The 49,854-nt window shown below is 33.4% G+C and carries 59 protein-coding genes (1 of these 59 running past the window's edge); 13 read left to right on the top strand and 46 right to left on the bottom strand.

The genetic code is table 11. From position 1 onward, the window contains the following. Nucleotides 1-255: 255 nt before the first annotated feature. Nucleotides 256-714 (bottom strand): Lrp/AsnC family transcriptional regulator, encoded by a 459-nt coding sequence (locus IW20_RS19595; protein ID WP_035626374.1) that lies wholly within the window; start codon nt 712-714, stop codon nt 256-258. A gap of 475 nt (nt 715-1,189) precedes the next feature. Here IW20_RS19595 and IW20_RS19590 point away from each other — a divergent pair, with 475 nt between their 5' ends. Next, complete coding sequence (locus IW20_RS19590) at nt 1,190-2,413, top strand: aminotransferase class I/II-fold pyridoxal phosphate-dependent enzyme (protein ID WP_035626372.1); 1,224 nt, start codon at nt 1,190-1,192, stop codon at nt 2,411-2,413. Nucleotides 2,414-2,728: 315 nt separating this feature from the next. Here the strand turns inward: IW20_RS19590 and IW20_RS19585 are convergent, their stop codons facing one another. The 23 genes from IW20_RS19585 to IW20_RS19475 all read right to left on the bottom strand — a co-directional run bounded on the left by IW20_RS19585 (nt 2,729) and on the right by IW20_RS19475 (nt 23,715). Next, on the bottom strand, nt 2,729-4,651 hold the full coding sequence (locus IW20_RS19585; RefSeq protein ID WP_035626369.1) for an amino acid permease: 1,923 nt from the start codon (nt 4,649-4,651) through the stop codon (nt 2,729-2,731). Nucleotides 4,652-4,859: 208 nt separating this feature from the next. Next, nucleotides 4,860-5,813 carry a YARHG domain-containing protein gene (locus tag IW20_RS19580; protein WP_035626366.1) on the bottom strand — a complete coding sequence of 318 codons (954 nt, stop codon included), beginning with the start codon at nt 5,811-5,813 and terminating at the stop codon, nt 4,860-4,862. Nucleotides 5,814-6,177: 364 nt separating this feature from the next. Then, nucleotides 6,178-6,519 carry a hypothetical protein gene (locus tag IW20_RS19575; protein ID WP_035626364.1) on the bottom strand — a complete coding sequence of 114 codons (342 nt, stop codon included), beginning with the start codon at nt 6,517-6,519 and terminating at the stop codon, nt 6,178-6,180. A 16-nt stretch (nt 6,520-6,535) separates the two neighbouring features. Beyond that, the gene (locus IW20_RS19570) at nt 6,536-8,098 is read right to left on the bottom strand and encodes a hypothetical protein (protein ID WP_035626361.1); all 1,563 of its coding nucleotides are present in this window, start codon (nt 8,096-8,098) and stop codon (nt 6,536-6,538) included. Nucleotides 8,099-8,172: 74 nt separating this feature from the next. Further along, entirely contained in the window at nt 8,173-9,711 is a 1,539-nt protein-coding gene (locus IW20_RS19565) for a hypothetical protein (protein WP_035626358.1), read from the bottom strand. A gap of 215 nt (nt 9,712-9,926) precedes the next feature. Then, complete coding sequence (locus IW20_RS19560; RefSeq protein WP_035626357.1) at nt 9,927-11,813, bottom strand: hypothetical protein; 1,887 nt, start codon at nt 11,811-11,813, stop codon at nt 9,927-9,929. A 77-nt stretch (nt 11,814-11,890) separates the two neighbouring features. After that, nucleotides 11,891-13,081 (bottom strand): hypothetical protein, encoded by a 1,191-nt coding sequence (locus IW20_RS19555; RefSeq protein ID WP_035626355.1) that lies wholly within the window; start codon nt 13,079-13,081, stop codon nt 11,891-11,893. Nucleotides 13,082-13,089: 8 nt separating this feature from the next. Beyond that, nucleotides 13,090-13,569 carry a hypothetical protein gene (locus IW20_RS19550; RefSeq protein WP_035626352.1) on the bottom strand — a complete coding sequence of 160 codons (480 nt, stop codon included), beginning with the start codon at nt 13,567-13,569 and terminating at the stop codon, nt 13,090-13,092. 202 nt (nt 13,570-13,771) lie between these two features. Beyond that, entirely contained in the window at nt 13,772-14,581 is an 810-nt protein-coding gene (locus IW20_RS19545; RefSeq protein ID WP_035626348.1) for a hypothetical protein, read from the bottom strand. Then, nucleotides 14,581-15,063, bottom strand: coding sequence for a hypothetical protein (locus tag IW20_RS19540; RefSeq protein ID WP_051886012.1), 483 nt, complete (start codon nt 15,061-15,063; stop codon nt 14,581-14,583). The genes IW20_RS19545 and IW20_RS19540 overlap by 1 nt, the downstream gene beginning before the upstream one ends. Beyond that, on the bottom strand, nt 15,053-15,922 hold the full coding sequence (locus IW20_RS19535) for a hypothetical protein (protein WP_035626344.1): 870 nt from the start codon (nt 15,920-15,922) through the stop codon (nt 15,053-15,055). Before IW20_RS19535 ends, IW20_RS19540 begins: the two co-directional genes overlap by 11 nt. 4 nt (nt 15,923-15,926) lie before the next feature. Then, entirely contained in the window at nt 15,927-16,217 is a 291-nt protein-coding gene (locus IW20_RS19530) for a hypothetical protein (RefSeq protein WP_051886010.1), read from the bottom strand. Further along, nucleotides 16,195-16,581 (bottom strand): hypothetical protein, encoded by a 387-nt coding sequence (locus IW20_RS19525; RefSeq protein ID WP_035626341.1) that lies wholly within the window; start codon nt 16,579-16,581, stop codon nt 16,195-16,197. Before IW20_RS19525 ends, IW20_RS19530 begins: the two co-directional genes overlap by 23 nt. A gap of 3 nt (nt 16,582-16,584) precedes the next feature. After that, nucleotides 16,585-16,800, bottom strand: coding sequence for a hypothetical protein (locus IW20_RS19520; protein ID WP_035626339.1), 216 nt, complete (start codon nt 16,798-16,800; stop codon nt 16,585-16,587). Next, entirely contained in the window at nt 16,800-17,291 is a 492-nt protein-coding gene (locus IW20_RS19515) for a hypothetical protein (protein WP_051886009.1), read from the bottom strand. Before IW20_RS19515 ends, IW20_RS19520 begins: the two co-directional genes overlap by 1 nt. Continuing rightward, entirely contained in the window at nt 17,291-18,286 is a 996-nt protein-coding gene (locus IW20_RS19510; protein ID WP_035626335.1) for a hypothetical protein, read from the bottom strand. Before IW20_RS19510 ends, IW20_RS19515 begins: the two co-directional genes overlap by 1 nt. Next, a complete protein-coding gene (locus tag IW20_RS19505; RefSeq protein ID WP_035626332.1) occupies nt 18,267-18,920 on the bottom strand; it encodes a DUF6046 domain-containing protein in 654 nt (217 codons plus the stop codon). The genes IW20_RS19510 and IW20_RS19505 overlap by 20 nt, the downstream gene beginning before the upstream one ends. Beyond that, nucleotides 18,920-20,419, bottom strand: a complete 1,500-nt coding sequence (locus IW20_RS25580) for a phage tail tape measure protein (protein ID WP_051886007.1) — start codon at nt 20,417-20,419, stop codon at nt 18,920-18,922. Before IW20_RS25580 ends, IW20_RS19505 begins: the two co-directional genes overlap by 1 nt. 199 nt (nt 20,420-20,618) lie before the next feature. Then, nucleotides 20,619-21,170, bottom strand: a complete 552-nt coding sequence (locus IW20_RS25575; RefSeq protein WP_051886005.1) for a hypothetical protein — start codon at nt 21,168-21,170, stop codon at nt 20,619-20,621. A gap of 59 nt (nt 21,171-21,229) precedes the next feature. Continuing rightward, a complete protein-coding gene (locus IW20_RS19490) occupies nt 21,230-21,646 on the bottom strand; it encodes a hypothetical protein (protein ID WP_035626330.1) in 417 nt (138 codons plus the stop codon). A 2-nt stretch (nt 21,647-21,648) separates the two neighbouring features. Then, nucleotides 21,649-22,824: a DUF2586 family protein gene (locus IW20_RS19485; RefSeq protein ID WP_035626328.1), complete on the bottom strand. Its 1,176-nt coding sequence runs from the start codon at nt 22,822-22,824 to the stop codon at nt 21,649-21,651. Continuing rightward, complete coding sequence (locus IW20_RS19480; RefSeq protein WP_035626326.1) at nt 22,821-23,312, bottom strand: hypothetical protein; 492 nt, start codon at nt 23,310-23,312, stop codon at nt 22,821-22,823. Before IW20_RS19480 ends, IW20_RS19485 begins: the two co-directional genes overlap by 4 nt. Continuing rightward, nucleotides 23,305-23,715, bottom strand: a complete 411-nt coding sequence (locus tag IW20_RS19475) for an N-acetylmuramoyl-L-alanine amidase (protein WP_035626323.1) — start codon at nt 23,713-23,715, stop codon at nt 23,305-23,307. Before IW20_RS19475 ends, IW20_RS19480 begins: the two co-directional genes overlap by 8 nt. A 232-nt stretch (nt 23,716-23,947) precedes the next feature. Here IW20_RS19475 and IW20_RS19470 point away from each other — a divergent pair, with 232 nt between their 5' ends. Together IW20_RS19470 and IW20_RS19465 are read left to right on the top strand one after the other, a co-directional pair. Then, complete coding sequence (locus tag IW20_RS19470) at nt 23,948-24,235, top strand: hypothetical protein (RefSeq protein ID WP_035626322.1); 288 nt, start codon at nt 23,948-23,950, stop codon at nt 24,233-24,235. 122 nt (nt 24,236-24,357) lie between these two features. Beyond that, nucleotides 24,358-24,834 (top strand): hypothetical protein, encoded by a 477-nt coding sequence (locus tag IW20_RS19465; RefSeq protein WP_035626320.1) that lies wholly within the window; start codon nt 24,358-24,360, stop codon nt 24,832-24,834. 83 nt (nt 24,835-24,917) lie between these two features. Here IW20_RS19465 and IW20_RS19460 read toward each other — a convergent pair whose 3' ends face one another. The 9 genes from IW20_RS19460 to IW20_RS19420 all read right to left on the bottom strand — a co-directional run bounded on the left by IW20_RS19460 (nt 24,918) and on the right by IW20_RS19420 (nt 31,455). Then, nucleotides 24,918-25,163: a hypothetical protein gene (locus IW20_RS19460; RefSeq protein ID WP_051886004.1), complete on the bottom strand. Its 246-nt coding sequence runs from the start codon at nt 25,161-25,163 to the stop codon at nt 24,918-24,920. A 120-nt stretch (nt 25,164-25,283) separates the two neighbouring features. Next, complete coding sequence (locus IW20_RS19455) at nt 25,284-25,487, bottom strand: hypothetical protein (RefSeq protein WP_035626317.1); 204 nt, start codon at nt 25,485-25,487, stop codon at nt 25,284-25,286. A gap of 11 nt (nt 25,488-25,498) precedes the next feature. After that, entirely contained in the window at nt 25,499-25,699 is a 201-nt protein-coding gene (locus IW20_RS19450; protein WP_035626314.1) for a hypothetical protein, read from the bottom strand. 168 nt (nt 25,700-25,867) lie between these two features. Then, complete coding sequence (locus IW20_RS19445) at nt 25,868-26,146, bottom strand: hypothetical protein (RefSeq protein ID WP_035626310.1); 279 nt, start codon at nt 26,144-26,146, stop codon at nt 25,868-25,870. Nucleotides 26,147-26,190: 44 nt separating this feature from the next. Next, the gene (locus IW20_RS19440) at nt 26,191-26,817 is read right to left on the bottom strand and encodes an AAA family ATPase (protein ID WP_035626300.1); all 627 of its coding nucleotides are present in this window, start codon (nt 26,815-26,817) and stop codon (nt 26,191-26,193) included. Then, nucleotides 26,818-27,696: an ATP-binding protein gene (locus tag IW20_RS19435; RefSeq protein ID WP_035626298.1), complete on the bottom strand. Its 879-nt coding sequence runs from the start codon at nt 27,694-27,696 to the stop codon at nt 26,818-26,820. Nucleotides 27,697-27,713: 17 nt separating this feature from the next. Continuing rightward, nucleotides 27,714-29,747, bottom strand: coding sequence for a hypothetical protein (locus IW20_RS19430; protein ID WP_051886003.1), 2,034 nt, complete (start codon nt 29,745-29,747; stop codon nt 27,714-27,716). Between the two features lie 69 nt (nt 29,748-29,816). Further along, the gene (locus IW20_RS19425) at nt 29,817-30,026 is read right to left on the bottom strand and encodes a hypothetical protein (protein WP_035626295.1); all 210 of its coding nucleotides are present in this window, start codon (nt 30,024-30,026) and stop codon (nt 29,817-29,819) included. Between the two features lie 712 nt (nt 30,027-30,738). Beyond that, nucleotides 30,739-31,455 (bottom strand): LexA family transcriptional regulator, encoded by a 717-nt coding sequence (locus IW20_RS19420; RefSeq protein WP_035626291.1) that lies wholly within the window; start codon nt 31,453-31,455, stop codon nt 30,739-30,741. A gap of 133 nt (nt 31,456-31,588) precedes the next feature. Between IW20_RS19420 and IW20_RS19415 the strand changes: the two genes are divergently transcribed. The 9 genes from IW20_RS19415 (at nt 31,589) to IW20_RS19375 (ending at nt 36,294) form a co-directional block, all read left to right on the top strand. Next, on the top strand, nt 31,589-31,786 hold the full coding sequence (locus IW20_RS19415) for a hypothetical protein (protein WP_035626288.1): 198 nt from the start codon (nt 31,589-31,591) through the stop codon (nt 31,784-31,786). A 143-nt stretch (nt 31,787-31,929) separates the two neighbouring features. Beyond that, nucleotides 31,930-32,232 (top strand): hypothetical protein, encoded by a 303-nt coding sequence (locus IW20_RS19410; protein WP_035626285.1) that lies wholly within the window; start codon nt 31,930-31,932, stop codon nt 32,230-32,232. Continuing rightward, nucleotides 32,220-32,402, top strand: coding sequence for a hypothetical protein (locus IW20_RS19405; RefSeq protein WP_035626284.1), 183 nt, complete (start codon nt 32,220-32,222; stop codon nt 32,400-32,402). Before IW20_RS19410 ends, IW20_RS19405 begins: the two co-directional genes overlap by 13 nt. Nucleotides 32,403-32,404: 2 nt before the next feature. Next, the gene (locus IW20_RS19400) at nt 32,405-32,782 is read left to right on the top strand and encodes a hypothetical protein (RefSeq protein ID WP_035626281.1); all 378 of its coding nucleotides are present in this window, start codon (nt 32,405-32,407) and stop codon (nt 32,780-32,782) included. 132 nt (nt 32,783-32,914) lie between these two features. Next, the gene (locus tag IW20_RS19395; protein WP_035626278.1) at nt 32,915-33,130 is read left to right on the top strand and encodes a hypothetical protein; all 216 of its coding nucleotides are present in this window, start codon (nt 32,915-32,917) and stop codon (nt 33,128-33,130) included. A gap of 21 nt (nt 33,131-33,151) precedes the next feature. Further along, the gene (locus IW20_RS19390) at nt 33,152-34,342 is read left to right on the top strand and encodes a PD-(D/E)XK nuclease-like domain-containing protein (protein ID WP_035626276.1); all 1,191 of its coding nucleotides are present in this window, start codon (nt 33,152-33,154) and stop codon (nt 34,340-34,342) included. Nucleotides 34,343-34,344: 2 nt separating this feature from the next. Then, nucleotides 34,345-34,911 (top strand): 3'-5' exonuclease, encoded by a 567-nt coding sequence (locus tag IW20_RS19385; RefSeq protein WP_035626273.1) that lies wholly within the window; start codon nt 34,345-34,347, stop codon nt 34,909-34,911. Between the two features lie 11 nt (nt 34,912-34,922). After that, a complete protein-coding gene (locus IW20_RS25570) occupies nt 34,923-35,675 on the top strand; it encodes a hypothetical protein (protein ID WP_123869423.1) in 753 nt (250 codons plus the stop codon). Continuing rightward, nucleotides 35,596-36,294 carry a hypothetical protein gene (locus IW20_RS19375; RefSeq protein ID WP_123869421.1) on the top strand — a complete coding sequence of 233 codons (699 nt, stop codon included), beginning with the start codon at nt 35,596-35,598 and terminating at the stop codon, nt 36,292-36,294. The genes IW20_RS25570 and IW20_RS19375 overlap by 80 nt, the downstream gene beginning before the upstream one ends. A gap of 183 nt (nt 36,295-36,477) precedes the next feature. On the opposite strand, the gene IW20_RS19370 is transcribed toward IW20_RS19375, so the two are convergent. Both IW20_RS19370 and IW20_RS19365 read right to left on the bottom strand, forming a co-directional pair. Then, a complete protein-coding gene (locus IW20_RS19370) occupies nt 36,478-36,897 on the bottom strand; it encodes a DUF6896 domain-containing protein (RefSeq protein ID WP_035626269.1) in 420 nt (139 codons plus the stop codon). Between the two features lie 83 nt (nt 36,898-36,980). Then, nucleotides 36,981-37,247 (bottom strand): hypothetical protein, encoded by a 267-nt coding sequence (locus IW20_RS19365; RefSeq protein ID WP_205625919.1) that lies wholly within the window; start codon nt 37,245-37,247, stop codon nt 36,981-36,983. Nucleotides 37,248-37,643: 396 nt separating this feature from the next. Here IW20_RS19365 and IW20_RS19360 point away from each other — a divergent pair, with 396 nt between their 5' ends. Continuing rightward, nucleotides 37,644-39,140 carry a T9SS type A sorting domain-containing protein gene (locus IW20_RS19360; RefSeq protein ID WP_081912522.1) on the top strand — a complete coding sequence of 499 codons (1,497 nt, stop codon included), beginning with the start codon at nt 37,644-37,646 and terminating at the stop codon, nt 39,138-39,140. Nucleotides 39,141-39,174: 34 nt separating this feature from the next. On the opposite strand, the gene IW20_RS19355 is transcribed toward IW20_RS19360, so the two are convergent. From IW20_RS19355 to IW20_RS19305, 11 genes are all read right to left on the bottom strand, one after another. Next, a complete protein-coding gene (locus IW20_RS19355; RefSeq protein ID WP_051885997.1) occupies nt 39,175-39,864 on the bottom strand; it encodes an MBL fold metallo-hydrolase in 690 nt (229 codons plus the stop codon). After that, nucleotides 39,864-40,604, bottom strand: a complete 741-nt coding sequence (locus IW20_RS19350) for a 4'-phosphopantetheinyl transferase family protein (RefSeq protein ID WP_051885995.1) — start codon at nt 40,602-40,604, stop codon at nt 39,864-39,866. The genes IW20_RS19355 and IW20_RS19350 overlap by 1 nt, the downstream gene beginning before the upstream one ends. Beyond that, nucleotides 40,594-41,565, bottom strand: coding sequence for an acyltransferase domain-containing protein (locus IW20_RS19345; RefSeq protein WP_035626261.1), 972 nt, complete (start codon nt 41,563-41,565; stop codon nt 40,594-40,596). Before IW20_RS19345 ends, IW20_RS19350 begins: the two co-directional genes overlap by 11 nt. Nucleotides 41,566-41,663: 98 nt before the next feature. After that, nucleotides 41,664-42,410 carry a polyketide synthase gene (locus IW20_RS19340; protein ID WP_035626258.1) on the bottom strand — a complete coding sequence of 249 codons (747 nt, stop codon included), beginning with the start codon at nt 42,408-42,410 and terminating at the stop codon, nt 41,664-41,666. Further along, on the bottom strand, nt 42,398-43,186 hold the full coding sequence (locus IW20_RS19335) for an enoyl-CoA hydratase/isomerase (protein ID WP_035626257.1): 789 nt from the start codon (nt 43,184-43,186) through the stop codon (nt 42,398-42,400). The genes IW20_RS19340 and IW20_RS19335 overlap by 13 nt, the downstream gene beginning before the upstream one ends. Beyond that, complete coding sequence (locus IW20_RS19330; protein ID WP_035626255.1) at nt 43,177-44,424, bottom strand: hydroxymethylglutaryl-CoA synthase family protein; 1,248 nt, start codon at nt 44,422-44,424, stop codon at nt 43,177-43,179. Before IW20_RS19330 ends, IW20_RS19335 begins: the two co-directional genes overlap by 10 nt. A 15-nt stretch (nt 44,425-44,439) precedes the next feature. Next, entirely contained in the window at nt 44,440-45,708 is a 1,269-nt protein-coding gene (locus IW20_RS19325) for a beta-ketoacyl synthase N-terminal-like domain-containing protein (protein ID WP_035626253.1), read from the bottom strand. A 16-nt stretch (nt 45,709-45,724) separates the two neighbouring features. Beyond that, on the bottom strand, nt 45,725-45,958 hold the full coding sequence (locus IW20_RS19320) for a phosphopantetheine-binding protein (protein ID WP_035626249.1): 234 nt from the start codon (nt 45,956-45,958) through the stop codon (nt 45,725-45,727). Nucleotides 45,959-45,978: 20 nt separating this feature from the next. After that, entirely contained in the window at nt 45,979-47,298 is a 1,320-nt protein-coding gene (locus IW20_RS19315) for an NAD(P)/FAD-dependent oxidoreductase (protein ID WP_035626246.1), read from the bottom strand. 32 nt (nt 47,299-47,330) lie between these two features. Continuing rightward, on the bottom strand, nt 47,331-49,607 hold the full coding sequence (fabD, locus tag IW20_RS19310; RefSeq protein WP_035626244.1) for an ACP S-malonyltransferase: 2,277 nt from the start codon (nt 49,605-49,607) through the stop codon (nt 47,331-47,333). Nucleotides 49,608-49,640: 33 nt separating this feature from the next. Continuing rightward, nucleotides 49,641-49,854: the final stretch of an NAD(P)/FAD-dependent oxidoreductase gene (locus IW20_RS19305; protein WP_035626242.1), read on the bottom strand. Its footprint extends 1,097 nt past the window's final position; the window shows 214 of its 1,311 coding nt (coding positions 1,098-1,311); the start codon falls outside the window, past its right edge — the gene reads right to left on this strand; its stop codon occupies nt 49,641-49,643.

The raw sequence follows: 49,854 nt of genomic DNA, 5'->3' as shown, positions 1-49,854 counted from the left end.
TATTGCGGAGACGCACTGCGGTGCGCCTCTACAGTGCGTGTCGACAATGCATCTACCATGGGCGTGTCCTTTTTGACGGGGTTTCGACTCCGCTCAACCTGACAAGATTGTGATGTTTCTCGCAAAGACGCTGAGGCGCAAAGCAAAACCTTTGAATCTTAACGCCTTCAAGAAAACCTTAGAACCTTTGTTGCTCTGAACCTTTGAACCTCCAAGAAAAAACTTAGAACCTCAGCATCTCAGTACCTTAGCTCCTTAGAACGAAATCACTGTTGTATTCTTTACTTCACTAATCATAAAGGTACTTTGTGTACTACCTATATGTTGTAGGTTGGTGAGTTTGGTTACTAGGAATTCTCGGTATGCTTCCATGTCTTTTACGAGTACTTTTAGGATGTAATCGTAATCTCCGCTTACGTGGTGACATTCCAGGACTTCTTTTAGCTGGATTACTTCGTTTTCGAATTTGGTTAGGAATTCTTTGGTATGTTGTATGAGTTTGAGGTGACAGAAGACTACAAATCCTTTTTCTATTTTGGATTTATCGACTAATGCTACATATTTATGAATGATTCCTTCGCGTTCTAGTTTCTTGATTCGCTCATAAACTGCCGTTACGGATAGGTCTAGTTTTAAGGACAACTCTTTGGTTGTTTTCTTACTATCGGTTTGGAGTAATAATAGTAGTTTTTTATCTATGGTATCTAATATCATTCTTGGTTAGTTTTTAGTCTGAAAAATAATCTATTTTGATCTTATTTTAAAATCAAATTTAGACAATAAATCTAATTAATTACATATTCACAGTTTAATAATCTAAATACAGAACATACTATTGATTATTATTCTGACAAACTTTTATTTTGGATAAGATTTATGGTGTACTCGGGTTTAATAGCCCCGATAGTAGCGGCATCCTTTTTCTTGATATCCTGACGGAGGAAGGGTTTCAAGAAAAAGATATAGCGGATAGCGGGAATAGCTTCTTAAATACTGGTAAAAACTAAAGTTTTTTTTTAATTTATTGATTTTTAATTAATTACATAATTTTAACTAGATTAAATGTATCTTTATATATGTTTAAACCTACACAAAACATACTGATTATCAATCACAAAGAAAAACTGCTCACAAGTTTTTATTATTTCAATTCCCTAAATCTATTATTTAAAACTTAAAACAAAAACCTATGGAAAATTTCAGCCCAGCAAACTGCATTCAGGATTTACAATATTTTGGTGAATTTGGAGGTGTAAACCCATCTATTTCGGATTCTTCTACCTATACTTTTCTTTCGGCAAAAACGATGTCTGATACTTTTGAAGGAAATATGGAGGGTTGCTATTTGTATTCTCGACATTCGTCGCCTAGTAATTTATACTTAGACCAAGCTCTTGCAGCAATGGAGGGTACAGAAACAGCAAATGTTTCGGCTTCGGGAATGGGTGCAATTACACCTACGTTAATGCAATTGTGCAGCGCGGGCGATCATATTGTATCGAGTCGTACTATATATGGTGGAACGTATGCTTTCTTAAAAAATCTGATTCCGAGATTTGGTGTAAAAACTACTTTTGTTGATATAACAAAATTAGATGTTGTAGAGGCTGCAATTACTCCTGAAACTAAAGTTATTTACTGCGAAACGGTAAGTAATCCTTTACTGGAAGTTGCAGATATTAGAGGTTTGTCTCGCCTTGCAAAAAAACATAACTTAAAATTAGTTGTCGATAATACGTTTTCGCCTTTATCGGTTTCGCCTGCTAAACTAGGTGCTGATATTGTGATTCATAGTTTAACAAAATACATAAATGGTAGTAGTGATACTGTTGGTGGGGTAACTTGTGCCTCTAAAGAGTTTATTAACAGCTTAAAAAATGTGAATAGTGGTGCTAGTATGCTTTTAGGCCCTACGATGGATAGTTTACGTTCGGCTAGTGTGATGAAAAACCTGAGAACTTTGCACATTCGTATCAAACAACACAGTCATAATGCTCATGTTCTAGCCGATAAATTTGAACAAGACGGTCTTAAAACAGTTTACCCTGGTTTAAGAAGTCATCCTAGCCATGAGTTATACAAAACAATGATTAATCCTGAATATGGTTTTGGTGGTATGCTTACAATAGATGTTGGTTCTCTGGCCAAAGCCAATGAATTAATGGAATTGATGCAGCAACGAAATCTAGGATATTTGGCGGTAAGTTTAGGTTTTTACAAAACTTTATTTAGCGCTCCAGGAACCTCAACTTCTAGTGAAATTCCGCTAGAGGAGCAAGTCACAATGGGTTTAACAGATGGTTTAATTCGATTCTCGATTGGATTGGATAACGACATCGAAAGAACTTACCAAATGATGAAAGCCTGTATGGAGGAGCTTGGGGTTTTACAAACACAAAACATTTCTTTATAAATAAATTTGCTTAATTTTTAATTATTTGTTTGAATCCGCTTATTCTCTAAGCGGATTTTTTTTGCTAAACAATTAGACTTCTTAGATTTTTAGACTGCCTTAGATACTAGACTGCCTTAGATACTAGACTTCTTAGATTTTGAAATCTTGCTACTTTTTACTGAAACTGGGAAACTGGAACTGAGACTGGAACTGGAAGTAAAAACAAAAATCCGTTCTGAATAGATTTCAGAACGGATTTTTTATATTAATTAGATTTTAAATTCAGTTTGTTTTCATCTTTTAATAAGTCTAAAACTGTGTCTTATAACTTCTCTACAAATTAAGCTTGCTGTTTTTTCGGCTAAAGCCAAAATAAATACAAAGTCCTATAAGTAACCAAACTGTAAAATAAATCCAGTTCCAAACACTTAATTCGGCCATCATGTATAAGCAACAAATTAATCCTAATAATGGTATTAAAGATAGGTTTTGTCTGAAAGCCCAAACAGTTAATCCAACCAAAACAATTAAGAAAATCCACATTGGGATTTTATGTTTGAATAAAGCGAAACCACTCTCATATTTTATAGAATCTGCTACTGGTAAACCTGCAATTACACTTGCGTACTTGGCTTCGTCTTTTTGATACTGATTTAATATTCGCTCTAAATCTGGTTTTTCGGTTGTAGCATTTTTAGCATCAATTGTTACTAAATAATCATATACTTTTTTAGTATGGCTTTTATCTAATGAGGTAATAATATCTGCCGATTCATTAATCTGAGTTTCATTGTTAATAAAGCTCATTGTTGCTTTTTTGTTGTATCCAAAAGAAAATACTAATCCGATTATCAACAAAAGGGGCATTATATATTTGGAGTTTATATATGGTGTTTTAAACTTCCCTCTTGGAATATTTGGTTTGTTTTGTAATACCAAAACTCCTGCACAAACTAATACAAAGGCAAACAATGTCCCGATACTACATAAATCGGTAACCATTGTAAGATTTAAAAATAAAGCTGGAACTGCTACTACAAATCCTGTTACGATAGTGGCGTAAGATGGTGTTTTAAATTTAGGGTGTACTTTTGAGAAACGTTTTGGCAATAATCCGTCACGGCTCATACTCATCCAGATACGTGGTTGCCCCATCTGGAAAACTAATAAAACGCTAGCCATTGCTACGACTGCACTTACTGCAATAATTCCCGACATCCATTTTAAATCTAATTTCTCGAATACAAAAGCAAGTGGATCTCCTACATTAAGTTGGTTATAACTTACCATTCCGGTAAGTACTAATGCTATTGCGATATATAAAATGGTACAAATTATAATTGCCCACATCATACCTCGTGGTAAATCTCGTTGTGGATCTTTACATTCTTCGGCAGTTGTAGAGATTGCATCAAAACCTATATAGGCAAAGAATACTGCTGAAACTCCTTTAAGTACTCCTGTTACTCCGTTTGGTGCAAAAGGATCCCAATTTGCAGTATCTACGTAAAAAACACCTACTGCAATTACTAAAAGTACTACACATAATTTTACAACTACCATGATATTACTCGCATTACGAGATTCTTTCATTCCGCGGTAAATTAATGCTGTAATTAAGATAATAATTAATAAAGCTGGAAGATCGGCAACAAAATGGAATGAACCAAATACTGGCGAAGTTGTCCATGCTGTATATGCTGATTGTAAGGCTGGTTCTAAATTCTCGAAGGCTTTACCACTGTGCATTAATGCTGTGGCATCATTAAATCCGTTAGAAGCTGTTAAGTAATCCATCTGAACCCATTGGGGCAAATGTATTCCTCCGCTGGCGAGTAATCCTGTAAAGTAATCACTCCACGATATGGCAACGGTTATATTCCCGACCGAATATTCCATTATCAATGCCCAACCGATAACCCAGGCTATAATCTCGCCAAAGGCAACGTATGAATAGGTATAAGCACTTCCTGAAACAGGAACCATCGAAGCAAATTCGGCATAAGCAAAAGCAGCAAAACTACAAGCAATGGCTGTAAAAAGAAACAAGAAAATAACGGCTGGACCTCCATCGGCACTGGCTTTACCTATTGTACTAAAAATACCTGCTCCTACGATTGCAGCGATTCCAAAAGCGGTTAAGTCACGCGCTGTTAAATGTTTTCCCAATGTATTATGTCCATCGGCATTATTTTTTTCAACTTGACTTAAAATATCTTGTACTGTTTTTTTTCGAAATAGACTTGAAAACGACATAGGTGTATTTGCTATTAATAATTAATTTCTTTCTAACTTTTTGCTTTTATTTTACAAATAATGCAAAAATTATCGTGATTTCAAATATATAAAACGATTTTGTTTTGCAACACTTTTGATTGACTTTTATTATTAACTATATAGTTAAAAAAATACATTGTAGTAAAAGTCTACTTATTCGTTTTTTATAGTTTAAAATCTATTTTTCTTATTCTTGAATAAAAGTCATCTTTTTTGCCATCTTTTTTTGCCATCCGTAAGGCAATATCGAATGTCCGTTTTCGACCATTGCCTTCATTTGTTCTATGATTTTATCTTGTATTTTCTTGGGAATTGTATAAAATCCGGCATCTATACTAAAATTTCTTTCATCGTCTAAAATTCCGTTTTGAATTCGAATTGCAATCTTTTTCCCTTTATAATACAATAGAATTTTTATTCTGCCATCATCATATCCGTTATATCCGTTTGTGCCATAAATTAATATTGGCTCTATGATTCCGTCATTATCAAAATCTTCTACATAAATATACTTTGTCCAGAACCAAATACTTTCTTCTTCTTTCTGTTTGAAATCATTGGTCTCGAAAGTTTTTATCCAACGGTTATTTTCAATTTTAAAATTGAATGCTTTAATGGCATTATTAAAATTGTCTCCATCAGCCGGTTCTTTAAATTTATCTTCGGTTAGAACTAAATAATACTCGCCTGTTTTATCTTTATAATTGTAAACTTTCCAGATATTAAAATTTATCCCTAATTCTTTTCTTTTCTCTTTTGTAAAGATTTCATTTATTTTTTCTTGTGAAAGTGTTTTGTACTTACTGTTTTGCTCATTCATAAGAAACTCAGAAATCTCACTGATTCGCTGTGTCAAGATTGCTATATTTTTTATTTCGATATCCGAATAAACGATACTCTTATTGTCTTTTACAGGCTTATACCAACTATATTTCTTGAAAATATTAGCATATTCTGGATTTAAAAATACATATCCTTTTCTTGCATAAATTTCGTTCTTTAATAACTTCAAAGAATAAATATCTTCGTTCTCTAGTTTGCTTTCATCAATAAGTTCTGATGAACATTTGGAGCAATCTAACTTATTTTGTGCATTTACCGAAAGGGTAATTAGTAAAATTATAAAGAGGTAAAACTTCATTTATATTCTGTTTGGTTAATCATTGTTTTTTTGCAAGCAATTACACAAACTTACATGAATTATTGTAAGGGTACAAATTACACTAATTTCTACTAATTTTTGTTTCACGCAGATTCTACAGATTAAGACAGATTTATTTTTTTAATCTATGCAGATTTGCTTAAATCTGTAAAATCTGCGTGAAACATTTTTTTTTTAAATATTATAAACGCAAAATCAAAATTTCCATGTTCTTAAATCAAAATTTCCATTTTAAAATAAAAACAGGAATTATTATAACAAAAAAACACCCAAGACTATCGAGAGCAATAAAGCCTCCGATGGTCTTGAGTATGTCAACTTAAAATTTAAAATAAATGAAAATCTATTCTCGTGCTTTATCCTGGATTTTATACATAAAGGCAATTACTTTTGGTAATGTCCAGCCAATTCCGAGCGCATAAAACATTGTGACATCTACGCCAAAATATTCTACCGAGAAACGCAGCGTTAAAAAAATAGCCAGGATTGAAAATGCAAGTTCAACTAAATTATCCTGGGTAAAAAAAGATAATGAAAAATAATATGGTGTATTACCCGAAGCTTTATCACGTTTGGCAATTTTTCCTTTGTAATAAAATGCTAATCCTATTAAGGCAAAAAATAATCCTGCTAAATAGGTTGGTACATCGGTTGTACCAAGTATAAGGTTTAAAAATTTGGTCATGTTTTTTGATTTTAATTTAAAGAACTGTTGTGATTGGATATTGAATCCACCCGGTTGAAGTTTTTTCATAAATTAAACCTCCGCCTACTATACTCATACATTGCACTCTATATCCAACTACTACTGAGGGGTAGATAGTATTTAAAGTCGATAAGTTTAAGGCAGAAGTAGTAGAATTACCTACTGCAAGTGGAACTGTAATAGCACCATATATATCGGCTACATTTCCATTAACAGATGCAGCAAGGGTACCACTAACACTAGGTAATTCTATATATACACCTTTGGTCATATTATTAGATGCTAACCTAGCCCAAAATCGCCCATTTTGTTGCATCACTATACCTTCACCTGCATTAAAGTAAATTAATCTACTATTAGCAGCGTCACCTATGCCAATCTGAAAAGCATCCATTGAAGAACTCATCCCTAAATCTGAATCATTTACACGCATTCCTCCATGAGATATGCTAGTACTTAACGTAGTCTCTTCGGTACTATCGAATTGCATCCTCTTATCTGTCGCTAAATCCCCTACCTCTAAAACTTGATTTATATTACTTGATATAGATACATCAGAAATATTAAGCATTGTTTGACTTCCATCAGACTGCTTGGCATAAACTTGAGAATTAGTAGTTATTCCATTATTTTGAGTTAGTTTAGTATTTACATCATCCGTAGTTGCTAATATATAATCTCCCGTCAATTTAGCTGGAATCTTAAAATTAGCAGCTCCACCCGTCGCAATAGGTGCAGTAAAACTTAATGACGATTGCCCTCCATTAGAGTATTGAGAAAAATTAACCTCTCCATTATACACGCCTAGACTACCAGATTTGCTACTTACCGCTACCGCTCCATCAATTCTTGCTTCCTGAAAACCTCCATCATCTACACCGATTACAAATTGAGTCTTTGCTCCTCTATCATTTGCGCTATATGCGCCGTAAGTTGAGTTTGGTGTTTTTGCAAAAACTTCTTGTAATGTTGGAATCTCTCCACCTCCTTCAATAGTTATATCTCCTACTCCGATTATAGAATTCCCATTGATAGTCTTAAAATCATCTGTTGCTGTTAAAGTCTTTACACTTGAATCATTTGCAATAGGCGGTAATAATACCTTACCTATTGATAAAAGTTCAGAGTCTGGATTTGCCATTAAAGTAGCACGTTTCTGTGGGTTATCAAACTGAATACCATTATTGAATATCGTCGTTCTTACTGTATCTTCTTTGTCTGAAACAAACAGTTGATTATTTTGCAAAGATGCCTTATCTCCTGTAAAATTATTATAAAGTGATACAAAACGTCCATGCACAATAGACACTGTTGGCTGTCCCGCATAACTATTTATTGTAAGCCATTTATCTACTGCCGTATTCCCTGCTTCTAATACTTTGTCAATTGTTTGAGAACTTCCACTAAACTCACTCCTAGGAACAGATTTCACTTCATTATCCACGCCATGAACCAAAACATTATCTATTGATTCACCTTTGTTTACTGTGTTTAACTTTAAAGGTTTATTTATTTTATATGCATCTACTAATGATTCTGTTTTTGCAATCTCTTTCATTTATTCAAATTGTTTAGAGTTAAATCTTTTGCCTTAACTCTTAATTAATGGCACTCATAATTTTTAATTATTAACTATGAATACACTCTTATTTCTACCATAGAATTTACTAATTGTCCATCTGTTGAAACTAATGTATCTACCTTTTGAGTACTTATAGCTGCTATATTAAGCGTAGTTCCTGATGCTACCGAAGAACCTGATGTTGTGACTGAAGCACTCATAGTCGTCTTGCCCACAATAAAAGTTCCAGCAAGAGTTCCATGATATACCCCTGCACTGCTTCTAGACCAAACAATTGTATTACCTAAAGTATTTTCTAATACTGTCGCTACAGGAGCATTTGTTCCTGTTTGTGTCAAAAGAGCTACATATGACTTATAAGGAGTTTTAGTTTGAAATTTATTGTCTACATATTCTTTATCAACTAGCCATCTCGGATTAGAAGCATTTAATAAACTAAAATCCGATTTGTATTCTAGTCCTGATGAATTTACATTAAATATCTCAATGTCTTTTACTCCGAATATGATAGGTTTATCATTTAAACTTGCAATAATAGGTTGGGCATTGCCCCCCCACCTAATAACTCCTTTATTTACTTTATCGTAACCTAATATAGTCCCGCCATGCGAATATTTTACGCCAAAATAACTAAACCCTAGAGAACTAGGATATGTTTCCCAATCACTTCCCTCTAAGTCGATATTTGCCTCATCGGCAATTTCAGAACCTCTGGCATCTATATTTGCTCCATTATGTCCACCATATACATATAGCTGAGCTTCAACAGGAATACTTCCTGGAAAATTACCAATAGCCAATTTAGGTTGTGTTACTGAATTTGGACTATCTGGATTTTCTATAAGTAACATACGTTTGCCTTCCTTACTTCTTATAAGCAAAGTACCACTGCCTAAGCTACCATTAGTAATATCCCATCCATACTTATTTAAAGGTTCTCTAAATGACAAAGTAGGTCTGTACCCATTTATTTCTAATTTACTCGAAGCATCATCCCATAACAGTTTAGAACTATCAGACAATGTATTAGAAGAAGACGTAAAAGGTATCCTACCAGGAGTTAATGATGTTATATTAGCCTTTGCTTCTAAATCTGATGTAGATGCTAAAACATAAGCTCCTTTTTCTTTAGCAGGTAAACTCCAAACTGCTGTTCCATTGGCTGTAGGATCAGCAAATTCTAGTCGAGTCTCAGCGCCTGTAGATTTATTCAGTTTTGAAAGATAAATTTCTCCGTTAACCGATCCATTTTTTGTATTATAAATTCCCGTCGTAGTACCTAACAAAGCTTCATTAGTACTATTAAATGCCGTTAATAACAACCCTGAACTTCTAGACAATGTTGAGTCTATCAATTCTGCCTTAGCATAATTTGCTCCATTTGCAATTGTACTCTGAGTTACTACTTCTTGCAAAGTATCCGGTTTTCCTCCTCCAAACTCACTTCGGGGAATAGATTTCACTTCATTATCCACTCCATGAACCAAAACATTATCTGTTGGTTCTCCTTCGTTTAATGTGTTTAATTTTAAAGCCTTATTTATTTTATAAGTATCAGCTAATGATTCTGTTTTTGCAATCTCTTTCATTTATTCAAATTGTTTAGAGTTAATTCTGTAATTATTTTTAAGAATATTATTTTATCATTACTACTAATACATATATCAAAACATTCTACCAAAAAGGAATACTGAATGTTAGTGTATCTTTTAATTTATTACTAATCTTTCTTATAAGGATTAAATTTATTGAGGAAAAACGACACCACTATAGTTCAGCATTCTTTTTGGTTTTAAAATCATTTTTATAAAACTGAAACTACTGTTTTAATCCAACCGTTAGCAATTTTCTCATAAATTACTTTTTCCGATGGTATATTTAGTGCCATAACTCTAAATCCTGCTGTTGCTGTTGGATAAGTCGTATTTAAATCTGCCGATGTTAACAAAGTCGTAGTTGAATTTATAACAGTTCTTGAAGCCACATACGCTGCAATATCATTTGTTGTTGCAAGAGTTTGCGTTCCTCCTACTTCTATGTTTCCTGGTAATTGAAATGTATAGTTACTAGTTAAATTATCTGATTTAATTGTAGCCATTCCACCTATAGGATTCGTTTTAAAACTTATTCCACCACTTGTGAGAGCAAATCCTCCATACCCAAATGATGAAGCTAAATTTCTAACCGGATATATTCCTTCCTCATCAAAAACATATCCTCCGCCGCCAAATTCTAATCTTATGGAGTTTCTTTTAAAAGTCATATCGTGATATGGTCCTCCATCATAAAACTGACTTCTGAGCTGAAAGTGATGATCTTGACCTGAAGTTGTACTGACTTTTCCTGCGTTTAATATATCTTGAAAAGTCGATGCTACTGGAGTACCAGTAACAGTAATATTCCCAGTACCTACAATGCTTTGACCATTGATTGTTTTAAAATCACCGGTTGCAGACACTGCAATATTCCCAGTACCAATAATGCTTTGACCGTTGATTGTTTTAAATTCACCAGTTGCAGACAATACAATATCTCCACTACCTACAATACTTTTTCCATTGATTGTTTTAAAAGAATCTTCGTAAGTAACATCACCTCCTAATGGATTAAATCTTACTTGAGTAGTTTGATTTATAGGACCATCCAACATGAATGATACATTATGTCTTCCTTCTGAAAAAGCAAAACGAAAAGGATTTGCATTAAAACCTCTATCACCTTGATAAGTATAAAGATTCCATTCATCTGCATCTAATCCAATTTCATTAATTTCGCTTTCCGTAGGATTTATTCGGGAAAGACTAACATTGTTTTTATTAATTAAAACCTTAGTCTCTCCATCATCTCTTAAAAAACCTTTTTCTGTAATTGTAATACTTTTTTTGTCTATTAAAGTTTCAGTTTCAGTAGGTTTTATAACAGTATTACTAGAAAAATTAGCATCGTTTTTTCTTGCCAAAGTAACCCCTCCCTCAGATCCTCCTCCTTCTTCACGAAAACCTTTTTCTGTAATTGTAATACTATTTTTACCAATTAAAGTTTTTAATTCGGTAGGACCTAAATCATTAATTCCATTTTCTAAAATAAGAACTCCCTCTTTAGTAATCGAGGTTTTAATATCAGTTGCAGTAGTATTAAATATAACTTCTTTATCAGTTATAGTAGAGCCAATCGCTGCCGCTTTATCTAAACTAATATCTTGTGTTGTTGCTAAAATATAATCACCAGCCACATCTGGAGCAGGCACATATATATTTGATGCAACCTTAGGCTCATTTATTTTCAATTCGGTTTTTATAGTTCCATCTGGGGTAGATTGAATCATTTTTATCTTTCCCATTTCTGTAATATAACTTCCTACTGAAGTTGACGTAGATGATGTTATAACTGCCCCCATATTTACTCCGTCAGTTTTTCCTACTATAAGAGCTCCTCTTTTTGTAGCATCTATAGGATCCTCTACAGAAGCAACTGCCGTTCCTCCCATATCTACAGTACTCTTGGTAACTACATCCTGAAAACTCTGTGAGCCTCCACCAAACTCACTTCTGGGAACAGATTTTATTTCATTATTTGCGTCGTGAACCAATACATTATCTACTGGCTCTCCTTTATTTATGGTGTTTAGTTTTAAAGGTTTATTTATTTTGTAAGTATCTGTTGATGATTCTTTTTTTGTAATCTCTTTCATTTATTTTAATTGTTTGGAGTTAAATGTAGCCTATCAGTAAATTTTATCTTATTCAACTATTCTTTACCATAAATACATTACCAGGTTGCCAATGCTGTTCTTACCCAAGTGTTTGTTGCAATACAAACATAAATATGTGTAGCAGTAATTCTAATTTCTCCTAATACTCCAGTATCTGTAGCTGACAATGGGGGAATATTTAAAGAGTTAACATTATAACTTTTGGCTTTTACCTCCCCCAATTTATTTAATAAAAAAGTTCTGGTCAAGTTGTCCATTCCTTCAATCAATATATCTCCACTATTTATTCCTCTTACACTCAATCCAGGCGCAATGGTTCTAGTATGTATTCTGATCCCTACATTATTACTATTGACTCCACTAGACCATATTGACATAGCCGCGGCATCTAATCCTATGTTATTACTAGCATTTGTTATTTTAATAGATGGCACATCATAACTAGTTGAATTATTCATTAGTTCCATTGCTGACGAATTCGTAACTGTATGAGTTAACCTTGAAGCTATTACCCCTCCAATTGCCGCTATATAGCTATTACTGTCTACTGTTCCATTAGCCTTTAAAAACTGCCCCGCAGTTCCCCCTGCTTTTACAAATGAATTTCCTGTAATATTCCCCAATTTATCAATAAAAGAGGTTGTAAGACTATTATTCTTTACTGTGAATGGTATACCATTTGAAAAAGGTCCATTACTAATCATTAGTCCTCCACCTGTATCATTTAAATCAACTCTTACTGCATTACCTGATACACTTTGATTTAAAAACACGGCTCCATCCCCAAGTGAACCCACATTGTTGGCAACATTTAAAACCCCTCCTATTGAAGTATTTAAAAGTAAATATGTATTGTTTGTTCCATTTCTTGTCATCGAGAGTGTTCCTACTTTTGTCTGATCTCCACTAGTTAGAATAGCGTTCGATAAATTCATCTTTTCCGCAGGAGAAAACAAACCAGCATTTACTGTAGTTGCCAACGGTACTGTTGCTGGAGTTCCTGAACTTGACAAAATAGTTCCATTAGTTGGCGAAGCCAAATAATTTAAATCGGTAACACTTCCTCCTCCAAACTCACTTCTTGGAACATACTTTACAATTTTATCAGTACCTCTTACTAATACACTATCAGATTTAGCACCTTCATTAACTGTATTTAGTTGCAATGGCTTTTCTATAGAATATGTTTTTTGAGCAGTAACAGTAAATGATACTGCTAACAATAAAAACAAAAATATTTTTTTCATCTTTTAAATTAAATTATTGTGTAAACATCAAAACTTTCTATCTGTGTAATATCACCACCCAAATAATTTCCTGTTATCCAACTCGCATCAACATATCCTATAACCATATCTTTTACTTCTAATACATAAGCACTTGCAGGATTAGAATTATCAGGATGCTTAAATACAAAGAGTTTACCTGTTGGGACAAAACCCATTTTTCCAAATAGTTCAGCGTGTGCATTTGGATCCGTTATATGTTCCTCAAATAAAGTCTTATCTAATTTTGCTTTAAACAAATTTTCATGTGCCAGGGCATCTCCAATATGCGCATCAAACTGTGATTTCTCCGCTTTTGCATTTAGAGTTGTCGACAAATTTGCAATACTACTTTGTGGTATTTGCTCGTCTTTATGCCAAAACGATTGCCATGATGCCCAAAATTGGGCTTGTGTAGGTTTTAAACCTGTTTTAAACCAGCTTAAAATGGTATTTATATCTGTTGCCATATTTTTTTATTCTTTTTAATAAATATTTTGGATGTTATGATAAGATAAAATGCTCTACTCTTTATGATAAAAAACAGAGCATTTATTCTAGATTATTTGATTATGGAATTTGTTTGTTTTTACATCAAACTCATTCCTATGATGCCCGAAACAGGACTTGTATAAGTTTTAAACCAACTTAAAATAGTTTTTATATCAGTTATTACCCAACGTATTCAATAAACATGACTACTCTGTATGGGTTCATGATTGAGAAAGCAACTCCATATCCTGCAGAGTCTGTAGTTCTCGCCATTTGCCAACCTGCATTATCATTATCTGAACGATTTGAACCATATTTACCTGAAATAGGAACAGTACCTCCAGCTTCTGAGTAATAAATATCATAATAACCGTGAGTATGTGATGGCATTTCACTTTCATAAAGTCGCTTGGTTTTATCACCTGCCATTTTCCCCATTGCATTAAACTCAAACTCTGCAGGATTAAAACCAACTGGCATACGTCCGCGCCAGTTAACTACTTCTGCCCAACCTGCTGGTATCTCGTTTGCAGGTTTGTTCCACAATACCATACCTCCTCCTGATTGAAAAACTGCGTTTTTCCTTTCTAGAGCTTCAAGTCTAGAAACTAAATCGGTAGGAATTGCTTTGGTCTCGATTGGCTTTTTAAAACTTGCCCAAGGCCATGATGTAGCTGCTGTACCAAAAGTAGCATAGCGAATAGTATATACATTTTTTGTAGTACCATTTTCAAATTCTTTATTGCTCGGCTCCTCTATAATAATAACATTTGCCGCTACATAACCTCCTTTAAAGCTTATAACTTCATTATTTATTACGACAACCCCATCTGATACACTAGATCCAGTAACGGCACATCCTGAAAGGATAGATAAATTTCCTGCTACATTACCTAAATGATTGAAGATTTCATAAGCCGTTTGTAACTCCTGAAGTCTTTCTGTTTTTAGTGGAAAACCACCTGCCTGATTAAAATTTGTTTTATTCATTACTTGCTTATTACTTTACTGCGTATACCGCCTGCTTTATAAAATTTTACATGAGCTTCTATGCTCTCTAATCGTGTTTTGTAGATTTGTTCTGGTACGGAAACTATAAAATCTAATCCCGTATCAGCTGTTTCTACTTCGGTTCTTAACCAAATTGTCTCTGGTTCTGCTTCTTGATTTGCAAATTTTTCAAACCCTTCCCCTTCTGTATATATATAAGTTGTGTTATACAGATTTCCCTTCTTTATCTCAATACGATTTTGATCTTCATCGAATTTAAAATTCAGTGACTTTCGTAAATGACAAACTTGTCCTGTATGATAAAGTCTGAATATGTTTTCATTTCTGGCTATAATCCAATCATCATAGATTGCAGTTATAGGTTTCATCAATATCTGAACAAAAGCCATAAAAGCCGGTTTTCGTAAAAATGTGGGCAACAACTGTATTGCCAACACATTAAAATTTACTTTATACCACATATTCTATACCTTTAAAATCAGTAATTTTAAAATAACCACTAGAAGGTATTGTCGAGATAAAGATATTTTGTGGTTTACCGTAATCACCTGTTTGAGGGTTAATCCAGGCACTTGTAGCACCTACAATCGTTGCATCCAAAACTCCTTCTACAGATTGTAATTTATCAACCAATGCCGATAAACGTAAATCGCCATCAAACGGAAGCTCTTTCATAAACTCCTGAATGGCATTTATTACAGGATATTCTCCATCTTTAATTCTCATTCCAGTACTGTTCAATAACATCGCATCTCTCTTAATTTGGATTGACAAAGCCAAAAGATCTGGTTTATAATTTAGTACTGTAACTTTTACACCCGCTACTTTTATTTCGTCTATATATGCATCAAAAGCTTCTTTTTGTAGTTCATTTATAGGAGCTAAAACACGCCCACTATCTTCACCTGCAATTTTTATAATTACACGACTACTCTCAGGAGCTTCGTTAACCGCTGCATACTTCACAATCTTTGAGGCTTCTATTTTTGAGGCTTCAGCTTCGTTTCCGTCCTTATCTTTATTATTAAAATAATCTTCGTCTTTTACTAAATCAAACCCATATTGAAATCGTAATGCCATAGTACGATACCAAGGCAGCGTTCCTGATTTTTGGTTTGCAAGTTTTTCATCAACCTCTTTTTTATGTTGATCAAAGAAAACTTCCAGCATCCATATAGCTGTGGCTACAATAAAAGTGAATAATCTTGCTATAGACGTTTTACTTGTGGATGTTATTGATGTGAGTTGTCCCGAAAGAATTTGATTTGCACCAACGGCCTCAATCATTTTTGCTTGTATTTCTGATATACTTCTTGCCATTTTTTTATCTTACTATAAATGTTTCTTCTATTATCATTTCGCCAATACCTTCGTCGTTTGCAGAGATTGGTCCCGAATAATTAAATGCAGGAACATGCTTCTTACTTGTATAAAACCCTACAATGTCCGAGTCTTTTATAACATCGGCAGGTACTTCTAAAATTCTTTTAGGCTGTAATTCTTCGGTTATACTCCAACCGTTTGCAACAGCCATTGCTACAACACTTTCGATTGTACCACAGTGATGTAGTGTAAAATCTATTAACGATTGGTTATGTAATACTGTTTCTTGCATTGGTACGTAATGTTCTATTTTCTTTTTTTAATTCGGTAATCTCCTGTTGCTGCAGTTTAATTTTTCTATCCTTCAGCTTTAGTTCTTCTTCCAGGAGTAAAACTTTTCTGTTCATCATATCTTCAAACTCTTTATACCGCATTTCATATCGGTTTTTTAAGTCATCAAGAATTTCTTTATAATGTCCGGATAGTTTAATATCGTTTTCAATAGCCGTAGTATCGGCATATTGTTTAGCCTGCAAAACCTCGACTTTAAGCTTTTCTACTTCTTGTTTATATTTGCTTTTGGCAAACAAAAAAGTAAAATAACCAGTTCCTCCAGCCGTTATTAATCCGGTTAATGCAATTGTAATTTCATTCATTTATTAACTAATTGTATGAATTATTGTTCCGGTAACGCTTCCGTTTGGAGCTACAAGTCCGGCTTGATATTCGATTTTAGCATTTTTAATTTCCTCTACAACTGCTGTCGCCAACTTTAATGAAATCCTGTCTAAACTAGCATTATGATCTTTTTCTTCGTTTTGTTCAGCTTCAAATGCTGCACGAATTTTATTTTTTAATCTATCTATGTTTAACATTATTTATCTTTTAAAAATTGATTAAATCTATCTTCAAGAGCCGTAAAATCAGCTATGTTTATTAAGCTTATTGTTGGTCCGTTATTGGTTGTGAATTTTAAACTCTTGATTGCTTTTATCAAATCAGCCATCAATTTTTTTAAGTTTTCATTTTCCTTTTTTAGCAAAAAACCATCTTTATCTACCTGAAATTGAACTTTATCTATTACAAGACTTAAACTCTCTATTTCTGAATAAACCTCAACATACAATCGATGCAAATCTTCATTAATCGGACTTACGATAACAGAGCTTTTTTCTTTTGGAAACAAATAAAATTTTTGATTGCTCTCATTTATTATCGAAGCCAATTGTACATCGGCATATTCTAGTTTTCCGTCTGATATCTTACACGTTCCTTTTTCTTTATCAACAGAAATAACATGCGCAATGAAGGTGTCGACATCTCGTTTTTTTATTTTTCTAAAAGCGTCCTGCAAATCTTTTTCCATTACAATCTATTTCTTATGCTTACTTTTCTTCTCGCTCCACTCATCCCAAAAGTGGTTACTACTTTATTAATAAAGTAACTCCCCTCTCTGTCTGTGTGTTCTTTATCTATTAAAACTGCTTTCATCCCTCGTGTGGCATAAGGCATCAAAAAACTAGTTACATCCCCATTATAGCCATCAAATCGTAATTTTTCGAGCTCTGCTTTTACCAGTTCTTTTAATTGTGCCTTGTCTGAAGCTATTGAGGTTGTATAAGTTCTTTGTTCCCCATCTTTATCACCTTCCTCAACAACAGTTCGTTCATTTGTTTTAGGATCTATATAAGTATACTTTACCATGATTTTTCGGTCTTCTTTGGTTTTGTATTCCAAATTATTTTCGACCAAATTGTAGTTTAAATCATAAGTAGCTACCTCTCCCACATTGGTTAATTCTTTCAAGCCACAATGCAATTTTCCTTCATCATTTATAAAAGAAGTAAAACCGAACTCTTGTTTTAATTTTTCCAGAGCCTGAGCCCCGTTTTCATTAATAATCCATTTTTCCAGGTCAAAACCCAGAATAGGATAATTAAGCTCGATACCTGTACCTTCTACTATTTTTTTTAAAATAGTTTCTAGCGGAACTTTTTCATTCCAACTCTCACTTACATTCTTTCTTCGAAGCATCCACATAGCATCTTCGCAGTGAATTTCCAGAGGTATTTTTGGGCTTATTTTTTTTATATATCCTACAAATTCTACCTTCGAGATTTTGCCTTCGTAGCCTAAAGTAATGGTTACCTTGTCACCTACCTGCAATGCTTTTTCGGTAAACTTTTGTTCACCATTCTGTTTAATTTTAAATTGAGTTGGCAACTTTATAATTGCTGTATCACTTAATTCATCAACAGATTTGGTTATTTCGATTTCATTAACGTTATTAAAGACATAACTAGACTCTTCTGTACCTCCTTTACTTCGGGCAAACACAACTTTACTTTCCAGTAGAAACATTTTCTTGTGAATTTATTAGTTCATTCTTCGTCTTATTCTTTTCGTCTAAATCAGCATAAAAATCCTGATCACTAATAGCCGAAATCGTATATTTTTGCATTCCTCCCTGTCCCATCATATCCTCAAACTGAATGTCTTTGATTACAATTTTCCCAATCCCAAACAGTGTAAAAAATGGATTGCTTTTTATCTCAAGAGCTTCATTTATTTCTACCATGTTCCTTAACGTACTTACTTGTTTAGAAGGATATGCATTAGGATTTTCTTCGTCAAAACAAATTCCTTTTATCGAAATCGTATAATCTTCGGTATTGATATATTCTTTTACAGTTCCTTTTCGATACTTTCCTACAGTGGCAGTTTCAACAATTGTTTTGCTTAACCCCAATGAAATTAAAGGTTCGTTTGGCAATTCATAATCAACACCTTTATAAACAAGTGTAAGTGTCAAGAAATATTTTCCTCCCGAAAAACTAGAAGCATTAATAGAGTTTAGATCTATTTTCTTTCCGTTCTTTTTTATTTTCAGTTTTCCACCTTTTGTACTAACATCATACAAGAAACCCGGATATGCTGGACCAACATAGTCTAGAAATGCTCTTGCTGTAATTTCTTTTAAATTAAATTCTGCCATTATACTGCTGTTTGCATTTGGTTTACACTATTCACGGCTCTTAAAAGCATTTCTTGTACTTTTTCGCCCAAATTACTTATCCCTTTTTCAGATGACTCTACGTAAATTTTTGTGTCGTCTTGTAATTTTTGTATATTAATTATAATATTAGTTGCCTTTGGTCCTCCTGAAACAATCGAATCAGATGAACCTATATTATTATCTTTTGCTCCTTTTAACGATTTGGCTTTTCCTGGACTAACTTTAGTATCTGTTAGGGCATTTGTTTTAGCACCAGCCCCGCCAAACGTATCTTTTATCTTTTTAAAATCTCTTGAAATTCCTGCAGTATCTACATTAATTTTAACCTGGCTAAATTCATTTCTCGCTTTAGCAAAAGAATTATCTGCTTTGGCTTTACCGGCAGTAATTGAATTTTCACGCATTTTAATGTCACCATTAATCTGAGCAATCATCTTTAGGTTTTCTGAGCTATCGCCCATACCTACCGCTTCTTTAAATTTGTACCAGCCTATTTTTATTTTATCGATACCAATCATAAAATTTTGTATCAACGTATTAAATTTGGCTTGTGCTGTCTCTGTAAAACCATCCCACAAAAACTTAGCACCACTAACCACATGCCTCCAGCTCTCGCCCCAACCGCTTGTATATTTTATTATCATTCCGATAACTAATGCAAGTGCCATGATTCCAACTATAATCCATGTAATAGGAGAAGCAGCCATTATCGCATTAAAAACAGCCATAACTCCACTATAAATGGCGACAGCATTAGACAATAACAACCAAGCTCCTGTGAGAATTAAGATTTCGGTCGCAAAAGGTTTTAATATATCAATGATAAACTTCAAACCCGTTGTTAACCAACTCACTACTAGCAAAACACCAGTCATTACAAGCCCGAAACCATCTAATATTGCTCCTACTTCGACAAAACTAAAAGCCGATTTTATAAAATCTCTTAATGATAAAACTACGGGTTCCATCATTTTCCAGAGAATACTAAACCAGGTGGCTATATTGGGTAATTGTCCCGTTAAGAAGCTTAGTCCCTCATTCATCGTAGTAAGAATGGTCATAAATAAACCAGAAGCATCACCTCCTAGAGAAGCTAAAAAAGTATTCCAGGCAGTTGTAAATTGGTCTAAATTTGCTTTAAGCTTAATAAACTCATCACTTACCCCGCCTTTTATACCATTAAGCTTTTCATATTCTACTCGGGCATCAAAAACTTTTTTTCCAAATTCAAAAATTGATTCTGGCGAAAATGCACTTTTAATTTTACCTCCAATCTCCGTTAACTTAGTCCTAAAAAATCCCATCGAAGTGGCACTTTCTTTGACTTTTTCATTAAAATTATGTACAGAGTTATCTACCTGATTAAACGAGTTATTCATGATATTTATCTGATTTATCGTAATTCCAAGGGATTGGGCCACGTTCAAAATTGGGCCGTTTGCATTTTGTATGCTTGTAATATAGTCGTAGGGGCTCATGATGGTATTTGTGAGGTTTCTTTTTCTTTGGTTCTGATAAAATGTAAATTCTGAATTTCTTCTGCCCAATCTTCGTCACTCAGTTTGTGAGGTTTAGGAATATGCATGTAAAATTTTAAATAAGCATCAAATAATCGTATGTCGATATTCTCTGCAATTGAAAAGGAAGAGGTATCATCGGTATCGATGATAGCCCCTTTTAAAGCTTTTTTAGCGATGCCACTTTTTTGTTTTGGAGTTTTTCTATAGCTTGGTAAAGAGGGAATCTAATCGAAGCATTTTCTCTGTCATTAAAGACATCATCTTTTTTGATGCAAATCATTTCGAATAATTTTTCCTGAGTAACAAACGGTTTTGCAGACGGGTTTTTCTTTTCGGCAGTTTTAATATCCTGACGTGTAATTACTCTAACGGTGCATTTTTCTTCACCAATTATAATAACCGAATTGTTTCCTTCTGAAGTTATTTCGGCATCATCAAAATTGAAAAAATTAGCAAGCTCTTTTCGAGCTGCAAAGAAATAATCATCATTTGTCTTGATTTCTTCGTCTCCGCCAATAAATAACTCGTTTAACATAACCTCTCCAAAGGTCATTTCGCCATCTTTTTGCATAGCGCTAAAGGCATGCTTAAAAGTTGTCATTTTCGGTTCGCGTAAATAAGCTACTTTATCCTCTACAGGAAGCTCATAAATTTGACCGTATTTTTCTTTCCACTCATTAATTTGTTCTTGTTTTATTTGCTGTTTCATTGTTTGTTTTATTTAACCAACCAAAACGAGTTAAACTGTTTTGGTTGGTTTGATTAAGATTATTGTTGTGCTTTTACACCTAAAAAGACAATTGGCAATTCGACTACCATGTTTTTGTCTCCTTGTTTCATGCTTTTCTTAGTTTCGGTAAATTCGCAACCAGATAAAACATCAATTACCGTTTTTCCTCCATCAGATGGAACGTAAGAAACGATAACATCAAAAGTCAAGTCAAGGATATCAAAGTTTGGAGCGCTTAAAACCATAGCTTCAAGCTCACTTTGCCAAATAGTAATTTTTCCTTCGTAAGATTTATTACCACGTGTTACTTTGTGAGGGTTGTTACCGCGACCTCTTAAAGTTTCCTTTTCTTGTTTTACAGTGTATTCTACTTCTGTAATTCCTTCTATAATTCTGCCTCCAATTGAGATGGAAACATCTGACCAAGCGTATTGCTTGCTGCTAAATGTGCTCATATTTATTCTAAATTTGTTGTAAATCCGATGTTTACAGTTATATAATCGCTATAACCTACTGGCAATAATTGTAAGGCAACAACAAGATTGTTTGTAACCAATACATTTTGATTTTCGTCGATAAATGCTTTTGCGCCAGATAATTTCCCGTTTTGAACCATTAACCCATCGATTTGTCTTTCGATAGCATTTTGCCATGATTTAATAGTAACTGGGTGAATTTTTCCAGCATCTGTAACCGGAATTTCGTCTGATAATTCATCAACTAAAGTATCGTAAGCAATAAGTACTGCTTCGTCCATTACCAAACCTCTTGATAAAGTATTGAAATCATCTGTAGGTCCAGTTAAGGTTGTATCGCTTGTAAAATAATAACCAGAACGGTTAGCAAAACTGCGTAAAAAGATATACCCTTTGTTATGGATAGCATTCCAAGAAGTATCTAGGCTTTCTGCTTTAGATCCATCTGTAAAATATGCAGTAAAATCTTCTACCGGACCATCTTTTACACGAGAGATTTTTCTTTGAGAAGGAATACTTGCGATTCTTCCTAAGGCCAAACCTACAGAAGCTTCTTTAGAACCATCTGTGTTTGCTAACAAAATAGATACTTTGTTGAAACTTGCAGTAGTGTAATCTTTTAAGTCAGCAACAACTCCTGAGAATTTGTTTCCTGAGATAATTGTACGAACTGGGAAATACCTGTCTGCATAATCTTGGTTTAATGCTTGCGCTTTTGCAACAGCAAGAGCAACATCGGCGTCTAATCCGTTTGTGATAGTTTCTGCAGTTCCTGCTTTTTTAAGAAGTCCTAAAACTCTAATTTTTCCAGATGCATCAGCCAATAGCTTTTTTGCATAAGGTTTTGTCAAATCGGCCATATCTTCCATTGTAATGGTCGATAAAACAAGCATGAACCAAAGTTCCGCTCCTCTTTTGGTTTCGTCGTAAAATGCTTTGATATGCTTGTAAGCAAAAGCATTTGCACCTGTCTCTTCGATACCAAGATTTACTGCTTCATCAAGCGAGAAAATCTGATACGAACTACCTACAGCAACTTTTCCAGTTCCTGTAACTGTAACTCCAGTTAATACCAATCCTGGTACTTTTTGAATGTCTGATTGTAACAACCCTAGACCCTTGCTAGAGATGTTGAATTTTATATTTGGTAAACTCATACTATTTTAAAAAATTTAATTATATAACAAAATGCAAATCCGAGTAAAAAAGCAATCCCGATATTGATAAAAGAATATCCTGTTTTCTGCTTGCTTTCTATATTGGTGTTTTTAATAACATTTGAACTCTCTTTTTTGAACTCATTTTTTATCTTGGCTACTATTGCAAGGCTATCACAGGTTGCAGATATAGAAATCGTATCGTGTACAATTTTTAATTTAACCTTTGCCTGGGCGTTTTTCTGAACATAAAAAATGGGTTGCGAATCTGTTTTCAATTGGCTCTTTGCCACCAATTCAGATAAAGGGATTCTTAGTTCCGTTTCTGCTCTCGGAGCATAAACTGTAGTATCCTTATAGATCACTACTTTTTCAGATGTTATTTGAGTCTGATTTTCGGTTTTTTGAGTTTCCTGTCGCGTCGTACGACAGGAAATCAACAAACAACTAAAAATAAACACTGATAACAAAAGTGTTTTTTTATACATGTTGATATTCTTTTTTAGCGTCAAAACTTGGGCATGCTTTCTTTACATTCGGAAAATCTCTGTGTCCCTGAATAATAGCTTTTGGAAATTTTTGTTTTAACTCCGTAAGCAATTTTAACAAAGAAGCTTTCTGGGCAAGTGTTCGATTATCTTTAGGGACAACTTTTTCGTCGATTCCACCTACATAAGATATGTTGATGCTTTCATGATTAAATCCCTGTACGCCATTCGAAACCTGTTCTATTGGCAATAATGAAACTACTTCCCCATCTGGCTTTATAATAAAGTGGTAACCTGGCATTCTCCAACCCAATTGATTTTTCCAGTAGTTCTGTATGCTACTTATTGATGTGTTTTGAGAGGTTGCTGTGCAATGCACGGCTAAATACTTTATTTGTCTCACTTTGTTTTTTTTATTCTCGTTTCGCTACCCTTCTTTTGGTTTTACTTAAACAAGTATCTCGTATTAAAAAGTAATTTTCCGATTGATTTCTGAGGCAAAGTTGTGGGCTTTTCTGCTGCAAAAAAAATAGTCTTCCAACCCTTGTATCAGATCTATACAAAGTTTGTGGAGATTTTATACAGTCTTTGGAACTTAAATTTTATGGTACGTATCTAAAGTCGAATTTTGCTTTATGAATGATATAATAGTAGACACAAACGGGGATTTAGGCTTCCAGAACGGAGACCTATTGATTGGTTTTTCAGAAAACCTGCATCAAGAACATATCTTGATTGCCAACAAAGGCGAGTATCGTGAATTTCCTGAACTGGGAGTAGGTATTTTGCAAATGTTAAACGACGACAATTACATGAACGTTTTAATTGAAGCCAAAAAAAATCTGGAATACGATGGTATGAAGATTAATAATATTGAGCTCGATGACGATGGGAATTTAAATGTCGATGGACAATATAAATAGGCTTTAAAGAAAAGCCTGTTTTAAACAAAATAATGAAAAGCTGTTATACATCAGCTTCGAATTGTTATGCCTATATCTCAAAAATAGTTAGGCAAACTAATCACGTAAAAACAAAATTTTAAATGACACCACGCAACGAATTATTTGTAAAAATAAAACAAGCTTTAAAGACAATTCCTGAGTTGGGATTGGTCGATTTACAGCGCAAACAAATTTCTAATCCAGCTTCTGGCGATCCTGTTATCTGGACCGCAGCTCTTATTGAAATAAATAGTATTGCCTGGCAAAATATGCCCGAAAGCAATCAGGAAGGAGATTGTGTTGTAGAAGTACTTTTGTATTGTAAAAATGGCTGGATTGACCATCTTAATATAACAGTCGAAAATCCGGATGAATTAGCCGAGTTTAATTTAATTCATAAATTATCCGAAAAACTTCAGCATTTAAAAGGAAGTTTATTTGCTCCATTATTACAAGTTAATGAAGAAGTTGATAATGCTGTAGATGGCTTTATGAGTTACAAACTAACATTTAACAGCACTATTTGCAGAGAGATCAATCCGTTATATTCAAACAAAAAACTGAACATAATTTCTTAGGCATAAAAAAACCTCCTGAATAAGGAGGTTTAGATTATTGCCGAAATAAAAATTACATTGTTTAAACGCCATTTAAATGCTGTTTAAAACATTTTTAATTGACTGTTTTTATTTGAATCCTTGAGGTTGTCATTATAAATACCTTCGTAGTTTACAATGGCATCAACGGTTCTTGTAGATAAAAAATATTTTTTAGCAACTTCCTCAATTACAGCATCAATCCTCCATTTAGGATTCTTTGCCATTAATGAATAAAAGTGCTTACGTACTAAATTATTTCTTTCGAGAAGTCTTTCTTTGCGAGTCATATTACAAAGATAAACAGACATTTTTAATTCTACAAGGCGATTTTTTTTGACTCCAAAAACGGCTTTATTAGCCTATTTATTACATATTTTTGTAATATTGAAGTCTATTACTTATTTATGTAATTATCAAAAAAATTGCTTTTATTCTTCCTGTAATTGCTTGATCATAAAGAGCAATCCTGCCAGAACCAAATAAGTAAGAACTAACCCAAACGGAATTAAAATTGGCGATGAAACCAACCACCAACTCCAGGTAATAAGATTGGTAATTTTTAAGATTGTGAAAACAATTGTTACTATTGTTAAAAATCCAATCGTGTCTAGTTTTGCTTTTCTGTTGCTCATACTTTTTTTATTTAATCGTTATACGTTGCTTTAGTGTGTTTTTTAAATCGGGGATTCTGGATGACAATTTTGGTATATTGGCTAAAAGCCAATCGTTCCTTTTCGGATAAATCAGATTTGGATATCCAGTTATTTAATGTGTCTTTATAAACCAAATGTCCGTTTACCTCATATGATTCGTGATCCGTTATTGGTTTGATTGTTACGCTCATATTTCCTTTGTTTATGCATTGTTTTAAGTTTAAATCTTAGCCATTCGATATAGATTTTAATCGGCTTTAGGTTTGTACCGATAAGCAATATCACTAATAAGATTATTGTATTATTCATAGCTTTTGGTTTTGTAAAAAGGGCTGAAAAATCTTCTTGCTATTTTCTCTTTATGATAATCTGGATTGTTCAAAAGCAAGCCAGTTGGTATCTTTTATTTTTTGGAGTGTAAACTGAATCTTAGCTTCAATTACTGGAGGACATTTATAATCTCTAACTTCATTTTCGGATATTTCATCCAATAAAAAAGAGAATCTACTCAATAAAGCACCTCGTTCCTGGTTGATGCAAATACGCTGAAACTTGCTAAAAGTGGCGTGTTTTTCGGAACAATAAAGAAGGACATTGTACAAAATGTCTAAACGGGTTGTGATTTCGTTTGCTGTCATATTAGTTTTGATTTAAATTTTTGGGTAATTATTATTTTTGAATTTTATTTTTTGATATCACTTCCGTGATATAACATGGCTGTTTTTTCGTTTATCGCCATTATTCCTCCCGGACATCTTCCGGCGACAAAAGCAGTTAATCCTTCTATTCGGATATAAATCTTAGCTAACTTCTTGGCTAGTTTAGCTGTAGCGGTGTAAGGTTCTTTTTTCTCTTCGTGCGCCAAAAATATCATTGTTGTATTCTGAAACTCCGAAGTAAAACGTCTGAAAGCACCATTTTTTAGTTCGTCATTATAAATCGTCATATTATCAAACAGCACAATTTTGGGCGCTTGGCGTTTAGATAATCTTTCTTTTACTACTTCGATTTCAGTATATTCAGAGAACTTTATTCTTCTCGAAGCAGGATCTATTTTGGCACGTTGGGCATTGGCTTGAAATTCTTTTCCTGTTCCTTCCTCGGCAGATATGTACCAAACATTTTCATACTTGGTTAAAAATTCGGCCAGTTTAAGTGCAAAGAGCGTTTTTCCGTTTTTTTCGGCTCCGTATATAATCCAAACACCGCCTTTTTCGGGTTTGCCAAATACGTCGCCCCAGATTCCTTCAAAATCAAACTCGTCGAACTTCTTTTCAAATAATGTTTTGGGAGATATTGCTCGTGCCATTTATGCGCCTATTTTTATGAGAGTTTCTAAATATCTAAGTGTCGTTTCTTTGCCGATGCATTTATTTACCAGTATTTTGGTTTTGCTACGGTCTTCAATATTGGCATTGGCAACATCTCCTATTAATTGAGTATAAAAAATAGTTCTGTCTACTTTACCGTTAGGAACCAACTTGATAAATTCGTCTGAGAATCGACTGAATATTTCGGCAAAACCTACTTTCTTATTACTGATTCCTTTCTGAATTTTGGCTCTCAATCCATCGGCACCAATCATATACCATCCACAAGCTCCATCAGTTCCATTCCATAATTCTTTAAGTTCCAGAAATGCGTTATATTCAAGATCTCCAGCTTCATCAAGCACAATTAGAGGTTTTTCGAGCGTCGTGACGTAATATTTTAAATTGGCTTTTACATCTACATATTTTCCTTGATTATCTATGCCGACCGTTTTAGCAAGAAGCCTAATAAATTGTTGTTTGCTTTTGGCTTGAGAACAATCGACATAAAAAGTATTTTTCATTTTTTTGATAATATGCTTGGTACAAAATGTTTTACCAATCCCGCAATCATCAACCAAAACCATCGATTTGCTTAGTGCTGCACAAAAATTGAGATTATCTTCTATTTCCGTATAAACTGTTGTTCTGGCCACTTTCCAATTGTCTTCAAATACTTTTACCTGAAGTTCTCTTCCTAAAGTAATCCAAGTTGTATCGGATAAAATTCTTTCGATTTCTCCATTTTTTAATCGGGAATAAATGGAAGCTTTTATTCCTTTCGACTTTGAGAAATCAGCATCTGAGCCTCCATAATTTTGACGAGCTTCAATGAGTGCCAGTCTTACTTTTTGTTTAAATTCGTTTGTTAGGTTCATTGTTTTACTTTTTATTATTACATAAAATTTCTTTTCCAGCTTGGTATTGCATTCCCTTGCGGTACAATTGCAAAATCATCTTCGGCTTCATCATCAAATATTTCAACCGGCTGTTCTTCTTTCGCTTCAAAGCGTTTAATATTTGAAAACTTAAAATTGGAATTGATCGTTCTGGGTGTATTATCAATAAGATTGATCCTTTCTATTTTGTCTCTTTGGCGTTTAGCAAAAGCTTCTACCGATGCTACATAAGAACTTTGTAAAGCTCTCGCCAAATAATCAGCATCTGTTCTTTCTATAGAAGCTCGATTGTAGCGTGGCATTTCCATTATTTCGCAAATCAATCGGTCATTCATATACACAAAAGCTTTTATAACCTGTCCGTCATTACCATCAAGCCAGTAGACATTAACCTCTTTGCTTTCGATAATTTTCATTACATTGACTAAAGCTTCACCTGTCAAAATCTTTCCATCTTCGGCGATTGCTCTTCTTTTTCCCTGAAGTGTTACATACCCCAACTTGCACGATGTTTCGGTTTTATAACCAATAATTGGTAAAATTGCTTCCCAGTTTGTCGGTTTTAAATCAGGATGTTGTTTGTTAAGGAAATAATCAAAACGGCTCATCGTAGCATGTTCAGGATGCGGCATATTATTCCATTGTTCGATTTCCAGCATTCGTTCGTTAATCAATTGGTTGTACGGAATAATTTTATTTTCTCCCGGACCTGTCTGATTGGATTCTTTCTTAGCATGCGGACGTCCAATCCACCCAAAGGCTTCTTTCTCGACATCATATCGTACTTTACCAAACATTCTCTCAATATATTTCCCACTGGCTTTGTTGGCAATAATTCGGGTACTCTGAAACATGGCACCAGGACGAAGCAGCGTATTCCTGAAACTACTATTTAATGAACTCTCACATTCTAATTCATTCGGCAAAGGCAAATTCCACTCGGTATAATTTCGAACCATTTGTCGGTAAAAATCAACGATAATACCTTCTTTCGTTTTCCCGTAAACCACAGTCGTAAAGCATTGAGAAGCGATATCGCACCCAATATAAAACCAGGCTCTTTTTCCTTTTTCGTACCAAAACGGTGGGTTTCTGTCATCTATAGATAAAATCGAACCCGAATAAACTGGCAAATCCATTTGATGCGGAGTCGTATATTGACTCATATATTTTTGTCTGTCACCACTTCTGGATAAATGCGTCGCAATTCTGTTTTCCCATTTATTGATGTAATTGATAATTGTGGTATTAGAAAGTTTTTTATATTCTCTCGGATCAAACATTTCGCCCGTTTCCTCATTAAAAACCTCGGCATAACCATTTAAAAAAGCTTCATAATTACGGGCTATTTCAGTTGGTGTTGGTTTATGCATTTGATTTTTGAACAAGCCGTTAAAAATCATTTCCGTTTTATCATCCACTTTTCGGGCATTGTTTGTTTTTCCGCCTTTCGGGTCTTTTATAATCGGATAATACAAATCGTCTTTACAAGCTTTTAAGAGTTTTTTAAATTGCTTTTCGCTCGCTGGCAAATTGTGGTTTACTTCATGTTTAATTTTTAATGTATTATTGAAGTTCTCTACATCTTTTACCAATATTGCAATGATTCCTCGTATCGAACCTCTTAACTTTATTCTTTCTTGTATGCGAGCCTGTTCTAACTTTATTGCTGCATTCATGACACTTGCATTAATAATATATCGTTCCTGTTCGTCAGCCTCTAATGCATTTCCTGCTCTTTTAAACTTGGCATAGTATCGAACAGCAGCCGCATCAAAATCAAAAAAAACTTCCAGCGGATTATCTATTCTTCTCGGATCTCCTAAAGCATCCTGAATTGTTGTTTTTAAACTATCAAAATCTATCAATAACTTTCGGCCATTTCCTCCTACTTGTAAACGCTTTATGCCAAAAGGTTTCTGCTTGTAACGATTAAGTTCTGATTGCAAACTTTTTAAACAATTCCAATACTCCGGAACCAATTCTTCGTGTTCTACTGCAACCTTGTTATTTGTCCACAGATATGGCATAATTGCATTTTTTAGAAAATTTTACTTTGTTTACTCCTAATCCTCGAAGCTGAATCGATTTGTGAATTCTTATTTTGTATTGAATTGCTCGATGGTTTCTTTCAGTTCTTTTTCGAGCATTTTATAATCAACCCTAATTTTATCTGCTGTAATACTATTACGATGGCCGGATAAACATTGTCGGATAAAAAAAGGCGTAAAACCGTGTTTATCAACCAATGCTTTAATTATTTGTTGGTTGTAAGTGTACCTTTTGTTTTTTTTAGTTTCTTTGTCCATTGCGTTGTTTGTTTTTTATGATGTAGCAAAGATAAAGCAAAACGAAAGTATTACGCAAGTAATTTGAAATAAATATTTCCATTTTACTTGTATTTTAAATAATTTCAACCAAAACAGGCCGTAAACTATAGGATTAAGATTTAAACCTTTACAAGGCGTCAAAAAAATAAAAGATGCATAATCAGCATTACAAAGAATGCCACATACCTTAAACAAGAGAAAAGAATACAAGTTTTTATTCTTGAAGAAGAAAAACAAACAACAACTAATTAACAATCAATACTTTAAAACAAATAAAGCAAACACAAAAGCTGCTATTAAACGCCTTGAGTTTGACAATTTTCAGCAAAAAAACTCTCAAAAAAGCAATTAATCCCATATAAAAGCTGTTCTAAAAACACTGTTTTGAATACCCAAATGCAGACCCAGCCTATAAAATCAAAAGAAAAGAATTAGAACCAAATCTAATTTTATTGCATAAAAAAAGCCGTAAATAAACTCGCATGAGCTTTATTTACGGCTTTTATACCTTTTTAAATCTATATTGTCCCAAACAGGACAAATAATCATTTAATATCCAATTTCAACAAATAATAAGGAAGTTTTGTTTTTTATTCAAAAAATCGCTTTATCCTTATAAGTAGCTTATTTTAAAGACATTTAAACCTTTTTTATCTTTTAATAAATTGGAAATATTGTTTTATTGGGGATATTAAAAAGTTCTTTTTATCACTTTAAAAATCTGCTTTACATCATTCAACTCAATAGTAAAATCCTGATACTCTGGGCTTGGATTTCTAGAATGACATGTTATTGTACCATTTTCTAAATCCTGAGCAATAATATCTTTACAAACAATTGTATCCTTATGTACAATTATCCAACCGTATTGAGAACCTCTGAATCCATCTTTCCAATGCTGACGGTTTAACTCTCTACAAAGTGTAATAGAACCTTCCGGATTATCGTACAATCCGCCGTTATCCATACTATCCCCTTTTATTTCAAAAGCTACATAATTACCTCTTGCATATTGATCTACGTAAAAATTCACATCATTAAATCCATCTACAAAATCACCTTCACAACATTCGCTTATATAAGTAGCATAAGCCTTTACAGGTACAAGTGGCACAGTCATAATAAATTTTCCGTTCTCTAATTCTTTAAATTTATTACCATTTTTATTCTCCAAATATTCCTCTTCTTCTTCAGTTGCAGCTTCCTGCTCACTTTCTGGCAAGAAATAATTCCCTGGAACATTAAAATATTCTGCAAGTATTTTACGATTCTTAATATTTGGCTTAGAATCCTTATTTATGATTCTACTTAAAGTCGATTGCGAAATACCCGTGTTCTCAGAGAGCTCATAAGGCGTTATACCTTTATTTCTGATAAGGGTTTTTAATCTAGACCCAACTGTATCCATTTTATGTTTTATTTATAATCATTACAAATAAAAGTAAATCACAGTAATTTTATTCAAATTACTTGCATTATACTTTCGTTTTGCTTTATATTTGCACTATACAAAAATAACTAATCAAAAGTAGGCAATTAAAATGGAACTAACAAAAACTGCAAAAGAAAAACTAGGAACCGACGAAGTCAAGATGCAAATAGCATTAGCGTTAGGCAAGTCATATTTGACCATGAGAAGATGGATAAACACAAATCACGACAACCTGACCAAAACCAAATCAATCGAAGCAATAACAAAATATACAGGACTAAAAGAGAATGAAATTTTTGAAAAATAAAAACTTAAATTAAAACACAAAACACTAACAAACAATACATTAAATACTAAAATAAGACAAATAAAAAAACCGCTCACGGGAATGAACGGTTTTTAATCCAAATTTTAATAACGCCCGGACTAGGGGCATTAATACTAAATAGAATGGCAAAGTTAGAAGAAATTTCAGAAGAAATACAACGTATTAAAAAAAACATTTCGACTTATGAAAAATTAAAAAATACTTGCTTAAAGCTTTCAGTTTACTATTATCGAGAAGGAAATACGATAATGAATCACTGTATGAAAATACGATTGTCCAAAATAAAATCAAGGTTATACTATTTACACAGCGAGTTGATTCCGATAGAAAAAGAAAGACTACAACTTCTTAATCAGCAGCCCAAAATTATAATTCGTGAAACCATCACTTTAAAAATCAAAAATTACGAATCATGGATGCATTAACCTCTAAAGAAAAAAATGTTCTGGCTACTGCATTAAGGATACTTTTTGACAAAGAAGAAAGCAATTACGAAACCTGCTCTACAATCTCTGATTTAGCTATTAAACTGCAAACAAAAAACGCCGAAGAGATAAAGAACGACTTACTATTTGTGACTCAAAACCCCTTCTGACCATGAATATAGATACTCAGATACGAACTGTTTTCGACACCAGCAAAAAAATGGCCGAGAACAAACCCGATTATCTATTTATATCATTTTCGGAAAAGGGCGATAAAATAAACTGTACTATTTTCAAAGTTTATAATAATGATAAAGTACCATTTTACAGTCTTGCAATTTCAAATAAAGAAGCGCTTATCCATTTCATAAAAGGATTTTTAACGTCCGAAAAGATTCCGTTTAGGTTTGAAATTACAACAGATACAACCGTTCAGGATATAGAAATAGAAATCAGGAGATTATTCTTTAAAGACTGGTTAATAAAAACCAAGAATATTTACCGTAATCATTCCGCTCACATGCAAATAGCACTAAATAAGATTAAATAATTATGAATCAATTAGAGCAAGAAAAACCAAACAGAACCTTCCAAGCTTACATCATTAGTGTATTAATAGCTTTTTGGATAGGGCTAGGAACAGGCGCACTAATCGCCTTTTTAATTTAAGTAAACAACAACCATGGCAATCGAAAAAAATCAAACATACAAAACGACAACTGGATCATTATTAAAAGTAAAAACTGTCAGGAGATCAGGCATGCATACTCTAGAATTGGTCGACGAAAAAGGAAATCCCTTTCCTGAAAGAAGAAACACTGCTGGATTCATCATCAAGAAATCAGAAAGAATATGCTCCGAAGAAACAATAAAAAGCTATAAAAAAGTAAACAACTAACTCATAATAACTAAAATCACTATGTCAAATTTACATCCTACAATTGTAACCGATAAAGAAGTACAAAATAACACAATCGACTTTACGCGACCTCTAAACGAATATCCAACTGCTCAATTTATAGCCGAATTTATCCTATCGGAAGCTAAACCAAAACATATTTATACCGAAACCCTAAACGTTAATGGATTAGTTATTCAGGACGGAAAAGAAAAATACCTAAGCAACGACGCTTTAAGTTCATCTATGCTAAAAGCTGCTTTAAGAACTCCTTTGCATTTTAAGTTTGCAAAAAGCGAAGATAAAGAGGAACTAAAAAAACTAAAAGAAAATGCAGATCATTTCAATTTAAGCACATTTTTACATCAGGCAATTTTAGAACCTACAAAATTTAGTAGAGTTATAATCGAGCCAAATATTCCGCTAAATACAAATGAAGGTGTTACAAAAGCAGTTGAATTTTGGGAACAATTAATAACCGAAAGAGGATATGGCGTAATCGAGAGGCAAGAAACACCTTTTGATATTGTTCTGGAACATTGCCACAAAACGGTTGTAGAAACATTGGGTTTGAGCTTAGATAAAATCGACGGAAAACGCGCTTACATCAGAACTTTAAAAAACTGCTCAGATGTAGAACCTGTTTCTGAAGAAAATATGGTTAAAATCAAAATTCTAAAAAAACATTACGATCAATATGGCAACGGAATTTTAAGAAGGCTTATACTCCACTCCAAAAGAGAAACATCTGTTTATCATACTGACACTAATACGGGGTTAAAACTAAAAGTAAGACCCGATGCCATCCAATTTAAAGAAAACATTGGTGTAGATGCAATTATATCGGTAAAAAGTTCATCAATCGAAGATCTGCAAGCATTTTATCATCAAGCCGCAAGATTGCATTACGATTTATCCGAAGGAATGAGTCAGGAAGTCGTTTCTGAGGTAACTGGGCGTGATTTTAATACCACCATTATGGTAATGTTACAAACTGTTGCCCCATTTGCAATTGCAATCTTGGTTTGGTCTGCCGAAGATATCGAAACAGGAAAACACAAATATCATCTTGCTCTAAACAATACCAAAGAAATAATCGAGAAACAATTGGTAAAAGGATACGAAGTTTTTTCGCAGGAAAACAACTTCGGATTAATCCAAATGTCATTACCAACCTGGAACCAACAACAATTTTTATCTAGAAACATATAACTGTGAAACAAATATTTATAGATGTCGAAACAACAGGATTAACCCATTGGCAACACGCCATACATCAAATCTCTGGAACGATATACATTGATAATGTACTTACCGACACATTCGATTATAAAGTAAAACCGCATGAAACAAGCAAAGTCGAACAAGCGGCTTTGGATCTCGGTGGTTTAAAACTAGAAACCATTTATGCTTATCCTCACAGAACAATTGTATATCCCGAATTAATTGCCTTGTTAGAAAAGAATTGCAGCAAGAACGACCCAAAAGACAATTATTTCTTTTGCGCCTATAATGCTCATTTTGACAATGCGTTTCTTAAAGCATTTTTTAAACAATGCAACGATACTACTTTCGATTCTTGGTTCTGGTCTAATACCATCGATGTGATGGTATTAGCGGCAGAATATCTTAAAGATGTTAGACACGAAATGCCCAATTTTAAGCTCAAAACTGTTGCCAATAAATTAGGAATTACCGTCGACGAAAACAAGCTACACGATAGTTTATACGATATCCAATTGACTAAAAAAGTCTATGATATAATAAGTAAAACAAAGTAAATAACAATCAAATGACCTTAGCAACTCACCCCTATTTCCCTCTATATATCGATAACTGGATGAACAATACACAACTAAAAGTATGTTCGCCAGCCGCACATGGAATCTTAATTTCCATACTATGCCTTTTACATAAAGAAAATAATTGCGGTACGCTTATGCTAAAGCAAAAGTTTAAACTAAGCAAAGATCAAACTACCAATTTTGCTTTACAAATTGCCAAATTAACAGCTTTTGATTTGCATGAAATAGAAAATCCTCTGATAGAGTTGGTTGTCGAGGGCATTTTGATTATTCAAGACGATTACTTGATTTATGAACCTATGTTTCGAGAGGAACATATTCATAAAAAAGAAGTACAAAAAGAACTTATGATTGCGCCCAAAAAAGAAATCACAATCAAAGAACCTGAGAAAATAGATTTCGAAAAAATAGTATCGGTTTTTAATTCTGTTTGCAACAAACTTCCTGCCGTTCAGAAATTAACGATTCAGAGAAAATCTGCCATCAAAAACAGAATTACAGAATCGGGATTATCAGGATTAGGCGATGCATTCCAGAAAGTAGCACAAAGCCGATTTTTAAACGGAGAAAACGAACGAGGTTGGACTGCAGATTTTGACTGGATATTAAAACCCGCAAACTTTATTAAAATTATCGAAGGCAAGTATAAAAATACCGAAAATGGAAATAACAAATCAAGCGAACAAATCTTTACAGCTGCAATGGACAGCGAGGTTGGAAGAGACTTTAAATTTAAGTAAATCTATTATTTCTGGCAATGCACAAATGGCACTTGTTGAGATGAATCTCACGATTGACCAAACATTTTCTAAGCCCAACATAAGAACGGTTTTTAAAAACGAGAACGGAACAATCGGTTTCAGCGTTGTAAATGTTCTCGTAAACCGATTCATAAACTCCTTTGGTTTTAGCACCAAACTTTCCAATGACCAAATCGAGATTTTAACGGTAGATACGCTAGAAAATTTTAAATATGAAAGTCTGGAAGATATTATTGTATTCTTTAAAATGGCACGTACTGGGAAATTTGGCAGCACCAAAAAAGGAGTCGATTCTAATTTAATTTACGGAGAATGGTATCCCGCCTATTTAGAGCAGAAAGCCGACATAAGGGAACAACAATACCAAAAAGAAAAAAACGCCTTAAACAGCAAAGAAATAACACTTGAAGATGTCAAAAAAACATATTCAAAACATCAGGAAAAGAATTTCGAGAAAAGGGTTACCGCTTTTGTAGATAAAATAACCAAAAACATCGACCGCCAAATACTAGAAGATTTAATCACCGATTGGGAAAAAGATCCTGCCAGAAAACCATATCTGAATATCCTAAAAAAGAAAAGAATCACCATTAAATAACCCCAAAAACAAAATCCAAAATTGTGAGATATAATAAAATTAAGGAGCTATTTCCTGCTGTCCACTATATCTTTTATGCCTCCCGAAGCTTCGTGACTAGCATAAAAGGATGTCGCTCCCATCAGGGCTAGGGATTTGGTTTTATGATGAGGTTTTGTTTTTAAGATAATTTAGATAGAAAAATTACTCTTGAAGCACTCTATATGATTTAAAAACACATCCAAAAGGAGTTCCTTCAATTTCCTCTACAATCACCCAACCCAATATTCCTTTCTCTATAAACTGGTATAGCTCATAGTCGATATAATCATCACTATAATTTAATTTCTGGTAATCAGGATGAGTCCTTATAAACTCAGAAAATTTCCATTGTGAAAACTTAATTTCATTTATCGAAATGTCATATGCATAAATAATCCCATCTTTTTCAGCCGTACATCCACTTCCATGAAACCAATATTCTATTCCTTCAATAGTTCCTTTTCTCTCAAAAACTAATTTTGAAAAAGAGCATGGGTTTACATCCATTTTATATTTGTCTATTAATAAAGCTTCAAATGCTCTTATAAAATTGACATAGTCCGTTAGAATTTTTTGAATCATAATTTAATCTGAATCTAATATATGTTTTTTTTCCGCAACGATAGCGCGGAAATTCTTTCCGTGCCCGCTAACCATATTTCCCCCTATTCTAATTCTTCATAATTTATAAACTCTTGGGGAATTACTTTTTTAAATAATTCTATTGCTTTTTCTACAAATTCCAGCGGTAAGTCCTTTTTATAAAATGAAACTGTATAGCTTTTCTGTGTATCATCTCTAAAAATTTCAATCAACTGATTTTCATCTTTATATATCTTAACACCAATTCCGTCACGTTCATTAACATCACTTGCAATTTCTATTTCGTAATCTTTAAAATAGATATCTTCCGTATTATTGTCTTCCATCATTTATAATTTGTTATCAATAATTACCATATTATTATTCTCAAATATATAACTAATCAAAGTAAATATATCCCAACCGTTCACATATAACCTTACTTTAGAACCAATCATCACTAACACAGATTAAAAATCTGCACTAACATTTCCCTCTTCTAACACTACAAAAAACCAAGTCAAAACAACCTCTAAATCAAAACACAAACCCACCTATAACATTTTCATCTTTTTCACTGAAATCAATTACAAAAAAACTAAATTTACTTATACATATTGAAAATCAATTAAATACACACAAAATACAATGTAAATTTGATTTTTCACCCTGATAAATAACCGTTTTATTATTTAGAAATGCTTCCCCACATCTAAAAAACAATAATTAAACTGAACTTAATTACTATGAAAAAAATTACTTTAATTCTCGTTCTAGCAATTTGTTTTATTTCTACCTACTCACAATCTAACGCTACTATCGACATCCTATTTAGGAATAGTTATAAGGTTTTTGAACTTCAGAGGCTTCCTAACGGAATGTACAGAGATTCGAAACTATTTAGCGGAAATGATTACCACCCAATATCATCTGCAAATACAGGTATGGGATTGGTCGCTATATCTATTGCCGATGCAATGGGTTGGATTACTAACGGTCAAGAGTTGGCTTTGGCTACACTTAAAACTGCAACAGGACATACTCAGGGCTTTACTCCCGACAGAACATCCAATGGCTATTACAGGCATTTTATGGATATCGATACGGGACAACAAGCTTGGGGTTCGGAATACAGTACTATCGATACAGATATTCTTGTATCTGGAGCGTTGTTTGCCATGAAGTATTTTAAAAATGACCAAATCACAAAATATACCTTAGAAATGTGGAATTCTATCGTCTTTGAAGCTGCTATTTCTGATGCTATCGGAGGTGGTATTTATTTATCGATGAATGCAAATGGAACTGGTATTCCTGGTTCTGCAGACCCTTATAATGAATATATGATTGCTGCTTGGTTGGCAAAAAATGCATCACAATCTCCTAATGACCCCGGAAATGTATTATGGAATAATCATTATATTTCACCAACCCTATTACCAAAAGTAAATTATAATTCTATTCCTGTTTTATCGGATAATGATACTCGCTTTATGCCATCATTTACACATCAATTCAATTATTATCTATGTAATTATTTTACGACTTCTAATGAATACATGCAATTTTTTAAAAACGCACAACAAGCCGATTTAGAATGGTGGAATAATCAGGGAGGAAATGCTTACCAATGGGGTTGCGGTGCTGGATCGGCAATCTCCTCCTCCTATCATGCTGATGCCATAAATGATAATCCTGATCAGATTGTATCTCCGCATATCATTGCTGGATTTATTCCTGTAAACCCTAATAGCAAAAATGATTTAATTGCTTTATGGGATAATAATAAAGGCAAATATCTTTTACCAAATTCTACTGATCCCATTTTATGGAGACATAGTGTAAGTAATACAACTTGGGTTCCTAATGAAATCATTGGTGTTGATTTTTCTACCATGCTTTTTGGGATTGCTACTTTACCTGAATATTTAGGAACTAGTTTTTTCTCTACAAATAATGCCTTTTTTCCTTTACCAACAGCTCCTTTAAGCGTAGCTAGCTTTAGTTATAATACCGTAAAAGTTTACCCTAATCCGTTTGTAAATACCTTTAAATTAGAGTTAGAGGAAATGAATGAGAATGTTTCGATAAACATTAATGATTTAACAGGGAAATCGGTTTACAATAAAACTTTTTCAGAATTAAAAGATCTTGATATTCAACTAAATATTAGTAGTGGTTTATACGTTATTGATGTAAATCAAAATGGTGAATCGAGAAAATTTAAAGTACTAAAAAAATAATATTGCATACTCAACCACGTAAGCATAAGCAATATTATGAAGGCGAACTATCCGCTTTTTTCTTACCGAATGGCCATTTAAATAATGAAGGCTGATTTTTGCGAGTTCGAAAAGCTACAAAAGATTTTTTTGAGTTAAATTGAAAGTAAATATTATATAGCATTAGGTAAGACATTGCTTTTCCTGGTGCTACGCCATACGAATGACCAGGCCAAAATAGGGAATCAACTGATAAATAACTTTTTAAAAACTGAACGGAATCATACAAATTTGCAGCTCCTTCTTTAGAACAAACTCCAACGCCCTCGATAAAAACAGTATCTCCAGAAAACACATGCTTATCTATTACATAACAAACACTACCCGAAGTATGCCCTGGAGTTAGAATTGGAGTTATTTCGATTGTACCAATTTTAAAGCTTTGTAAATGGGTAACCAATTGTAATTTAGGATATGTTAATCGGAAATTAATTGCATCTATTTCTGACATCCATATAGGTACATTATTTTTTTCGGAGAATTCTTCTGCCAAATCTAGATGATCTAGATGACCATGTGTAATCAATACTCCCTTTAATAAGATTCCATTTTCTTCTATATAAGAATTGATAAGCTCGTAATTCCAAGCCGGATCAATCAAAATACCTTCATACTGATTATGAATTAGGTAACATTGATTATTAAAAACACCATTAGTAACCTCAAAAAGTTGCACATAAATCATTAAGACTGTGAGTTTAGATAAGTTAGATGTTTTGCAAAATTGGTTAAATCTATATTTGTGTTTCTGGGACAGATAATAGAAACGATATAAGAATTTAAAACTATAGAAAATGATTTGTATTGAGGGAAATTTTTAAAGTTTCCCGTGTATATTCCTTCTTTATAATTAAGACAATCTATTTCTAAATATTTAAAATCAATCATCATTCCTGTCTTTAAAATTTTAGACAAGCTTTCTTTTACTGTCCAAAGCAACGTATAGGCTGTAGCCTTATTATTGAGTTTTGAATTTGCTAAATTTTTTTCTTCTTGGGTAAACATATTTACCATCGAATCGACTTTTTCTGGATTGATTCGCTCTATATCCACACCTATAGGATGGGCTTCTGGATAAGCCATAGAAATACCAATAGTATCGCAGTGCGTTATAGAAACCTGTAAACCAGAGTAAGGCAGATACTCTATAACAGGAAATTGAAAAACTCCAAAACCTACTTTAAAAGAATTCATTGCTGTCTCGACTGGAATAATTTTGTTTAAAGCTCTCTTTGCACTTATACGCCCTAACAAATAACTAGATTTTCGTTTATCGAATTTTAAAGAATTTAAATAGGTTATCTCATCTAAATGCAAAATTTTTAAACATCCATGCAAATCGGGTAATTCTCGCTTTATAATAGTATATCCAGCTGAATGTTCAGAATTTTCTCTTACGAGTTTTATTGTGCCTTCATATAACATAATTGGAGGGATTAGAAATTAAACCTTTTAATTTTTCTAACTGTTTAAGTTCATTTCCAAAAGGAGATAAAATAGGCTGTATATGCGACTCTGATGTTTTTGGAATTGAATATTTAGTAAAGGTAGCACTAGTACCTGAAGGTCCTAAATCTATATATAAACACGGCCCGAGTTGTTCTAGAAAGTTAATTGTTTTGCTGTAATTAAAATAGGAACTTACAACTTGATTATAATACTCGGCATCGATGTATGTTAATAAATTTGATGTTAGACTAGATACATAAGATACCTTTGGCTTAGCCAAATCAATGCCTTGTTGCATATAACACGAAAAATCATTTAACCCTTCGTTAATAAGAGGAGAATGAAAAGGAACTGTTACTGGAATTCGGGAATGCATTATCTCTTCTTGCTTTAAGTTTTTTTGGTATTGATCTAAATTTGATGCTGTGCCAGAAACAGTAAAGCTTCTCTGGAAATTATCACTCGCCAGATGCAAATTATATTGCTCATAAGTTTTAGATTTATAATGTACTTGAGCATCAATAACCGTAAGCATTCCGCCTTCAAGATTACTTCTTATCAAAGATTTAGATTGTTCTATAGCTGCTTTTATAGCCGTTGGAGCCGACCAAACACCACTTGCAACTCCAGCAGCAAACTCCCCCAAACTTTGCCCAAAAACATAATCTGGAAAAACAGCATAAGACTTCATTACCTCTATCATAGCAATCTCGATTGCTACGATTGCTGGATGAGTAATTAATAGTTCATCAAAATCTGAATCGTCTTTATGGTATAATTCTTCTATAAGTGATCTATGCAAATAGTTCTGAAAAATTAAATCACTTTCTTTAATACTTGATCTAAAAGTAGCATTATTCGTAAATAGGTCTTTGCCCATATTACGATACTGACTACCTTGACCAGAAAATAAAAAGACAACTTTATGCTTTTTCATACCTTGTGTAAAACTTGTGTAAGATTACTATATTTTTTTGATTGCTAAATATATTCCATAAAAGCTAATCGTGTTCTTATGGAATACGGTTTAGCTATTTACCTCCCAAACAAGGCTTTTATATTTTCTTCGACTTCTGATTGCTGAAAAGTTATTTCGTGCATTTCTAATTCCTGCTCAAATACTTCTTTTAAACTTACCTTGATTTTTGATGTCATGTGTTTTTTTAGCGTTACTAACGAAAGTCTTGGCTTCTCGGCTAACTTCTTTGCTAATACTATTGCTTCTGTAATAACTTCTTTTTTGGGAACTACCTGCAAAGATACTCCACGTTCTTGTAATTCTCCGCCTCTATAACTTTCGGCTGTAAAAAGCATTTCGTAACCTAATGATGATCCAAAACGTAAAGGTACCATATGGGTTGCTCCCATTCCTGGGGTGAATCCGTATTTCATGAAGTTTGCAGTATATATATTTTCTTTTCCTAAAATTTGAAAATCTGCATAACACCCAAAAACAAGCCCGCCTCCTATTGCATGTCCTTGCATGGCAGCAATTACAGGTATCTCACAATCAATTGGTGCTGTAAAAAAATCTAATTCGGTAAATTTTAATTCCCGATCATATATTTGTTGCAGCTCATCCTGAGTTCCTCCACAAGAAAAATAACTATCGTATCCTGTTAGGATGACTACTTTATAGTTTTTCTTTTGTTTTACAATAGCAAAAGCTTCCTTTAATCCTTCTATTAATTCTTTAGAAAATGTATTTCTTGACTCTTTATCTTGCATTGTTATTTGCACGATATCATTGGTTATTTCTGTAATGCTTACTACTTCTCCCATGGATATTCTCCTTTCTCTACAAAGTTCTTTATATTATTTTGTACAATTTCTGATTCCATTAATGACTGTAATTTATTAACTGCTAGTATTTTGGTTTCGTCTTTAATTATCCAAAGTTTTGCTGTATAGGATTTTATTTCTTGAATTGTATTGGTTTCTAATCGGCTAAGTCTTAGTATATTTTTCCTTAGCTGATTATTAATTTCGTCTGCTACCTCATCTACTAAACCTATTTCATAAGCTCGCTCGGTTGTTATTCCGTGTGTAATTAATGTCATCCATTTGGCTTTCTGTGGCCCTATTCTTTGTATCAAAAAAGGCATTACACAAGCAGGTAATAATCCAAATAAGGCTTCGGATAAACCAAAAGTTGCCTGATTATTTGCTATTACTATATCACTAGCGGCAACTAATCCTAATCCTCCTGCGTTTACTTTTCCTTCTACTTTTGCTATTACCACCTTATCGATTTCGCTAATAGCTTTCAATAAATTATAATATTGATCTGGTCGTTCGTTCATTAAGGCTTCGCCCTGTTGGTTTACTACTGCATCAAAATCCATTCCTGTACAAAATTGATTTTCATTGCCAGATAATACAATGATTTTAACTTTTGTATTTTGTTTTACATTTTCTAAAACCTCCAAAAGTTCATTTACCATTACAGCATTAATACTATTATCCTGTTGAGGTCTATTGAGCTGAATATGCACAACTTCTCTTTGTTGCGTTACTAAAACGGTGCTATATATAATATCTCCTTGTATCATACCCATTCGTAAATTCTGTGATAATTTTTAATTTCTGAAAAGATTAGTTTCTTTTTTCCTTTTACTTTACTGAAGGGTTCTGGATATAATGTGGTATCTATTTTAAAATCTCTTGTTCCGAATTTGATTTCTGAGTTGACTAAAAATGTACTTTCATATTCTTCCATAGATAATACTACGCGTTGATCTAAATGTTCTTCTATTGCCAAGGACGAAATTATATCTTGACTTTCTGGATGTATTACTCCACTAAAAAACTCTGAGCAACATCCTGATCCGTACGAAAATATTCCAACTCTTTTTGGCGTTTCAAAGTTTCCTTTTTCTATCATACTAACTAATGCCAAATAGGTTGTTGCTCCCATAATATTCCCAACTCTCTGGCAATATTCTAAAGAAGGCGCTACACGTTCTTGAAAATCTATTTCTATCTGATCTGGTTTTGCTTTCTTAAATTTTCGCATGTTGGTTCGGTGTGCTCCTTTTACCATTCCTCCAAATGGTGTATGAAATACTAAGTATTGAAAACTATCTTGATAATCTATAGCATCGACTCTTTTTTGGTATTCTTTAAAACTATTTTCGCAACAATCTAAATATGATAATAAAGATAAATCAGAATCTCCTGCTTCTTTGTCTGGTACTGGTCTGCAAGTATCCATAACTTCATAACCGTAATAACCGCTAGCTCCTTTATCTATTTCGAATATCTTTGGTTTATCGCTAACCAACATAGCAACTGCGCCTGATCCCGAAGAAGGCTCTACAAAAGACATTTCCATAGCAGCTCCTTCTACTGTACTCATCCTCATAATATCTGTGGCGATAACTAAAACTTTTCTGCCCGGAGCTGTACCCGAAAGCACAAAATTAACAGCCATTTGTAAACCTGCCGTTCCTGAATAACAGGCATTCTTAAGTTCAAACAATCGGCAGTTCCTGCTTAATTTTAAATAATCGTGCATATAGGTACTCATCGACTTTCCAAAATCTATTCCTGATTCTGAACAAGTGATTAACATATCTATGCTTTCTATTTCTTCTGCTGTTAATGCATCTAATATAGGTTTTGCCGCATTTACTCCGTTTGAAATTGGGTCTTCATAGGGCATTGGTACGGTTTTCTCTTTCATCAATAAATTTTCAAATCGCTCGATGTTTAATTCTCGATGTTTTGCTAATTCAACAACGTTTATCGCTGCTGATCCGCAATATATATTTATAGCTTCTATTCCTGCTCTCATATTTTTTCTTTAATTCTATATTGGTGACGCCTCTAGAATGATTGCTGTATTGATACCTCCAAAACCAAAACTATTGCTTAACGTGTACTGTATTGAATGAACATCTCTATAGCTTTGTATCCAATCCATAGGAAAGTCTATTGGTGTTTTTAAATTAAGATTTTCATGCACAAAATTTTCATTCATTTGTATCAGACTTGCAATAGCTTCGACTGTTCCTGCCGCTGTGATGCCATGACCAATTAATGATTTTGTACTGTTTATAGGTTTGTTTTTAAGTTCCAAATTAATCAAAGCTTCTATCTCTGTATAATCTCCAAGTTTTGATCCTGTACCATGTGCATTGATATAATCAATTTGTTCTGGTACAATACCTGCTTTTTGCATTGCTTTGGCTATAGCCTTTTGTTCTCCATCTACGGAGGGATTTGGATTTCTATTGGCATCTAGTGTAACTCCGTAGCCTGATATAGTCCCAAATACTTTTGCTTTTCTTTGTTGAGCATGTTCTTTTGATTCTAAAATAATTGCTCCTGCGTTTTGCCCATATACAAATCCTGTATGACCTACATCAAAAGGTTTATATAAAGGAATTTCTTCTGCATCTGGCGATATTGGTTGCATTGCTCCCAAAGCAGAAAGTCCTTGATACTCATAAACTGATAAATCCATCATAGGCGCAATTACCATAACGGCATCATAATCTTTTGCTTCTATAAGTCTACAAGCCTGAATGATTCCCATGTTTCCGCTAGCACTAGCAGCTCCTACTGTAAATCCTTCTCCTGTAATCTCAAATAATTCTGACGCTACACCTATCATATCACTATCCAAAAAATTGAATCCATAGGAAGGTTTCATGAATTGCATTTTGTTTTTGTAAGTATCTCTGATGTCCTGACAATGCTGCTGTTGTGTATTATTTCCCGCTACAACTATAGCAATTTTACTTTTATCAATAGTTGATGGAAGCTTGGCATGATGCCAAGCTTCCAGCGCACAAAATGTTCCATAAGCAGTACTTAATGAAATATCTCGTAAACGTTTAACTTTTAGTTTCCAATGTTCCTCAAACTCACTATCAGATATGTGCTTTTTTAGATCAAAATCTTCTACTTTTCCATATATGTATTTAAAAGTTCTATCTTCTATAACATACTCTTTTATAGCAAAATTCGATTTTCCGTTTTTTAAAGCCTCTGTAAAAGCGGGGATTCCTATCCCTACAGGCGTAACTACTCCCATTCCTGTTACACAAACTTTATGTATTTGATCTGGACTCATATAAACGTAGGTGTTTTTATTTTTCAGCAATCAATTCTGCTAATTCATTTATGGTTTGCGCTCCTGCCAATTCTATTCTAGGAATTTCTTTTTCTAATTGTTCTAATGTTAATGCAATTAATTCTGCTCTATCAATAGAATTTGCTCCTATATCTGATAGTTTCTCATCATTTGATATTGTTGTTCCTTCTAATTCTGGAATAATTTCAAGTAAATTTTCTCTGATTTGTTCTATTATTTGATTTTTCATATTCTTGTTTTTTATTTTAATTATAGATTTGTTTTAAATACTTTCCACATAATTTTGGGTCTAAATAGTGTTTTTCCTGATTTAAGATATCCCGCTACTTCTAATATTTCTTTAAATAATTCTGTGTCTTTATTGGCTGCTTTTTGCAAAGCTTTCATATATCCATTAACCATTTTTAGTCCAACTGGTTTTTCTCCTTCTGTTTCTGGATATTTAAAATCTTCGTAAGAGCCCGCGGTCCAAAAATCTTCTATCACGTCATTTACTTTATTTATATAAGGCTTAAATACTTTATCATTTGATGGAATAATTGTAAGTACTTCGTCTAAAATTTTAGCCTGACATATAGATGATGCCATTCCTTGTGCATACATCGGGTTGAAGTTTGAAACTGAATCTCCTAAAACTAAATAAGCTCCTGGGAATCTTTTTAGTTTTTCATAATGTCTTCTTATGCTATGCGGACATTTAAATACTAGAAAATCTGTAAGTCTCTTAGCTCCTGATATATTATCATATAATCCTGAAATAGGAAGTCCTTTTAAGAATTTTAATAATTCTTCATCATTTTGGGGTGGTTCTACTCCTCTCATTCCTATTAGCGTAAGTACCCATCTATTATCTTCGATAGGCATAAGCACTGCTCCTAATTTTTCGTTTGGTGCATCTGGAGTATAGCTAATTACTTCTGCTTTTTTTCCTTGAGGTATTTCTTTGCGCTCAAATAATATGGTTACATACGTTATATCAATTTTAATTTTAGTTTCTTCTGGTGTTGCATATCCATGCTGCTCTAGCCATTTATAAGCTCTGGTTCCTCTTCCTGATGCATCTACAACAAAATCAGTATCTATAAGCTGTTTTTCTCCATCTTTTTCTAATACTAAACCGTAGACATTTTCATCTTTCATTTTCATTTCTAAGGCTTTGGTTTCATCTTGAATTTTAATATTCCTGATGCTCAAAACATGCTTTTTTACATGATATTCTAAAAGTTGCCTTGTCATAGTAAGGGCTGTAATTCCTGTAACTCCTTTTTTCTTATATCCGCCATAAGAATACCAATTGTAATCATTACAGACATCGAGCTCTAATGCGCCAGCTTCCTTCAATTCTTTTTTTAGCGAAGGAAAATATCCCAACAGTATGTTCATTGCCTGCGCTAATACCAAATGAATATGCCTAGTTTGAGGTTGTCCTTTTCTCGTTTCTGGTTTATCATTTACTTTATCTTTTTCTATAATAGTTACATTTCTAAAATGCTTGCTTAGTACTCTTGCTGCGACTAAGCCTGCCATACTCCCCCCAATTACTACTGCATGTTCTCTTCTGGTACTCATATTCTTATTATTTTAATATTTTTATTCTGTAATTATACTTCGGCTAGCGTGAATTTATTTTTCATAAGTTTTTCTGCAGCTTCCATAATTTTCATGCCTATTTCATCTACATGTCTGTTTTGCCATATTTCTAATGGAGTTCCTTTTACCCATTGATTAAATGCTCCTAAAGCGGCTCCGGTTTGTATCTGAAAATTAGATTGCTCTTCTATAATTCCATCCAATGCATATTGGTTTGCTAATCTTAGATAATACTTAAATATGGTGGCCATCTTTTTCTTAGGTCTTTCTTCTATACTCTCTATTTGTGTTATTTCGCCTCTTTGTATAAATTCTTGCTTAATCGTTTTCCATACTTCGGGCAATGTTTTCTTGAAGTATTTAACCTCTAATTGTTCTCTTACATCATCGGGAATTGCATCTAAACTATCATATCGTTGGTACAACTCGTATAGTTTTTTGGCACGTGTTGCAAACAGAACCCCCTTTTTTAATACTTGTGCTTGTATCCCTATCTCAAATAGTTCTTCGTCTGGAATGTAGGCTGTATCTTGTACATCACTATTTTGCAATAACTCTTTGGCTACAGAACTTAAACAAGATTCTACTGTACATTGATTAATTGAACCTGTAAGTACAAAATCGGCTTCCATTACAAAAGCACTAACAGCGGCTTCTGGTGTTCCTATTCCTCCCGAAATTCCTAGATGTATAGGGTCTTTATACTCATATTGTTGCTGTATTTGGTTACGCAAACTTTTTATAGAAGGAAACAAAACAAATGCAGAACTTCTATGAGTTACGCCTCCTGGATCTGCTTCAATACAGATATCTCCACTTAAAGGAATTTCTCTTGCCATTTCTGCCTGATCTTGTGTTATCCATTCTTTGTCTAACAACCTCTTAATAAGTCTTTCTGGAACTGGTTTCATAAAGCCTTCTGCTACTTCTGGTCGCGATATTTTGGCTATAATTCGGTTCTTACATTTTATACTCTGATCATTTTTCCTTACTAAACCAACTGTCCTAAAATAGGCTAATGCCAAGGTGATTTGACTAAATCCTCCTGCTTCTATTATTGTTATCCCGTGATCTAACAAGCTATTAACTAATTCAATTTCTTTATTAGGCTCTAGAATATTGTGATATAAATTAACCCCAAAAGGTCTTTCTTTTGTTAGTTGTTCTTGAAGCTTTTCTATATCATTATTAATTTCTTTTATAGTACGTCCTTTGGTTCCCAAAAATCCTAACATCTGCGAGTTTGCCATTTTTTTCACCATCGCTACAGAAGCTATTCCCATGTGGAGTCCTCCTGCTACATAAGCATAAGCAGTGTTGTATCTTTTACAAAATGTGCTGCTTCCTAACGTATTTGTTTTATGACTTATAGTTGTTTCTGTTACTTCTTTTTCTACTTTCTTTTCGCCATTAAGGATTACCTTTTCTACCTTTATTTCTTCGTAAATAGGCGTACAACTACTCTGGATTTGCTCAACCATTTTGGTTAATCTATCTCCTCCTACTTCTTCGTATTCTTTAACATTTTTTCCCATCAGATAACGGATAGAATCTACCCATTGTACCGAACTTGCTATTTGCGTACTCAGTAAATCTTTAATTTGATGCTGATTATAACTTCTCGCTGTAACATTAGAAACTACGGGAACTTTAAGATTATTGAATTCTAGTTTATGAATAAAACTATTAAACTCTTCTACTGCACTTTGCATATATCTGGAGTGAAACGGTGCTGTAACTAGTAATTGAATAATTTTTATATTTTGCTGATCAAAATCTTTTACTAACTGATTGATTGCTTCTTCAGGGCCTGATACGACTACTTGTGTGGGAGTATTGAAGTTTGCTATATCTATAGCATGATGCCCTCCTTCTTTCAGTTTATCTTTTAAAGCAATTTCATCTAATCCTAAAACAGCTGCCATAGCTCCACCAGAGGCTTCGCCCATCAAAGCTCCTCTCTTTTGTACAATTCGTACTCCGGTTTCAAAATCAAATGCTCCTGCTGCTAATAGAGCATTATATTCTCCTAAACTATGACCTATAAAATAATCTGCTTGGGTTGCAGCAAATTGTTCATCATATTTTAATGCGTTAACAACAAACAAAGCAGGTTGGGTAAATTCTGTTTTGTTAAGTTCTCTTTTTGGATCTTTAAGACATAATTCTTCTAGGTCATATCCGAGGATATTCGAAGCTATTTCCGTTTTATCTTTATACTTATCAAAAAGGTTTTTCCCCATTCCTTTGTATTGGGCTCCTTGTCCTGGAAACATTATTGCTTTCATCGATTTGTTCTTGGTTTTAATTAATAAAAAAAACTATTTACGCATATTAGCCGCGAATACTTTCCACATAAAAGGAGGAGAAAATAAATTCATTGCAGGTTTTATCATAACCGAAACCTTTACGAGCTCAGCATATACTGATGCATCTTTATTGGCTGCTTTATGAATTGCTACCATATATTTATTAACAAGGTTTACTGCTTTAGGTTTTATACCTATAGTTTCCTCGTACCTAAAATTTTCATAG

The sequence above is a fragment of the Flavobacterium hydatis genome, from assembly GCF_000737695.1.
Classification (GTDB): domain Bacteria; phylum Bacteroidota; class Bacteroidia; order Flavobacteriales; family Flavobacteriaceae; genus Flavobacterium; species Flavobacterium hydatis.
This window is presented reverse-complemented; position numbering and strand designations above follow the sequence as displayed.

Excerpts from the sequence above, each read along its gene's own strand:
- IW20_RS19595 (WP_035626374.1), bottom strand. The coding sequence starts at position 714 with ATGATATTAGATACCATAGATAAAAAACTACTATTATTACTCCAAACC.
- IW20_RS19590 (WP_035626372.1), top strand. The coding sequence starts at position 1,190 with ATGGAAAATTTCAGCCCAGCAAACTGCATTCAGGATTTACAATATTTT.
- IW20_RS19585 (WP_035626369.1), bottom strand. The coding sequence starts at position 4,651 with ATGTCGTTTTCAAGTCTATTTCGAAAAAAAACAGTACAAGATATTTTA.
- IW20_RS19580 (WP_035626366.1), bottom strand. The coding sequence starts at position 5,813 with ATGAAGTTTTACCTCTTTATAATTTTACTAATTACCCTTTCGGTAAAT.
- IW20_RS19575 (WP_035626364.1), bottom strand. The coding sequence starts at position 6,519 with ATGACCAAATTTTTAAACCTTATACTTGGTACAACCGATGTACCAACC.
- IW20_RS19570 (WP_035626361.1), bottom strand. The coding sequence starts at position 8,098 with ATGAAAGAGATTGCAAAAACAGAATCATTAGTAGATGCATATAAAATA.
- IW20_RS19565 (WP_035626358.1), bottom strand. The coding sequence starts at position 9,711 with ATGAAAGAGATTGCAAAAACAGAATCATTAGCTGATACTTATAAAATA.
- IW20_RS19560 (WP_035626357.1), bottom strand. The coding sequence starts at position 11,813 with ATGAAAGAGATTACAAAAAAAGAATCATCAACAGATACTTACAAAATA.
- IW20_RS19555 (WP_035626355.1), bottom strand. The coding sequence starts at position 13,081 with ATGAAAAAAATATTTTTGTTTTTATTGTTAGCAGTATCATTTACTGTT.
- IW20_RS19550 (WP_035626352.1), bottom strand. The coding sequence starts at position 13,569 with ATGGCAACAGATATAAATACCATTTTAAGCTGGTTTAAAACAGGTTTA.
- IW20_RS19545 (WP_035626348.1), bottom strand. The coding sequence starts at position 14,581 with ATGAATAAAACAAATTTTAATCAGGCAGGTGGTTTTCCACTAAAAACA.
- IW20_RS19540 (WP_051886012.1), bottom strand. The coding sequence starts at position 15,063 with ATGTGGTATAAAGTAAATTTTAATGTGTTGGCAATACAGTTGTTGCCC.
- IW20_RS19535 (WP_035626344.1), bottom strand. The coding sequence starts at position 15,922 with ATGGCAAGAAGTATATCAGAAATACAAGCAAAAATGATTGAGGCCGTT.
- IW20_RS19530 (WP_051886010.1), bottom strand. The coding sequence starts at position 16,217 with ATGCAAGAAACAGTATTACATAACCAATCGTTAATAGATTTTACACTA.
- IW20_RS19525 (WP_035626341.1), bottom strand. The coding sequence starts at position 16,581 with ATGAATGAAATTACAATTGCATTAACCGGATTAATAACGGCTGGAGGA.
- IW20_RS19520 (WP_035626339.1), bottom strand. The coding sequence starts at position 16,800 with ATGTTAAACATAGATAGATTAAAAAATAAAATTCGTGCAGCATTTGAA.
- IW20_RS19515 (WP_051886009.1), bottom strand. The coding sequence starts at position 17,291 with ATGGAAAAAGATTTGCAGGACGCTTTTAGAAAAATAAAAAAACGAGAT.
- IW20_RS19510 (WP_035626335.1), bottom strand. The coding sequence starts at position 18,286 with ATGTTTCTACTGGAAAGTAAAGTTGTGTTTGCCCGAAGTAAAGGAGGT.
- IW20_RS19505 (WP_035626332.1), bottom strand. The coding sequence starts at position 18,920 with ATGGCAGAATTTAATTTAAAAGAAATTACAGCAAGAGCATTTCTAGAC.
- IW20_RS25580 (WP_051886007.1), bottom strand. The coding sequence starts at position 20,419 with ATGAGCCCCTACGACTATATTACAAGCATACAAAATGCAAACGGCCCA.
- IW20_RS25575 (WP_051886005.1), bottom strand. The coding sequence starts at position 21,170 with ATGAAACAGCAAATAAAACAAGAACAAATTAATGAGTGGAAAGAAAAA.
- IW20_RS19490 (WP_035626330.1), bottom strand. The coding sequence starts at position 21,646 with ATGAGCACATTTAGCAGCAAGCAATACGCTTGGTCAGATGTTTCCATC.
- IW20_RS19485 (WP_035626328.1), bottom strand. The coding sequence starts at position 22,824 with ATGAGTTTACCAAATATAAAATTCAACATCTCTAGCAAGGGTCTAGGG.
- IW20_RS19480 (WP_035626326.1), bottom strand. The coding sequence starts at position 23,312 with ATGTATAAAAAAACACTTTTGTTATCAGTGTTTATTTTTAGTTGTTTG.
- IW20_RS19470 (WP_035626322.1), top strand. The coding sequence starts at position 23,948 with ATGAATGATATAATAGTAGACACAAACGGGGATTTAGGCTTCCAGAAC.
- IW20_RS19465 (WP_035626320.1), top strand. The coding sequence starts at position 24,358 with ATGACACCACGCAACGAATTATTTGTAAAAATAAAACAAGCTTTAAAG.
- IW20_RS19460 (WP_051886004.1), bottom strand. The coding sequence starts at position 25,163 with ATGTCTGTTTATCTTTGTAATATGACTCGCAAAGAAAGACTTCTCGAA.
- IW20_RS19455 (WP_035626317.1), bottom strand. The coding sequence starts at position 25,487 with ATGAGCAACAGAAAAGCAAAACTAGACACGATTGGATTTTTAACAATA.
- IW20_RS19450 (WP_035626314.1), bottom strand. The coding sequence starts at position 25,699 with ATGAGCGTAACAATCAAACCAATAACGGATCACGAATCATATGAGGTA.
- IW20_RS19445 (WP_035626310.1), bottom strand. The coding sequence starts at position 26,146 with ATGACAGCAAACGAAATCACAACCCGTTTAGACATTTTGTACAATGTC.
- IW20_RS19440 (WP_035626300.1), bottom strand. The coding sequence starts at position 26,817 with ATGGCACGAGCAATATCTCCCAAAACATTATTTGAAAAGAAGTTCGAC.
- IW20_RS19435 (WP_035626298.1), bottom strand. The coding sequence starts at position 27,696 with ATGAACCTAACAAACGAATTTAAACAAAAAGTAAGACTGGCACTCATT.
- IW20_RS19430 (WP_051886003.1), bottom strand. The coding sequence starts at position 29,747 with ATGCCATATCTGTGGACAAATAACAAGGTTGCAGTAGAACACGAAGAA.
- IW20_RS19425 (WP_035626295.1), bottom strand. The coding sequence starts at position 30,026 with ATGGACAAAGAAACTAAAAAAAACAAAAGGTACACTTACAACCAACAA.
- IW20_RS19420 (WP_035626291.1), bottom strand. The coding sequence starts at position 31,455 with ATGGATACAGTTGGGTCTAGATTAAAAACCCTTATCAGAAATAAAGGT.
- IW20_RS19415 (WP_035626288.1), top strand. The coding sequence starts at position 31,589 with ATGGAACTAACAAAAACTGCAAAAGAAAAACTAGGAACCGACGAAGTC.
- IW20_RS19410 (WP_035626285.1), top strand. The coding sequence starts at position 31,930 with ATGGCAAAGTTAGAAGAAATTTCAGAAGAAATACAACGTATTAAAAAA.
- IW20_RS19405 (WP_035626284.1), top strand. The coding sequence starts at position 32,220 with ATGGATGCATTAACCTCTAAAGAAAAAAATGTTCTGGCTACTGCATTA.
- IW20_RS19400 (WP_035626281.1), top strand. The coding sequence starts at position 32,405 with ATGAATATAGATACTCAGATACGAACTGTTTTCGACACCAGCAAAAAA.
- IW20_RS19395 (WP_035626278.1), top strand. The coding sequence starts at position 32,915 with ATGGCAATCGAAAAAAATCAAACATACAAAACGACAACTGGATCATTA.
- IW20_RS19390 (WP_035626276.1), top strand. The coding sequence starts at position 33,152 with ATGTCAAATTTACATCCTACAATTGTAACCGATAAAGAAGTACAAAAT.
- IW20_RS25570 (WP_123869423.1), top strand. The coding sequence starts at position 34,923 with ATGACCTTAGCAACTCACCCCTATTTCCCTCTATATATCGATAACTGG.
- IW20_RS19375 (WP_123869421.1), top strand. The coding sequence starts at position 35,596 with ATGGAAATAACAAATCAAGCGAACAAATCTTTACAGCTGCAATGGACA.
- IW20_RS19370 (WP_035626269.1), bottom strand. The coding sequence starts at position 36,897 with ATGATTCAAAAAATTCTAACGGACTATGTCAATTTTATAAGAGCATTT.
- IW20_RS19365 (WP_205625919.1), bottom strand. The coding sequence starts at position 37,247 with ATGATGGAAGACAATAATACGGAAGATATCTATTTTAAAGATTACGAA.
- IW20_RS19360 (WP_081912522.1), top strand. The coding sequence starts at position 37,644 with ATGAAAAAAATTACTTTAATTCTCGTTCTAGCAATTTGTTTTATTTCT.
- IW20_RS19355 (WP_051885997.1), bottom strand. The coding sequence starts at position 39,864 with ATGATTTATGTGCAACTTTTTGAGGTTACTAATGGTGTTTTTAATAAT.
- IW20_RS19350 (WP_051885995.1), bottom strand. The coding sequence starts at position 40,604 with ATGTTATATGAAGGCACAATAAAACTCGTAAGAGAAAATTCTGAACAT.
- IW20_RS19345 (WP_035626261.1), bottom strand. The coding sequence starts at position 41,565 with ATGAAAAAGCATAAAGTTGTCTTTTTATTTTCTGGTCAAGGTAGTCAG.
- IW20_RS19340 (WP_035626258.1), bottom strand. The coding sequence starts at position 42,410 with ATGGGAGAAGTAGTAAGCATTACAGAAATAACCAATGATATCGTGCAA.
- IW20_RS19335 (WP_035626257.1), bottom strand. The coding sequence starts at position 43,186 with ATGGGTATGATACAAGGAGATATTATATATAGCACCGTTTTAGTAACG.
- IW20_RS19330 (WP_035626255.1), bottom strand. The coding sequence starts at position 44,424 with ATGAGAGCAGGAATAGAAGCTATAAATATATATTGCGGATCAGCAGCG.
- IW20_RS19325 (WP_035626253.1), bottom strand. The coding sequence starts at position 45,708 with ATGAGTCCAGATCAAATACATAAAGTTTGTGTAACAGGAATGGGAGTA.
- IW20_RS19320 (WP_035626249.1), bottom strand. The coding sequence starts at position 45,958 with ATGAAAAATCAAATAATAGAACAAATCAGAGAAAATTTACTTGAAATT.
- IW20_RS19315 (WP_035626246.1), bottom strand. The coding sequence starts at position 47,298 with ATGAGTACCAGAAGAGAACATGCAGTAGTAATTGGGGGGAGTATGGCA.
- fabD (WP_035626244.1), bottom strand. The coding sequence starts at position 49,607 with ATGAAAGCAATAATGTTTCCAGGACAAGGAGCCCAATACAAAGGAATG.